Here is a 57,041-nt window from a genome sequence, read left to right on the forward strand (position 1 = left end):
GCGTCCGTGGGGCGAGACGTCACGGCGATCCCTATTTATCGCCCCTCGGACGCGAGGCCCAAGGGGCCGAAAAACCCGCGGCGCCAGCCGCCGATGTCACAGCGTGCGGTACAGGTCGGGCTCCAGGTAGATGAGGCGCGCGGTCGGCACCGCCGTGCGCACCCGCATCTCCGCCGCGTCGATCGCCTCGGCGACCCCGGCGATGTCGAGCCCCGGCGCGATGGCCACCTTGGCCGCGACCAGCATCTCCTCCGGTCCCAGGTACTCCGACTTCAGGTGGATCACCGAGGTGATCAGCGTGCCGTCGACCAGATTGTCGCGGATGGCGCGGTCCTGCTCGGGAGTGGCGCCCTCGCCGATGAGCAGGCTCTTCATCTCCACGATCAGCACGATCGCGATGAGCCCGAGCAGCACACCGATGCACAGGGTGCCGATGCCGTCGTAGATCGGGTCGTCGGTGACCACGGTGAGCCCCACCGCGGCGAAGGCGATGACCAGACCGATCAGCGCGCCGGTGTCCTCGAGCAGTACCACCGGCAGTTCGGGGCTGCGCGAGTTGCGGATGAACCGCCACCAGCTCGCGGACCCCTTGAGCGGCTTGGATTCCCGTACCGCGGTGAGGAAGCTGAAGGTCTCGAGCCCGATCGCGATGCCGAGGATGACGATCGCGACGATCGGCTGACTCAGCTCCTCGGGATGCTGGATCTTGTGGATGCCCTCGTAGATCGCGTACACCGAGCCGAGGGTGAACAGCACCAGCGCCACGACGAAGGAATAGAAGTACCGGTTGCGCCCGTAGCCGAACTGGTGCAGCTCGTCGGCGTCCTTGGCGGCCGCGCGCTGCCCGAACAGCAGCAGGCCCTGGTTGGCCGTGTCGGCCACCGAGTGCACCGCCTCGGCCATCATCGACGCCGATCCGGTGATCGCCGCGCCGACGAACTTCGACACCGCGATTCCCGCGTTGGCCGTCAACGCGGCGATGATCGCCTTCTTACCACCACCAGCCGACATATCCGCCCGCCCTTCCGCTTCGCTGAACACCTTCGTGCCCGCAACAGCCTAGGCGGCGCACGGCGATCCGCGCGCTCCGGCTCAGTGGCCGGTGCCCACGCAGGCGTTGAACAGCTGGGCGGGCCCGCGCACCGCGCGGGCGCGGATGTCGCTGTCGGTCGCCGAGATCCAGGCCGCGCTGCCGCGCTCGACGGTGAGGGTGCGCCCGTTCTGGGACAGTTCGACCGTGCCCGCGGTGCACAGCACGATGCCCGGCCCGGCGTCGGCCAGCACCACCGCGTCGCCGTCGGCGGGCAGGTCGAAGCGGCACAGCGCGAATTCCGGTGCGGGCGTGCGATACCGCACCCCGCCGTCGGCGCCGGGCTCCGGTTCGATCACCGGCAGGTCGACCGGCTCGAAATCGAGGACCCGCAGCAGTTCCGGCACGTCGACGTGCTTGGGGGTGAGCCCGCCGCGCAGCACATTGTCGGAGTTGGCCATGATCTCCACGCCCACGCCGCGCAGGTAGGCGTGCAGGTTCCCGGCGTCGAGGAACAGGCCCTGGCCGGGTTCGAGGGTGAGCCGGTTGAGCAGCAGCGCGGCCAGCACGCCCGCGTCACCGGGATACACCTCGGCCAGTTCCAGCGCCGTGCGCACCTCGGCGGCGAACGGGCGCGGACCACGCCCGGACAGATAGCGCACGCAGCCTTCGAGCACCGCGGGCAGCAGGGTGGACAGCGCCGCGGGCGGCAGCGTGATCCAGGTGGTGAACAGCGTGCGCAGCCCGGCCGAATCGGGCTGGGCGGCAAGCAGTCCGGCGTAGACGTCGAGACCCGGCACGGCGAGCGCGCGCAGCAGCTCGACGGTGCGGTGCGGGTCGCGGAAGCCGGCCAGCGCCTCGAACCGGTCCAGTGCGACGACCAGTTCGGGCTTGTGGCTGTCGTCGCGGTAGTTGCGCATGGGCGAGTCCAGCGGCACCCCGGTGCGGTTCTCCCGTTCGAAGCCCGCCTTGGCCTGCGCCGAACTGGGGTGGGCCTGCAGCGACAGCGGTTCCTCGGCGGCCAGGATCTTCAGCAGGAACGGCAGCCGGGTGCCGAAGGTGTCCGCGGCCGGGCCGAGTTCGCGGATCGGGTCGGCGCTGACCACCTCGAGCAGCGAGAGCTTGCCGTCGACGGTCCGCACGTGGGCGGGGTCGGCCGGGTGCGCCCCGAACCAGAGTTCGGCCTCGGGATGGGCCGAGGGCACCGGGCGGCCGCACAGCTGAGCGAGCGCGGTGCGCGATCCCCAGGCGTAAGAACGCAGCGCACCAACGAGTTCCTGCACTAGTAGCGTCCCCCGTCGTGGAATCGGTCCGGGCCGGGCGCGGCCGCGCCGCGCGCCTCCAGGAGTCGGAGATAGGCCGCCGCCATGTCCAGGCGCAGCGCCAGCACGGCCAGTTGCTCGATCTCGCTGCCGTGCCCGCCACCGGCGGCGGAGGTGGCCGCCGCGCTCTCCTGGGCCGGGGCCACGCCCGGTTCGGCGAGCTGGGATTGCAGCACGTCGACATCGGCGTGCACCAGATCCGCGTCGACCAGACCCGCGCCCGCGCCGTCGAAGACCGCCAGTTTGCGCCGCGCGGCCGCCTGGTCGGGGTGCACGCTCAGCGCCAGCACCCGCACCCGGTCGACCGGGGCCGGGCCGTCGAGTTCCTCGTCGTGGAACAGCGGGTCGAAGCCCGGTGCCGTGCCCGCGGCCTCGGTGAGCCTGCCGATCGAGGCGACGGCATCGGCCAGATCGGCGGCCGCGGCCAGCGTGCCCGCCGACTGCAACAGCACCTCGGCGCCGTGGGCGGCGAGCTCGACGGCGGCGGGGGAGTCACCGGCCAGGACCACGCCCACGCCGTGCATGCGCGCGGCCAGGGTCTTGGCGGGATTGTGGAAGACCTCGTTGTGCGGCCCGTCGCGCAGCGCCTCGGCGTCGAGCATGTCGGCCAGTTCGGTGAGATCGGGGGTGGCCGGCACGCTGCGCTGGGCGTCGACCGCGCGCAGCACCGCGATGCCGACGGCGAGGAAACGCAGCAGCCGGTTGTGGTCGAGCACCGGCACGCGCGGCTCCAGCACGATGGCGCGACCCGCGGCGACCGCGCGCAGCGGGCCCTCGTTGGGCGCGGCCACCACCACTTCGGCGCTGCGGCGCAGCGCGCGGTCCACGGCGTCGATCAGGCGCGGATCGCCCGCGTCGTCGCCGGCGACGAGCACCACGTCGAGTGGGCCCACCCACGGCGGCAGCGCGGTGACCGGCACGATCGGCAGCCCGGCCCGGTCACCGAGGGTGGCGACCAGCAGGCCCGCCGCGCGCGCGGCCCGTCCCGACCCGGTGACCAGCACCAGGCTGCGCGGCCGCAGATCGGCCAGGCGTTCGGTGAGCGCGGTCTCGGCGACCGCGGCCGCCGTCGCCCGCACCTGGGCGCCGCCGGAAGCCGCCGAGCGCAGGGCGCCGCCGGTGTCGGCCGCCTCCAGCGATGCGGCATCGTCGAGGTCGAATACCGGTGTTCCAGCGATCATCGCCGAGTCCACCTCCCCTCATCGCACCGTGTCGTCTGTGATTCCACTATTCCAGTCAGGCGCCGACGATGGTGAGATTCCCGGGACCGACCATGCGATTCCACCTGCACTGGTTTCATTTTCCCGCATCAAGCGCGGACGATGCCCAGGATCTCGGTCACGATGGCGTTTACTTCGGCCTGCGATCCGGCCTCGACATTGAGCCGCAGGAGCGGTTCGGTGTTGGACGCGCGCAGATTGAACCAGGCGTGCTCGCCCAGGTCCACGGTCACCCCGTCGAGCCGGTCCACCGATTCGGTGCGGTCGGCGAAGGCGGCCAGCACGGCCTCGGTGCGTTCGGCGGCGTCGGCCACGGTGGAGTTGATCTCGCCGGAGGCCGCGTAGACGTCGTAGGCGGCCATCAGCTCCGAGACCGGCCGCTGTCCCTCGCCGAGGGCGGCCAGCACGTGCAGCGCGGCCAGCATGCCCGAGTCGGCACCCCAGAAATCGCGGAAGTAGTAGTGCGCGGAGTGCTCGCCGCCGAAGACCGCGCCGGTGGCCGCCATCTCCTGCTTGATGAACGAGTGGCCCACCCGGGTGCGCACCGGCTTGCCGCCCAGCTCCTCGACCAGTTCGGGCACCGCGCGCGAGGTGATCAGATTGTGGATGACGGTGGCGCCCGGCTCCTTGGCCAGCTCGCGCTGGGCCACCAGGGCGGTGATCGCCGAGGGCGAGACCGGCTCGCCGCGCTCGTCGACGACGAAGCACCGGTCGGCGTCGCCGTCGAAGGCCAGGCCGATGTCGGCGCCGCTGCTGCGCACCAGCGCCTGCAGGTCGACCAGGTTCTTCGGATCGAGGGGGTTGGCCTCGTGGTTGGGGAAGGAGCCGTCGAGCTCGAAGTACAGCGGCACGATGGTGACCGGGCCCAGGGTGCCCAGCACCGCGGGGACGGTGTGGCCGCCCATGCCGTTGCCCGCGTCGACCGCGATGGTCAGCGGGCGGATGTCGTCGAGGTCGACCAGCTCGCGCAGGAAGCTCGCGTAGTCGGCCAGCAGGTCGGTGCTGGTGGCGGTGCCGGGGGCGCCGTCGTAGGCGGGCACGCCGGCGACGATCTCGGCGGAGATGGTGGCCAGGCCGGTGTCCTGGCCCACCGGCAGCGCGTTGGCGCGGCACAGCTTGATGCCGTTGTAGCGGGCCGGGTTGTGGCTGGCGGTGAACATCGCGCCGGGACAGCCGAGCTTGCCGGAGGCGAAGTAGAGCTGGTCGGTGGAGGCCAGGCCGATGTGCACCACATCCAGGCCCTGGGCCAGTACGCCGTCGGCGAAGGCCCGCGACAGCTCGGGCGACGACTCGCGCATGTCGTGGCCGATCACGATCCGGGTGGCGCCCTCGGCCCGCATCAGCCGGGCGAAGGAGGCGCCGACATCGGCGACGAACCCCGCGTCGATCTGTTCGCCCACCACCCCGCGGACGTCATAAGCCTTGATCACGGCGTTCACGAGTTCGCTGGAGCGCGCGACAGTCGTCATGAGCCCTAGCCTATCCGCCTCCCCGAGACTCAGGCCGTACTGGTCCGGTAGCTCGACAGTTTTCGACAGGTCCTGCGTCAGGAGGCCCCGGCTGGGAGGTGGCCGGGGAGTTACCCATGTACTCCCGAGATCAGTGATCGCGCTGGGTATTTACGGATCGGGCAGCACGCGTAGGTGCCCGCGGCGGCCCGTACGGCCGGTGCGTGGGGGAGCCGACTCGGCGTAGCCCGGCTGGTCCGGGTCGGACGGGCGGCGGCGCAGCCCCGCCTCGCGGACGGCCTCGGCCAGGGCGGTGAGATCGTCGTCGTCGGGGGAGCTCGAGGAGAAGCCGCCTTCGTGGCGGACCAGTTCCCAGCCCTTCGGGGCGGTGATGCGGCAGGCGTGGGTTTCGCACAGATCCCAGGAGTGCGGTTCGGCGACGGTGGCCAGCGGTCCGACGACGGCGGTCGAGTCGGAGTACACATACGTCAGCGTCGCTACGGCCGGGTTCTTGCAGCCGGGTCGGCAGCAACGACGCATGGGGATCACGATGTCGAGGTTAACCCTCCGGCTCGCAAAAGGGGATACGGACACGCCCTCATTCGGGTTCCGGATCGATCAGATCGGGGTCTACACCGAGGTAGGTGGCGATCTGCTGGACGAGCACCTCGCGCAGCAGTTCCACCAGATCGTCGGGGTCGGCGGCGCGCAGTTCGAGCGGTTTGCGGAACAGCACCACCCTGGCTCGGGTGGCCGCACCGTGCCGGTCGACTCCGGCGGGAATCAGCCGCGACAGCGGCACCGGGCCGTCGGCGACCACCTCGTCCGGCCAGGTGACCGAATCGGGGTGCAGCGGACGGATTTTCGGGACGTCGTCGACGGCGATGTCGAGCTTGGTGAGCCGGTCGTGCCAGCGGGTGTCCAGCGGTGCGAAGGCCTCGAGCACCAGCCGGTCGAACTTCTGCCCCCTGGTGCGCCAGGCGGGTACCGTCGGCGGGAGCATGGGGCCTCGAACCCCGCGGCCGCGACGGGTCACCGATCGTGCGGTGGGCGCCGGGAAATGACGCCGGGAGCGTGCCATCGTCTTCTCCGCCTCTCTCGCGTGTACTGGGTGGTACCCGCGCCGGCGTCGAAGACCTGCGACGCGACTGCTGGGCGTTCGCCCGGAGACACCGACGTACTGCGCCTGCGTGTGCTCCGGGCCAGGCCTCAGAGTCTACTTTCGAACGATTCTCTAACCGATTCCGCGCTTCAGCCTGCGGCGCTCTCGTTCCGAGAGACCACCCCAGATGCCGAAGCGTTCGTCGTGTGCCAGTGCGTATTCCAGGCACTGGTCACGTACTTCACAGCCCATGCAGATGCGCTTGGCTTCGCGAGTCGAGCCGCCCTTCTCGGGGAAGAACGCCTCGGGATCGGTCTGGGCGCACAGCGCGCGTTCCTGCCACTGCTCTTCGATGGATTCGAACATTTCGTCGAAGCCCGTCACGACCAGACTCAGCCGGGGCGCCGCGACTTCGGTGACCACGTCCGGTTCCTGCCAGCTCACCTCGGCGCAGACAGCATGAGCTGCGCCTGCTGTGGAATCGGTCGGCGAGACCATATCTTCGGTCATCGTTCCGCCTCCTCACTATGTGTTAGCGCAGAATGATTCTTTCCGTCGGACCGATACGAACCCCGACGGCACAACACCGCGATGTCGTCTCGCGGGCTTCCCCGAACCTGTCCTCCGGCGAGCCAACACCCTCTCGCAAACGCCCCCGCGCTATGCCTTCTCGCGGTGACCGGAATGACATGTCTGTGATTAGACACGCCGCACTTACGCGTGGTCAACCCGCCGTCACCCTTCCGTTACACTCCGGACCCGCCTTTCGTGTTGATCTTGTTATGTGCTGTGGCAAATGACCAGCAACTTCACTCTTCCTCGGCGCCGGAGCACCCCCGTGCCACCACTCACTAGGCTGTGATCTCGTGACTGCACAACACGCGGTGCGCAAGCCCGAGATCGCCGTCCTGGTCGGCGGCGTCGGCGGTGCCCGGTTCCTCCAGGGCGTCCGGCAGCTGCTGCCCGACGCCGAGATCTCCGCCATCGTCAATGTCGGCGACGACGTGTGGATGCACGGTCTGCGGATCTGTCCCGACCTCGATACCTGCATGTACACCCTCGGCGGTGGCATCGATCCCGAGCGTGGCTGGGGCCACGCGAACGAGACCTGGCACGCCAAGGAGGAGCTGGCGAAGTACAACGCCCAGCCCGACTGGTTCGGGCTGGGCGATCGCGACATCGCCACCCATCTCATCCGCACCGAGATGCTGCGCGCCGGATACCCGCTCTCCGCGGTCACCGAGGCGCTGTGCAACCGCTGGCAGCCGGGCGTCAAGCTCATCCCGGCGACCGACGATCGGTGCGAAACCCACGTCGTCGTCAGCGATCCCGACAACGCCGGCGAACGTCGCGCGATCCACTTCCAGGAGTGGTGGGTGCGCTACCGCGCGGCGCTGCCGACTCACGGATTTGCCTCGATCGGCGCCGAACAAGCCTCTCCGGCACCCAATGTGACCGAAATCATAAGCTCCGCCGACGCGGTGTTGCTGGCCCCGTCCAACCCCGTCGTGAGCATCGGCGCGATCCTCGCGGTGCCCGGTATCCGGGGCGCGCTGCGCACCACCGAGGCCAAGGTCGTCGGTCTCGCGCCGGTGATCGACGGAAAGCCGTTGCGCGGCATGGCCGACGAGTGCCTGTCGGTGATCGGGGTGGAGTCCACCGCCGAGGCGATCGGCCGCCACTACGGTGCCCGCTCGGCCACCGGCATCCTCGACGGCTGGCTGGTGCACTCCACCGATACGGCCGAGGTTCCCGGCGTGGAGGTGCGCAGCGTGCCGCTGCTGATGACCGATGCCGACGCGACGGCCGAAATGGCCCGCGCGGCACTGGAACTCGCGGGGGTGAAGGCGTGAGCGCACCGTCAGATCACGCTGCCGGGGAGCTGCGGATTCTGCCCGTCACCGGGTTGCCGGAGTTCCGCCCGGGCGACGACATCGCCGAACATCTTGCGGCACAGGCACCGTGGCTCGCCGACGGGGACGTCCTCGTGGTCACCAGCAAGATCGTGTCCAAGGCCGAGGGCCGCATCGTGGCCGCGCCGACCGACCCCGAGGAACGCGACACCGCCCGGCGCGCGCTCGTCGATCAGGAGGCCGTGCGTGTGCTCGCACGCAAGGGCCGCACCCTGATCACGGAGAACCGCCTCGGCATCGTGCAGGCCGCCTCCGGTGTCGACGGCTCCAATGTCGCCGAGGGCGAACTGGTGCTGCTGCCCACCGATCCCGACGCCAGCGCCAAGGCGTTGCGGGCCGCCCTGGCGACCCGGCTCGGCGTGGACGTGGCGGTGGTCATCACCGACACCATGGGCCGGGCCTGGCGCAACGGCCAGATCGACGCGGCCATCGGCGCCGCGGGCCTGCGGGTGCTGCACGACTACGCGGGCGCGGTCGACGGGCAGGGCAACGAACTGTTCGTCACCCAGGTGGCGATCGCCGACGAACTGGCCGCCGCGGCCGACCTGGTGAAGGGCAAGCTCGGCGGGGTCCCGGTGGCCGTGGTGCGCGGGCTGCCGATCGACGACGACGGCTCGAGCGCGGCGGCGCTGCTGCGCGGCGGCGTCGACGACCTGTTCTGGCTCGGCACCGCCGAGTCGATCGAGAAGGGCCGCAAAGAGGCTGTGCCGCTGCGCCGTTCGGTGCGTGCCTTCGCCGCCGAGCCGGTGGACCCGGAACGGATCAGGGCTGCCGTCGCGGCGGGCCTGACCGCGCCCGCGCCGCACCACACCCACCCGGTGCGCTTCGTCTGGTTGCGCGACCCGGCCAAGCGCGCCGCCCTGCTCGCCGCCATGGCCGACAAGTGGCGGGCCGATCTCACCGCCGACGGACTCGACCCCGAACGGGTGCAGCGCCGGGTGGCGCGCGGGCAGATCCTGGCCGACGCGCCGGAGGTGATCATCCCGTTCTGCGTGCCCGACGGCGCGCACGACTACCCCGACGCGCGTCGGCAGGCCGCCGAGCAGACCATGTTCACCGTCGCGGTCGGCGCGGCCGTGCAGGGCCTGCTGGTGGCGCTGGCCGCCGACGGTCTTGGCAGCTGCTGGATCGGCTCGACGATCTTCGCCCCGGAGGTCACCCGCGAGGTATTGGACCTGCCCGGCGACTGGAACCCGTTGGGCGCCATCGCCATCGGTCATCCGCTCGAGGAGCCCACCCCCCGCACCGTCGGCGCGCCCGGCCCCGGCCTGGTGGAGCTGTGAGCGCGGAGTCGCTGCACGCCTCGGCGACCGAGCTGCTCACCGCGTGGAAACCCGAAGCGCGACAGGACAATTCGCTGCGCGAGGCGATGCTCGCCTTCCTCGGCTCGGCCCCGGGGGGCTGCCTGCGTGAGCACGCGCCCGGCCACATCACCGCCTCGGCGATCGTGTTCTCGCACGACCGCTCCGAGGTGCTGCTGACCCTGCACCCCCGGGTCGGCCGCTGGATCCAGCTGGGTGGGCACTGCGAGCCCGGCGACGAGACCGTCGCCGACGCGGCACTGCGCGAGGCGGTCGAGGAGTCGGGCATTCCGGACCTGGTGCTCACCCCCGGTCTCTACGCCGCGCAGGCGCATCCGATCACCTGCTCGCTCGGTGTGCCGACCCGGCATCTGGACCTGCTCTTCGAGATCGTCGCCCCGCCCGGCGCGGTGCCAGTGCGCAGTGCCGAATCGACGGATCTGCGCTGGTGGCCGGTCTCCGGGCTACCGCCCGGCGCGGACGTGCTGCTGCTGCCATAACCGGTCGCTGACCGGACCCGAAAGACGGTCGCGCCCACCCGGGCGTGACCGTCTTTTCGTTATCTCGCCGTTGCAACTTTACAAATCTGCGGATTTGTCTAGACGCCGGACAATTCGGGACCTATCGTCTGTGACAGAGAGTTACGCACATCACAGCTGTGAGATGTGCCTCAGAAGGAGACGACGATGTCGACCGATGCCAACACGTCCGAGCAGCGGGTCGCGCCGCCGCAGTGGCGTGATTCCAAGCGTTACCTCTGGCTGTGGGGGTTGTTCGCCCCGACCGGCCTGTTCACGATCGCGATCCCGCTGATCTGGGGCCTCAATCAGCTCGGCTGGCATCGGCTGGCCGAGGTCCCGTTCTGGCTGGGCCCGGTGCTGGTCTACCTGGTGATCCCGCTGGCCGACCTGTTCTTCGGTCCCGACGGCGACAATCCGCCCGACGAGGTGATGGAGTACCTGGAGAACGACAAGTACTACCGGTACCTGACCTACCTGTACCTGCCGTTCCAGTACGCCTCGCTGATCTTCGCCTGCTACATCATCACCGCCGACAACCTGCACTGGCTTGGCTTCCCCGGCGGGGCCAATGTGGTCGACAAGATCGGCATCGCCATCAGCGTCGGCATGATCGGCGGCATCGGCATCAACACCGCGCACGAGCTCGGGCACAAGAAGGTCGACCTGGAGCGCTGGCTGGCCCGCATCGCGCTGGCGCAGTCCTTCTACGGTCACTTCTACATCGAGCACAACCGCGGCCACCACGTGCGCGTCGCCACGCCGGAGGACCCGGCCAGCTCGCGCATCGGCGAGAGCTTCTGGGCGTTCTGGCCGCGCACGGTCTGGGGCAGCCTGCGCTCGGCCTGGCACCTCGAGAAGGACCGCCTGGCCCGCCTGGACAAGAGCCCGTGGACGTTGCGCAACGACGTGCTCAACGCCTGGGCCATGTCGGTGGTGCTGTGGCTGGGCCTGATCGCGGTCTTCGGTATCGAGGTGCTGCCGTACCTGATCCTGCAGGCGGTGATCGGTTTCAGCCTGCTCGAGTCGGTGAACTACCTCGAGCACTACGGCCTGGTCCGGCAGAAGACCCCCAGCGGGCGCTACGAGCGGCCCGCGCCCACGCACAGCTGGAACAGCGACCACATCGTCACCAACATCTTCCTCTACCACCTGCAGCGCCACAGCGACCATCACGCCTACCCGACCCGGCGCTACCAGACGCTGCGCAGCTGGGACGGCGCGCCCAACCTGCCCAGCGGCTACGCCAGCATGATCCTGATCGGCTACTTCCCGCCGATCTGGCGCCGGGTCATGGACAAGCGGGTCCTCGCGCACTACGACGGCGACGTCACGCGCGCGAACATCGAGCCCAGGCATCGCGACAAGGTACTGGCACGGTACGGAACGGAGAATCCGGCATGAGTTCTTATAAGTGTCCGGTCTGTGATTATGTCTACGACGAAACGAAAGGTGCCCCGCGCGAAGGTTTTCCGGCAGGCACGCCGTGGGCCTCGGTGCCCGAGGACTGGTGCTGTCCGGACTGCGGGGTCCGGGAGAAGATCGACTTCGAGGCAGTAGGAGTTCCGCAGTGACCCCGTACAAGCTCTACCAGTGTGCCCAGTGTGGTTTCGAGTACGACGAGGCGCAGGGCTGGCCCGACGACGGCATCGCCCCCGGCACCCGCTGGGACGACATCCCCGAGGACTGGACCTGCCCGGACTGCGGTGCCCGCAAGTCCGACTTCTTCATGGTCGAGATCGAACGTTCGTGAACGTGGGAGCGCCGCGGACGGGTCGGCGCATCCCGTACCAGGAGGCGGCGCGCGAACTGCTGCGCACCTCGGTACTGGACGGCATGCGCGACCTGCTCACCGAACGGGACTGGTCCAAGATCACCCTCGGTGACGTCGCGGCGCGGGCCGGAGTCAGCAGGCAGACGCTCTACAACGAGTTCGGCTCGCGCTCCGGCCTGTCCCAGGCCTATGCCCTGCGGCTGGCCGACGAGCTCGTCGACCACGTCCGCGAGGCGCTCGACGCCCACGTCGGCGACGCCCGCGCCGCCATCCGGGTCGGCATGACCGGCTTCTTCCTGGCCGCGGCCGCCGACCCGCTGGTGCGTTCGCTGCTGGCCGGGGAGATGAAGCCGGACCTGCTGCGCCTGATCACCCTGGACGCGGGCCCGCTGCTCGAGCACGCCACCGCGCGGCTGGCCGAGGTCTTCGTGCACAGCTGGGTCGACGCCACCGACACCGAGGCCGACGTGCTCGCGCACGCGCTGGTGCGCATCGCGCTCAGCTACATCCCGAATCCGCCGGTGCCCGAGCGCGACGCCCCCGCGGAGATGAGCGCGCTGCTCGGTCCGTACGTGGAGGCGATCGTGCAGGTACGCGGCATCCGGGACCCAACCGGTGAGTGGGATCACTGAGACATCTCACGAGCTCTGATTCGCCACTGTGTAACCGTCACCACGTTTAGGAAGCTGACGCTGTGTAACGCGCCTACGGTCTGTCACTATTTCACTCGGTCGGCGAATGGTCTTTTTTACAGCGGAGCGGGTGTGCAAACGGTTGGCAAACCGGGGGGTTTTCGTGATCCCAAACGGTATCTCTGGGCTCTAGGGTTGATCGCTCCGGCGTCCGCGCTGTTGCCTTCCCAGCTCGTGTACCGCACCGGTGCCGAGGTGTTCTGGTGGATCGGGCCGGTCATCGTGCTCATCGCCATTCCGGTGCTGGACTGGATCGTGGGCGAGGACGGCAACAATCCGCGCGACGAGGACTACGAGGCGCTCTCGGCCGACCGGTACTACCGGTGGTGCACCTACCTGTTCCTGCCGGTCCAGCTGATCGGTCTCGGCATCGCCTGCGCGATGTGGGGCGGTGACGATCTCGATGTCGTCGACAAGCTCGGTCTGGCCGCCACGGTCGGCTTCGTGAGCGGCATCGGCATCAACGCGGCCCACGAATTGGGGCATCGCGTGGAGCGTGCTGAAAGATTGCTGTCGAAGATCGCGCTGGCCCAGTCGGCCTACGGGCACTTCTTCGTCGAGCACAATCGGGGCCACCACGCCCGGGTCGCCACACCGGAGGACCCGGCCAGCGCGCGGCTGGGGGAGTCGCTGTGGGAGTTCTTGCCGCGCAGCGTGATCGGCGGCTTCCGCTCGGCGATCCACCTCGAGGGCGCGCGCCTGCGCAGGCAGCGTCGTGGCTGGTGGAGCCCGCGCAACAACATCCTGCAGGCCTGGGCGATGAGCGCGGTGCTGTTCGGTTCGCTGACGCTGGCCTTCGGCCCGGCCATCCTGCCGTGGCTGCTGCTGCAGGCCGTGGTCGGCGTGGGTCTGCTCGAGACGGTCAACTACGTCGAGCACTACGGACTGCTGCGCGGACGCAAGCCCAACGGGCGCTGGGAACGCTGCTCCCCGCGCGACAGCTGGAACTCCGATCGCCTGGTCACCAACATCTTCCTGTTCCATCTGCAGCGCCACAGCGACCACCACGCCAACCCCGGCAGGCGCTACCAGACGCTGCGCAGCAGCCAGGAATCACCGCAGCTGCCCGCCGGCTACGCGACGATGATCCTGCTCGCCGCCGTCCCGCCGCTGTGGCGGGCCGTGATGGACCCCAGGGTGGCCGCCCACTACGGCGGCGACCTGACGCTGGCCAATGTCGCGCCCGCCAAGCCGCGGCGTTTGCTGGCCCGATACCGCGCCGCGGCCTGACCCGCGGCCTGGCGAGGACCGGGGAACGCGCACGCCGTCAGGCGGTAGCCTTGCCTCGGTACTGACTACCAGGAGAGGCTGATGACGACCTCAGAACTTCCCGCGCGCACCGAGCTCACCGCTGACGTCCGCAACGGCATCGATTACAAGGTGGCAGATCTCTCGCTGGCCGAATTCGGCCGCAAGGAGATCCGCCTCGCCGAGCACGAGATGCCCGGCCTGATGGCACTGCGCCGCGAATACCACGATGTGCAGCCGCTGCGGGGCGCGCGCATCTCCGGATCGCTGCACATGACGGTGCAGACCGCCGTCCTGATCGAAACGCTCGTCGCCCTCGGTGCGGAAGTGCGCTGGGCCTCGTGCAACATCTTCTCCACCCAGGACCACGCCGCCGCCGCGGTCGTCGTCGGGCCGCACGGCACCGTCGAGGAGCCCAAGGGCACCCCGGTCTTCGCCTGGAAGGGCGAGACCCTCGAGGAGTACTGGTGGGCGGCCGAGCAGATGCTCACCTGGCCGAACGAGCCCGCCAACATGATCCTCGACGACGGTGGCGACGCGACCATGCTCGTGCTGCGCGGCGCGCAGTTCGAGAAGGCCGGCGTGGTGCCGCCCGAGGACGACGAGCACTCGGCCGAGTACAAGGTGTTCCTCAACCTGCTGCGCCAGAGCATCGAGGCCGACAAGACCAAGTGGAGTGTCATCGCCGACTCGGTCAAGGGCGTCACCGAGGAGACCACCACCGGCGTGCTGCGGCTCTACCAGTTCGCCGCCGCGGGTGAGCTGGTGTTCCCGGCGATCAACGTCAACGACTCGGTCACCAAGTCGAAGTTCGACAACAAGTACGGCACCCGCCACTCGCTCATCGACGGCATCAACCGCGGCACCGACGTGCTCATCGGTGGCAAGAAGGTGCTCATCGCCGGTTACGGTGACGTCGGCAAGGGCTGCGCGGAGTCGCTGGCCGGCCAGGGCGCGCGCGTGCAGGTCACCGAGATCGACCCGATCAACGCGCTGCAGGCGCTGATGGACGGCTACGACGTGGTCACCGTCGAGCAGGCGATCGGCGAGGCCGACATCGTCATCACCTCGACGGGCAACAAGGACATCATCACCCTCGAGCACATGAAGGCTATGAAGGATCACGCGATCCTGGGCAACATCGGCCACTTCGACAACGAGATCGACATGGCCGCCCTCGAGCGTTCGGGCGCGACGCGGATCGTCATCAAGCCGCAGGTCGACGAGTGGACCTTCACCGATTCGGGCAAGGCGATCATCGTGCTGTCGGAGGGTCGTCTGCTCAACCTGGGCAACGCGACCGGTCACCCGTCGTTCGTGATGTCGAACAGCTTCTCCAACCAGGTCATCGCGCAGATCGAGCTGTGGACCAAGCCGGAGGAGTACGACAACGAGGTCTACCGGCTGCCCAAGCACCTCGACGAGAAGGTCGCCAGGGTGCACGTCGAGGCCCTCGGTGGCACGCTGACCAAGCTCACCAAGGACCAGGCCGAGTACATCGGTGTGGACGTGGAGGGCCCGTACAAGCCCGAGCACTACCGCTACTGAGCCCCGCGCACGCGACCCCGCCGGCCTTCGGGTCGGCGGGGTCGTCGGCTCACCGAGGGGGTAATCTCACCGGTCATGGGCGTGCTGATTGCGGTGGAGGGCCTCGACGGTGCCGGGAAGCGGACGCTGATCGACGGCCTGATCGCCGAATTGTCGGCGAAGGGGCTGCGCGCGGGCAGCATGGCCTTCCCGCAGTACGGCCGGTCCGTGCACGCCGACCTGGCCGCCGAGGCGCTGCGCGGCGGCAACGGTGACCTGGCGGGCTCGATCAACGCGATGGCCATCCTGTTCGCGCTGGACCGCTCGGCCGCCTCGGCGGAGCTGTCGAACCTGTTGGATGCCAACGACATCGTGATCCTGGACCGCTGGGTGGCCTCCAACGCCGCCTATTCGGCCGCGCGCGCCGAACAGGACGCCGACGGCGAAATCGTCGCCTGGGTCGGTGATCTGGAGTTCGGCAGGCTGGCGCTGCCCCCGGCCGACCTCACCGTGCTGCTCGACGTACCCACCGAGGTCGCCGCCGAACGTGCCCGCCGCCGTGGTGAACTCGACGACGCCCGCGCCCTGGACGCCTACGAACGCGACGGCGGCCTGCAACGGCGCACCGGCGCGGTCTATCGTGAGCTGGCCGACCGCGATTGGTACGGCCGGTGGTGGACATACCGATCCGATGACGACAGGCCCGCACTGCTCACCCTCTGCACGGAAATCTTTGCCGGATAAGGTTGGATACGGCGACGGGTTCACACCATTAATGGCGTGGCGGCCCGATCCTGGCCTGGGAGATGACAACATAGGACTATGAAGCCCAAGATTCTGGTCGTCGACGACGATATGGCACTCGCTGAGATGCTGACCATCGTCTTGCGCGGGGAAGGGTTCGACCCGCACGTGGTCGGCGACGGCACGCAGGCCCTGTCGGCGGTGCGGGAGATCCGCCCCGACCTGGTGTTGCTGGACCTGATGCTGCCCGGCATGAACGGCATCGACGTGTGCCGCGTGCTACGGGCCGATTCCGGTGTCCCGATCGTGATGCTCACCGCCAAGACCGACACGGTCGACGTGGTGCTCGGTCTGGAGTCCGGCGCCGACGATTACATCGTCAAGCCGTTCAAGCCGAAGGAACTCGTCGCCCGTGTCCGCGCGCGCCTGCGCCGTACCGAGGACGAGCCCGCCGAGCTGCTCTCCATCGCCGACATCGTCATCGACGTGCCCGCGCACAAGGTGACCCGCGGCGGCGCGCAGATCTCGCTCACCCCGCTCGAGTTCGACCTGCTGGTCGCGCTGGCGCGCAAGCCGCGTCAGGTGTTCACCCGCGAGGTCCTGCTCGAACAGGTGTGGGGATACCGGCACGCCGCCGACACCCGCCTGGTGAACGTGCACGTGCAGCGACTACGCGCCAAGGTCGAGAAGGACCCGGAGAACCCGGAGATCGTGCTGACCGTCCGCGGTGTGGGTTACAAGGCCGGACCGCCGTGATCGGTCGCTGTGAGGCGCCGCGGTGACCGAGAGTTCACAGCCGCGTCTACCAGCAGGCGATCTGGCGCAGGGTGGACGAGCACAGTCCGCCGTCGCGCAGGTGCGGCAGTGGGTGGCCCCGGTGCTGGCCTGGTTCCAGACCATCGGGACCGCCCTCGGTCATCTGTGGCGGCGCTCGCTGCAACTGCGGGTCATCGTGTCCACGTTGACCCTGTCGCTGATCGTCATCACGATCCTCGGGGTCGTGCTCACCGGTCAGATCACCGACCGGCTCCTCGAAGCCAAGATCAACGCGGCCGTCGAGGAGATGGATCGTGCCCGCAGCACGATCGAGAACATGCTCTCGGGCGTGCACGACGCGAACAGCCAGCAGCAACAGCTGGCCGACGCGCGCGCGGCCCTGTCGAGCCGGGGTGGCACCGGCCAGTCCACGGGCGCGGCGGGCAGCTTCAACTCGGCGCTGGCGATGATCGGCGGCACCCCGCCGCAGGAACTCACCACCGGCCCGGTCTCGGAGGTGCCCCCGGAACTGCGCCGGTTCGTCCAGCGCAACCAGGTCTCCTACCAGTTCACCACCGTCGCCGACCCGGACGGCTACCGCGGGCGCGCGCTGATCATCGGCAGCCCCAGCGCAGAGGTGGCGACCCTGGAGATCTACCTGATCTTCCCGCTGGCCAGCGAGGAGTCGAGCCTGTCGCTGATGCGCGGCACGATGCTCATCGGTGGCGTGGTGCTGCTGGCGGCGATCACCGCGCTGGTCACCCGGCAGGTGGTGCTGCCGATCCGGTCGGCGGCGCGGATCGCGGGCCGCTTCGCCGACGGCAGGCTCAAGGAACGCATGCTCGTGCGCGGCGAGGACGACATGGCCCGCCTGGCGCAGGCGTTCAACGAGATGGCCGAGAGCCTGTCCAACCAGATCACCCAGCTCGAGGAATTCGGCAATCTGCAACGCCGCTTCACCTCCGATGTCAGCCATGAGCTGCGCACCCCGCTGACCACGGTGCGCATGGCCGCCGACCTCATCCACGGCTCCAGCGACGATCTCGATCCGGCGCTGGCCCGCAGTTCCGAGCTGCTGGTCAACGAGCTCGACCGGTTCGAGGGCCTGCTCAACGACCTGCTCGAGATCTCCCGGCACGACGCCGGTGTGGCCGAGCTGCAGGTGGAGTCGCTGGACGTGCGGATGTGCGCGCGGGCCGCGATCTCCACGGTGCGTCATCTGGCCAAGGAGGCCGGGGTCGAGGTCGTCATCGATCTGCCGGAGGACCCGGTGGTCGCCGAGGTCGACCCGCGCCGGGTGGAGCGGGTGCTGCGCAATCTGCTCGCCAACGCGATCGACCACAGCGAGGGCAAGCCGGTGCTCATCCGGATGCGCGGGGACGCCGAGTCCAACGCGGTCGCCACCGTGGTGCGCGATCAGGGCGTGGGCCTGCGGCCGGGCGAGGAGAAGCTGGTGTTCAACCGCTTCTGGCGCTCGGACCCGTCGCGGGTGCGCCGTTCCGGCGGTACCGGTCTGGGTCTGTCGATCAGTGTCGAGGACGCCAACCTGCACGAAGGCAGGCTGGAGGCCTGGGGTGACCCTGGAGTCGGCGCCAGCTTCCGGTTGCTGCTGCCGATGGTGCGTGGCCGTAAACTCGGGCAGAGCCCGCTCGCGCTGGAGCCGATGCTGCGCAAGGTCCCCGCGCTGCCCGAGTCCGAGCCTGCCGAGCCGGACGAGCCGGCGATCGACGCGGCGCCCCCCGACCCCGGTGCGCGGGCCGACGGGCTGGCCGGTGCCGAGTCCGACGGGCCCGATGCCGAGCCGACCTCGACCGAGACCGGAGACCGACAGACATGACGAAGGCGCGTGGTGTGTTCGCGGCCGCCCTGGCCGGGCTGCTGATCCTCACCGGCTGCGCCAGTCTGCCGGAGTCCTCCGCGCCGCAGGCACTGGGCACGATCAACCGGGCCCCCACCTCGGCCGGTCCGCCGCCGCCCGCGCAGGGCCGCGATCCCGACCTGCTGGTGGGCGACTTCCTCACCGCCAGCGCCGACCCGGCCAACCGGCACGGCGCGGCGCGCCTGTACCTGAGCACCGAGGCCGCCGGCGAGTGGAACGACGAGGTGAGCATCACCATCGTCGACCGGCCCGACATCCTGCGCGAATCGCGGTCCGGCGACAAGGCCTCCTACGTCATCCGCGCCCGCAAGGTCGGCGAGCTCGGCAGCGACGGCGGCTACCGAGCCGTCGACGGCATCCTCGAGAACAAGATCGAGATGAGCAAGCTCGAGGGTGAATGGCGCATCACCGACCTGCCCGACGGTGTGGTGACCGACGCGAACTCCTTCGACAAGTCCTACCGCCGCTATGTGCTCAACTACGTCGAGCCGGGCAACTCCGCGCTGGTCCCGGACCCGCGCTGGGTGTCGGCCTCGCGCGGGGAGCTCACCGAGCGGCTGATCGGCCTGCTGAGCGCGGGTCCGCAGGCGGCGATCGCCCCGGTCGTGCGCAACGAGCTCGCGCCGCCGGTCACGGTGAACGGGCCGATCACCAAGGCCGACAACGAGCCGGGCGAGGTCGGCGTCGGCATCGGCGGAGTGCGCATCGATTTCAGCGGCGTCGGCAATCTGGGGCAGCGCGAGCGCGAGCTGTTCGCGGCGCAGGTCGTGATGACCCTGGCCGGTGCCGACATTCTCGGCCCCTACGTGCTGCTGGCCGACGGCAAACCGCTCGACGAGCGCTACGCCGACGGCTGGTCGGTCGCCGATGTCGACCAGTACAGCGCCAGCGCCCCCGGGCAGAGCCGGGTCGGGCTGCACGCGCTGCGCAACGGCACCCTGGTGCAGGTGACCCCGGACGGCATCGTCACCCCGAGTGGTTCGTTCGGCGAGGCCACCAATCTGCAGTCGGTCGGTATCTCCGCCGACGGCCAGTTCGTCGCCGCGGTCGCCGACACCGGCAGGCCCGAGTCCGAGCCGGGCCGCACGCTGCTGATCGGCAACTACGGCGCCAAGGCCTTCGGGGTGGCCGAGGGGATGAGCATCGCGCGGCCGTCGTGGACCGCCGACGGCGGTGCGGCCTGGACGGTGATCGACGGGGAGCGCGTCATCCGCGCGGTCACCGATCGTGCCACCGGCAATGTCTCGGTGGAACCGGTCGACACCACGGCCCTGCTGGAGGGCACCGGCGCGCCGCGAACCCCGATCAGCGAGATCGCGGTGTCGCGCACGGGAGTGCGGGCGGCGCTGATCGCCGACGGCAAGGTCTACGTGGCTGTCGTCGAGCGCAGGCCCGACGGCAAGTACGCGCTGACCTCCCCGGTCCCGGTGGCGGTCGGCCTGAGCACCAGGGCGGTGTCGCTGAGCTGGGTCACCGGCGACACCCTGATGGTGGCGCGCGAGGGCAATGTCGACCCGGTGCTCACCGTGTCCATCGACGGTTCCCAGCTCACCCCGGTGACCCCGCAGAACCTCACCCCGCCGGTCCGGGTGGTGACCGCGACACCCACCACCCAGTACGTGGCGGACTCGCGCGCGGTGCTGCAATTGCAGACCGCCGACCCGGCCCGCAACGACCGCTTCTGGCGCGAGGTGCCCGGCCTCACCGGCGACAACGTCGTGCCCGTGCTGCCCAACTGAAACCTGTCGGACCCCGCGGTCATACTCCCTCGCTATGAGGGAGCTGCTGGATCTGGTGTTGCCCACCTGCTGCGGTGGTTGTGACCGGCCCGGTCCGTCCTGGTGTCCGGAGTGCGCGGCCGTGCTGACCCGCGCCCCGGTGCGGGTCAGCCCGCGCGCCGACCCCGGCGTGCCGTGCTGGACCCTCGGCCCCTACGCGGGTCCGGGCCGTCGCGCGGTCCTGGCCGCCAAGGAGCGCGGCCGCCGCGATCTGGCCGAACCCCTCGGCCTGGCGCTCGCGCACGCCCTGGCCCGGCTGCGCGCCCCGGACCGGCCACTGCTGCTGGTTCCCGCACCGACCAGAGCCGCGGTGGCCCGGCGCCGCGGCGGCGATCCGGTGGCCCGCGCGTCGGCGGTCGCGGCGAGTTGGCTCATCGATTGCCGGAGCGTGCCGCTGCTGCGGCTGGGACGTGGCGTGCGCGACTCGGTCGGTTTGACCCGGCGAGAACGGGCACACAATCTGCACGGCCGGATCATCGCCGCTCCGGTCCCCGCCACCGGCGCCCCGCTCGGGACGAATGCCGAGGTAGTCCTGGTCGACGACGTGCTGACCACAGGGGTCACCGCCCGCGAGTCCGTGCGCGTTCTTGGCCGGATCGGCGTAGTTCCGTGTGCCGTTTTGGTGACGTGTGCGGCTTGACGGGGCGAAATTTGCGTGAACAGTGGCGCACTTGCTCGCGGCGGACTAGCGTCGCGAACACACACCGATCCACAAGCTCGGGAGGTGGGGCCGCGGATATCTGGTGCCGGGCGATTCCCGATCGGCACAGCTCAATCTCGCCGCACACGAGCTCAGCGTGCGGCCATTATCCGGGAGGTACGCGTGACGACTTCTGCACGGACATCAGTGCGAGATGCTGACCCTACGGCACTGCTGGACGGTGCCGACGACACGACCGAAACCCCACACGCTGAAGTGGTGGTCTCCGGCCGCAATGTCGAAATCCCCGACCACTATCGAATCCATGTCGCGGAGAAGCTCGCTCGCCTCGAGCGCTTCGACCCGTCGATCTTCCTGTTCGATGTGGAACTCTTCCATGAACGCAACCGTCGTCAACGCAAGGCCTGTCAGCGAGTGGAGATCACCGCGCGCGGCCGTGGCCCGATCGTGCGCGCCGAGGCGTGCGCCGACAGCTTCTACGCCGCGCTCGAATCGGCCACCCAGAAGATCGAGAGCAGACTGCGCCGCGCCAAGGACAAGCGCCGCGTCGTGCACTACGGGGACAAGACCCCCGTCTCGGTCGCACAGGCCACCGCGACTCTGGTGGACGACTCCCTGTTCACCCAGCCCAACGGCGCGGAAGCCCACGCCCACGGCGAGGACGTCGACGATCAGGCCGGCCCCGGCCACATCGTGCGCACCAAGGTGCACACCGCGACGCCGATGTCGGTCGACGACGCGCTCTACCAGATGGAACTGGTCGGGCACGACTTCTTCCTGTTCCACGACCGCGAGACCGACCGTCCCTCGGTGGTCTACCGCAGACATGCCTTCGACTACGGCCTGATCCGGCTGGCCTAGGTTTCGACGCGCAGCTCCGGGCACCCGTCACCGCGGGTGCCCGGACCGCGTTCAGCCGCCGAAGGTCTCGGCGTGCACGGCCTCGCGCAGCGTCCGCCCGGACCGCCAGCCGAAGCGTTCCAGATCCGGCACCCGCTGGAACTCGCGCACCGGGCCGACGCACAACCAGGCCACCGGCTTGATGCCCGCGGGCAGCGCGACCAGCTCGGTCAGGAATTCCGGATCGTAGAACGACACCCAGCCCACGCCCACCTGCTCGGCGGTCGCCGCCAGCCACAGATTCTGGATCGCGAGCACGGTCGAGTACACCCCGGTCTCGGGCACACTCGCCCGGCCGAGCACCTGCGGACCGCCGCGCCGGTCGTCGTGGGTGACCACGATGCCGGTGCCGCTCTCGACGATGCCCTCGATCTTGATCGGGGCGAAGGTCTGGGCCCGGTCCGCGGGCAGCGCGTCGTGGAATTCGGCCCGCTTGCCCGCGACGTGACCGGCGAAGCGGCCAAGCGTGTCGGGGTTACGGACCACCACGAAGTCCCACGGCTGCGAATTGCCCACACTGGGCGCGCGGTGGGCGGCGTCGAGGATCCGCCAGAGCGTGGCCTCGTCCACCGGCTCACCGGTGAACTCGGCACGGACGTCACGACGCAGACGGATCGCGTCGTAGACGCTCAGCTGATCGGCACACACGCCGATCAGTGAACCTCGAGCCGTCAGGCCACCGACCGGCGGGCCAGCTTGCGCCCGGCGGCCAGCGCGGTGCGCAGGCCGCGGCGACGCCCGGTCACCGGGTCGATGGTGGCCACGGTGTTGCCGTCGAAGAACCGCTCGGACTTGGTCTCGGGCGCGTCGTCGGAGGTGTGGCGCAGGTACTTGTTGGGCAGGGCCAGCTTGAGAATGGTGCGCCAGGACTTGAAGTACTGCACCGGCAGCGAGCCGGTGGTGTAGGGCAGGTCGTACTTGTCGGCCAGCTCGCGCACCCGCACCGCGATGTCGGCGTAGTGGTTGCTGGGCAGGTCCGGGAACAGGTGGTGCTCGATCTGGTGGCTCAGGTTGCCGGTCATGAAGTGCATGACCGGGCCGCCGCTGATGTTGGCGCTGCCGAGCATCTGCCGCAGGTACCACTCGCCCTGGGTCTCGTTCTCGATGTCTTCCTTGGTGAACTTCTCCGCGCCGTCGGGGAAGTGGCCGCAGAAGATCACCGCGTTGGTCCACACATTGCGCACCACATTGGCGGCGAAGTTGGCGGTGAGCGTGGAGAAGAACGACGGGCCGGTGAGCAGCGGGAAGATCAGGTAGTCCTTGGCCGCCTGCTTGCCGATCTTCTTGAGCACCAGCTTGCGGTCGGCGTCGAACTGCTGCCACTCCGGGGAGTCCTTGGACCACTTCTTCTTGGCGACCTTGCCCAGCTCGAGATGCTGGATGGCCACGCCGTACTCGAACAGCGCCTGCAGCAGGAAGTTGTAGATCGGATTGCCCAGGTAGAACGGCATCCAGCGCTGGTCACGGGTGACGCGCAGCAGGCCGTAGCCGATGTCGTCGTCCATGCCGAGCACATTGGTGTACTTGTGGTGCAGGAAGTTGTGGGTGATCTTCCAGTGCGCCGAGGGGCCCGCGTTGTCCCATTCCCACGAGGTGGAGTGGATCTCCGGATCGTTCATCCAGTCCCACTGCCCGTGCATGACGTTGTGCCCGATCTCCATGTTCTCGATGATCTTGGCAGTGCCGAGCAGGGCGACGCCGGCCAGCCAGGCCGGGGGCAGGAAGCTGGCGAACAGCACCGTGCGGCCGCTGATCTCCAGGGCGCGTTGTAGCCGGATGACATTGCGGATATACCGCGCGTCCGACGCACCCCGGGAGGATTCGATCTCCCGGCGGATCGCGTCGAATTCCGCACCGAGTGCTTCGACATCCGCCGCGGTGAGGTGCGCGTATTCCTTGACATCCGAGATCGCCATGCCGGTTACAGTACCGTAAGTTACGAGAGCGTAGGTTGGCGAATTCGAGCCCGGATTGTGTGATAAGTCCTATTGAAAAATCGAGATGGAGATGTTATCCGTCGCGACCGAGCCGCTGAGCGATCTTGTGCCGCAACGCGACCCGCTCGCCGCGCGCCCGCTCACCCAGCGCCCGCTTGGCCTCCCGCAACGCCAGCTTCTCCTGCCGCGCCCGGGCCTTGAGCGCCGTCTTGGCCTCGCGCAGCACCTCCTTCTCGTGCCGCGCCTTGACCTCGAGGGTCACCTTCGCGTCGTGCAGTGCCGAACGCAGACCGAAACGCTTACCGGTCTCGGGATCCACCCGCAGCGCCTCCGGCAGCGCGATTCCGGCGAACTTGCGCTCCGAGGAGGTCTCCGGCGCGTCGTCGGCGGTGCGCTTGAGGAAACGGTCGGGCAGGGCCAGCTTGTGGATGGTGCGGAACGCCAGCAGATACTGCTTGCCCAGCGAACCGGTGGTGTAGGGCAGGTCGTACTTGTCGCACAGCTCGCGCACCCGCACCGCGACCTCCGGATACCGGTTGCTCGGCAGATCCGGGAACAGGTGGTGCTCGATCTGGTAGCAGAGATTGCCGCTCATGAAGGCCATCACCGGACCGGCCTTGAAATTGGCGCTGCCCAGCATCTGGCGCAGATACCACTCGCCCTGGGTCTCCCCGTCGAGCTGCTCGACGGTGAACTTCTCCGCGCCGTCGGGGAAATGCCCGCAGAAGATCACCGCGTAGGCCCACAGATTGCGCACCAGATTGGCGGTGGCGTTCGCCTTGAGCGTCGACTTCCACGCCGGACCGGTGATCGCCGGATACAGCACGAAATCCTTGACCACCTGACGGCCCGCCTTGCGGGCGAAATCCTTGTTCGGCTCCGAGAGCAGCTGCGTCGGCGGGACACCCGCCAGCTGCTTCTCGATGCTCAGATCGTGCAGCGCGATCCCCCACTCGAAGGTGGCGGCCAGCAGCAGATTCGCCGCGGGCTGCACCAGGTGCTTGGGTTCCCAGACCTCGTCGCGGGTCATCCGCAGGATGCCGAAGCCGAGATCCTCGTCCTTGCCGAGCACATTGGTATAGGTGTGATGGGAGTAGTTGTGCGCCCGGCGCCACTGCGCCGAGGTCCCGGTCATATCCCACTCCCAGCTGGTGGAATGGATCTCCGGATCGTTCATCCAGTCCCACTGCCCGTGGCTCACGTTGTGCCCGAGCTCCATGTTCTCGATGATCTTGGCCACCGACAGCAACGCGGTGCCACCCAACCAGGCCCAGCGGTTACGGCTGCCGAACAGGATCGCCCGGCCCGCCACCTCGAGACCGCGCTGAGCGGCGATGGTGCGGCGGATATAGCGCGCGTCGCGCTCGCCGCGGGAGGTCTCCACCGAGCGGCGGATGGAATCGAGTTCTTTCCCCAGGGTCTCGATGTCGGCCGCCGTCAGATGGGCGAAGGCCTGGATATCGGTGATGGCCACCGGGGTCCTCCTGTGTCATTGGCGGCTGGTGCCGCGGTTCTCGGCCCTGTGACCTCGATTCTTCCCTCCCTCCGGGCACTCCTTCGTCGCACCCTCCGGTCAGTCCAGAATCGAGGGCGGGCCGAGAACGTGATGGGGGCGGCAGAGCCGGTCGGGTCGCAAAAGACTCTCGCGCGGCCACGGTCTGTGGCCGACGCATGACTTCGAGGGTACCTGCTGGCTGAGACGGGCGGGTGGCTCAGATGTCGAGTGTGCAATCTCCGGCCGCCGCGGAGATGCACGTCTGCACCTTGTCCCCCGGCTGACGTTCGTCGCCGTTGCGCAGGTCGCGGGCGTGCCCCGCCGACAGGGTGACCACGCAGGTCTGGCAGATGCCCATGCGGCAGCCGAAGGGCAGTTGCACGCCCACCGACTCGCCCGCCTCGAGCAGGCTCGTCGCGCCGTCGACGGTGAGGGTGCGGCCGGTGGTGCCGAAGGTGACGGTGCCGCCCTCGCCGATCGCGGAACGTTCCACCTCGAAGCGTTCGATGTGCAGCTTCTCGCCGATTCCGGCCGCCTTCCAATGCTGTTCGATGGCGTCGAGCATCGGGGCCGGGCCGCAGGCCCAGGTCTCGCGCTCGCGCCAGTCGGGGTAGAGCTCGTCGAGGCTCGCCAGCGAGAACAGGCCCTGGGAGTCGGTGAGCTGCAGGTGCGAGACGAAGCTGGGGTGCTTGTCGTGCAGGGCGCGCAGCTCGGCGCCGAACATCACGTCGGCGTCGGTGGGGGCGGAGTGCACGTGCACCACATCGGTGACGCCGTCGCGGCGGTCCATGGTGCGCAGCATCGACATCACCGGGGTGATGCCGCTGCCCGCGGTGAGGAACAACACCTTGGCCGGCGGCGGCTCGGGCAGCACGAACCCGCCCTGCGGCGCGGCCAGGCGCACGATGGTGCCCGCGGCGACGCCGTTGACCAGATGCCCGGACAGCTTGCCCTCGGGCATGGCCTTCACCGCGATGGAGATCAGCCGCTTGCTGCCCTCGCCGGTCCAGTCCGGCGGGCAGGTCAGCGAGTAGGAGCGCCAGTTCCAGCGGCCGTCGATCAGGATGCCGATGCCGATGTACTGGCCCGGCTGGTACCGGAAGTCGAAGCCCCAGCCCGGCTTGATCACCAGGGTCGCCGAGTCGGCGGTCTCCTTCTGCACCTCGACGATGCGCCCGCGCAGCTCACGTGCCGACCACAGCGGGTTGGCCAGGTGCAGGTAGTCGTCGGGCAGCAGGGGAGTGGTCACCCGGGCGACCGCGCCACGCAGCACGTTCAGCTTGCCGCCGCGGTCGGCCACCTGCGCGGCCGGTGCTTCGAGCCATTCCCGGAACTTGTTCATGACCATGCTTGCCGTTGTCTCCTGTGCCTTTTCGCGGCTGGCGCCGCTGGTTCTCGGCCCTTTGGGCCTCGATCTTCCCTCCCGGCGGGCACTCCTTCGTCGCACCCTCTGGTCAGTCCAGATCGAGGCCGGCCGAGAACCGGCGGCTGTCGCCGCCTGCTGCCAGGTTACGGCATCGTAGGTTTCACAGCAGATCGAGCAGGAAAGGCAGCTCCTGGGTGGCGTACCAGGCCAGCTGGTGGTCCTCGGCGTCGCCGAGGACGAACTCCGCGTCGGGATCGCCCAGGTCGGCGGCGTCGATCACGTCGACGGCCTTGGCGACCTGCGGTTCGGCCTCGGCCAGGTCGACGTGCACCGAGGCCACCTTGTCGTAGCTCACCGGCCCGGCCAGCTTCACCACCGCGTCGTCCAGGTCGGGCCGCAGCTTGGCGCCGGTGACGTCGGCGGCGATGACCGCGCGCCGGTAGATCGGGCTGCCGGGTTCGGCGGACGCGGCCTCGTCGTCGGGGTCGGTGTCGCCGTCGCGTTCGGCCGCGAGCAGGCGCAGCGAGGCGCGGGCGGCCTCCTGCATGGCAACCTCGGCGAGTTCGTCGTCGTCACCGGCGGCGTAGGCCTCGCGCAGCGCGGGGGTCACCGCGAAGGCGGTCGCGCCCAGCGGGAAGAACTCCCGTTCGTCGACGAGCGCGCGCAGCATCGGGATCGTCGCCGGGATATAGACGCGCATCTTGCCGTTCTCAGAGACAGGCACCGAGCAACTCCTCCATCGATTCGTGCACCGAGGCCGCGAGGACATCGATGTCGGCCATGGCGTCGCGGTCGGCGTTGAGTCCGTAGAAGACCTGACCGTCGTACGAGGTGAGCCCGAAACTCAACGTCTGATTGCGCAGCAGCGGCGATACCGGATACATCTCCAGCATGCGCGCCCCGCCGATGTACATCGCGGTCTGTGGTCCCGGCGCGTTGGTGATCACCAGGTTGAACGTGTTGTCGGCGAAGGTACTCGCCGCCCGCACACTCATCGCGTGCAGGCTCGCCGGGGCGAACCCGGCCAGGTGCACCAGCGTGCGCGCCCGCACCCGTTTGCGCGCGCGGCCCGCGGCGTCGGTGGCGTGCGAGATGTGCGATAAACGCATGGTCGGATTCGGTTCGCCCACCGGCAGATCGATGAGGAACGAGGACACCTCGCTGGCCGGGGTCAGCTGGTTGTCGCCGTCGACGTAGACCGACATCGGCACCACCGCGCGCAGATTCGTCGACTCCACCAGCGCCTCGTTGCGCGAGAGCAGCCAGTTGCGCAGCGCCCCGGTGACCACCGCCAGCACCGTGTCGTTGATCGAGCAGTCGAAGTGGCGCCGGATCTTGCGGTAGTCCTCGAGGTCGGTGCGCACCACATCGAAGCGGCGGCTGCGCGAGGTGCGGGTGTTGAGCAGGCTGTCCGGGGCGCCGGAGGTGGCCGCGCGCACCGCGTTGGCCGCGGCCTGCATCGCCATCCTGGTCCCGCGGACCACGCCGAACGCGCTGGACCCGGCGTCGCGCACCACCTCGTAGGCTTCGCGCGGCTGGGCTGCCAGCTGCGACAGGGCCCCGGCCAACAGTTCCACGTCGGTGGGTTCGCGCGGCGCGCGCCAGGCGTCGTCGGCCAGTTCGCGCGGCAGCGGGCTGTTGTCGAGGATCACGTGGCCGATCTCGAGCGCGGTGTCGCCGTCGACCAGGGCCGAATGCGATTTGGTGAACACCGCGCTGCGCCCGTCGGACAGGCCCTCGATCAGATACATCTCCCACAGCGGGCGGCCCTGGTCGAGTGGACGCGAGGCCAGCCGGGCGACCAGGTCGTAGAGCTGTTCGTCGCTGCCGGGACCGGGCAGCGCGGAGCGGCGGATGTGATAGCTGATGTCGAAGCGGCTGTCCTCCACCCACACCGGCCTGCCCATCGCCAGGGGGATCTCGCGCACCTTGCGGCGGTAGCGGGGGACCAGCGGCAGCCGGGATTCCACCAGGTCGGTGAGGCGTTCGTAGTCCAGGACCGGGCCGCTGACCCCGGGCGCGGTGTTCTGCAGGATCGCGAGAGAGCCGATGTGGATCGGGTTGCTGCTCGATTCGAGCCGGTAGAACGACGCGTCCTGCGGCGTCAATCTCGTGATCACGCGCTCCGCTGCTCCTTCCGGCGCCGTATCCGCAGATCGGGCACGCGCTACATCCTACGTCACACCAGGTGAACAGCGGTGCCCGGCAAGGCCGCTCGGCGGGCGCGTTGACCTGGGCCGATGACAGCGCCTGGTACACCGGGCACCGGTGCACCCCGCCGGGTACGGTGGTCTGCGGACTACCATGGCCCACAACACTGTGGCTCACCAGCCGACCCACACTTCGACCAGAGGACTGACGAGACCCGTGCCTGCGCTGACACTGACGAGGTTGCTACGGATTGGTGAAGGCCGCATGGTCAAGCGGCTGTCGAACCTCGCCGACGAGGTCATCGCGTACGGCGAGGAGATCGAACAGCTCACCGACGACGAGCTGCGCGCCAAGACCGACGAGTTCAAGCAGCGCTACACCGACGGGGAGACCCTCGACGACCTGCTGCTCGAGGCCTTCGCGGTGGCCCGCGAGGCGTCCTGGCGCGTGCTGAACCAGAAGCACTACAAGGTGCAGATCATGGGTGGCGCGTCGCTGCACCTGGGCAACATCTCCGAGATGAAGACCGGTGAGGGCAAGACCCTGACCTGTGTGCTGCCCGCCTACCTCAACGCCCTGTCCGGCGAGGGTGTGCACGTCGTCACCGTCAACGACTACCTGGCCAAGCGCGACGCGGAGTGGATGGGCCGCGTGCACCGTTTCCTCGGCCTCGAGGTCGGCGTGATCCTGGGCGGCATGACCCCGGCCGAGCGCCGCGTGGCCTACCACGCCGATGTCACCTACGGCACGAACAACGAGTTCGGCTTCGACTACCTGCGCGACAACATGACCCACTCCCTGGACGATCTGGTCCAGCGCGGGCACAACTTCGCCGTGGTCGACGAGGTCGACTCCATCCTCATCGACGAGGCCCGCACCCCGCTGATCATCTCGGGCCCGGCCGACGCCTCCTCCAAGTGGTACGCCGAGTTCGCGCGCATCGCGCCGCTGCTGAAGAAGGACGTCCACTACGAGGTGGACATCAAGAAGCGCACCATCGGCGTGCACGAGGCGGGCGTGGAGTTCGTCGAGGACCAGCTCGGCATCGACAACCTCTACGAGGCCGCCAACTCGCCGCTGGTGAGCTACCTGAACAACGCCATCAAGGCCAAGGAGCTCTACACCCGCGACAAGGACTACATCGTCCGCGACGGCGAGGTGATCATCGTCGACGAGTTCACCGGCCGCATCCTGGTCGGGCGCCGCTACAACGAGGGCATGCACCAGGCGATCGAGGCCAAGGAGAAGGTCGAGATCCAGCCGGAGAACCAGACCCTGGCCACGATCACCCTGCAGAACTACTTCCGCCTCTACGACAAGCTCTCCGGCATGACCGGTACGGCCGAGACCGAGGCCGCCGAGCTGCACTCGATCTACTCGCTCGGTGTCGTCCCGATCCCGACCAACAAGCCGATGGTCCGCAAGGACCAGGCCGACCTGATCTACAAGTCGGAAGAGGCCAAGTTCAACGCCGTCGTCGACGACGTGGTGGAGCGTCACGAGAAGGGCCAGCCGGTCCTGATCGGTACCACCAGCGTCGAGCGCTCGGAGTACCTGTCCAAGCAGTTCACCAAGCGCGGCGTGGCCCACTCGGTGCTCAACGCGAAGTTCCACGAGCAGGAGGCCCAGATCATCGCCGAGGCCGGCCGGCCCGGCGCGGTCACCGTCGCCACCAATATGGCCGGTCGTGGTACCGACATCGTGCTCGGCGGCAACGCCGACATCATCGCCGACATCCTGCTGCGCAAGCAGGGCCTCGACCCGGTGAACACCCCCGACGAGTACGAGGCCGCGTGGCATTCGGCGCTCGAGCAGGTCAAGAAGCAGACCGAGGACGACGCGGAGAAGGTGCGCGAGGCCGGTGGCCTCTACGTGCTGGGCACCGAGCGCCACGAGTCGCGCCGTATCGACAACCAGCTGCGCGGCCGCTCGGGCCGTCAGGGCGACCCGGGCGAGTCCCGCTTCTACCTGTCGCTGGGTGACGAGCTGATGCGCCGCTTCAACGGTGCCGCGCTCGAGGCCATCATGACCCGCCTGAACCTGCCCGACGACGTGCCGATCGAGGCCAAGATGGTCTCCAAGGCCATCAAGAGCGCGCAGACCCAGGTCGAGCAGCAGAACTTCGAGATCCGCAAGAACGTCTTGAAGTACGACGAGGTGATGAACCAGCAGCGCACCGTCATCTACGGCGAGCGCAACCGGATCCTGCGTGGCGAGGACATGGAGGGCCAGGTCCAGAACATGATCACCGACGTGGTCACCGCCTACGTCGACGGCGCCACCGCCGAGGGTTATGTCGAGGACTGGGATCTGGACAAGCTGTGGGGCGCGCTCAAGACGCTGTACCCGGTGAGCCTGGACGCCAAGGAACTCGCCGGCGAGACCGCCACCGGTGACGCCGGTGAACTCACCCGCGACGAACTGCGCGAGGCCCTGCTCGACGACGCGCACACCGCCTACGAGAAGCGCGAGCAGGAGATCGACGGCCTCGCGGGCGAGGGCGCGATGCGCAACCTCGAACGCCAGGTGCTGCTCTCGGTGCTGGACCGCAAGTGGCGCGAGCACCTCTACGAGATGGATTACCTCAAGGAGGGCATCGGCCTGCGCGCGATGGCCCAGCGCGACCCGCTGGTCGAGTACCAGCGCGAGGGCTTCGACATGTTCGCCGCGATGCTGGAAGGTCTGAAAGAGGAGTCGGTCGGCTTCCTGTTCAACCTCCAGGTCGAGGTCCAGCAGCCCCAGCCCGAAGGCGTCTCCATCGACAAGGGCCTGCGTTCCCCGGTCGGCGCCCGCCCCCAGGACGCGGCCCCCACCCAGGCCCCGCCCGCCCTGCGCGCCAAGGGCATCGACGAGTCCACCCCCCGCGGCCTGAACTACTCGGGCCCCGCCGAGGACGGCCGCGCCGAATCCCACTCCGACGCCCAGGAATACGGCGGCCGCGAACAACAGGCCCCCCGCCGCTCCCGCCGCGAAGCCGCCCGCGCCGAATCCAAGGGCAAGCGCCGCCGCTGACCCCCGACCCGACGAAGGCCCCCACCCCGGTGGGGGCCTTCGCCCGTTTCGGCTACTTCTCGCACCTGCCTCATGCATGTAGTCATGCATGCATGTCGCATGTACTATTGCATGCATGGTTGCTTTGCAGATCCGCGACGTCCCGGAGCCCCTGCGTGACCAGCTGGTCGCGCTGGCCCAGCGCCGTGGTCAGTCCCTCCAGGCCTTCCTGTTCGACCTCATCCGCGACGAGGCCCGCCGCCAGGACAATATCGCCGTCCTCAAACAGTTCAGCCCCGTCACCCGGGACATCGCCTTCCCCGCCCGGGACATCCAGGTGGCCCTGGACGCCGAACGGGCAGAACGAGATTCGACCCTGACCGGCGGGGAGGTGGTCGAGTGATCGTGGTCGACGCCTCGGTCTTCGCCCACGCCCTCCTGAACCCCGGCCCCCTGGGCGAGCGCTGCCGCACCGCCCTCGAAGCCGACAACCGCTGGATAGCCCCCCAGCACTGGACCGTCGAGGTCCTCTCCGTGATCCGCCGCTTCACCCGAGCGGGCACCCTCACCCCCGCCCAAGCCGCCCGAGCCGTCACCGCCCTGGAAAAACTCGACCCCGAAGTCCCTGTCACCCGCGTCCTGGTCCCCAGAATCTGGGAACTCCGCGACAACCTGACCGCCTACGACGCCGCCTACGTCGCCGCCGCGGAAGCCTACGCCTGCGAACTACTCACCACCGACACCCGCTTGTCCAAAGCCCCGGGCATCACCTGCACGGTACGAGTGTTGAACGCCGAGGACTGAGCGCGAACCCGCAGAGTGCCGAAAGAGGCCCGGACCGCTAGGACGCTCGGTGGATGGGGTGGACTCGGGACAGGGCGCGTTTGGCTTCGGCGAGGGAGATGAGCTGGTCTTCGTCGTCGATGTCGGCGACTGCCGCTTCGGCCCATTCGCGTAGGAGGGTGGAGACGCCGACGCGGCGTTCGTCGGCGAGGTCTTTGAGGCGCGAGTGCAGGGCTAGGGGGAGGCGGATCGAGGTGGTGACCATGATGTCCTCGTTGGCGGGCAGGCGTGGTGGGGCGTCGGCGGCCGCGTCGGAGAAGGTCAGCCGATCCATGAAATCGGCGAGTTCTTCCCTGCCGGTCGGATAGTCCTGATCGCTCATGATCGGTTCCCACTTTCCCACTGCTCGAATTGCGCCAGTTCCTCGGCGCGCATCGCGCGTGCGCCGATGATCACCCACGTCCAGTCGTCGCGCTGCCGTGTGACCACGATCAGCGGGCGTCCGGCCGTGGTGCGCCCCCACACCGTCAGCACGGCCACCCGGCCGTCGAAGGCTGGGCGTGGCCACCGTTGTGACGCTGCGAGGACCTGCCGAACCTCGCGGGGTTCGATGCCGATCAGGTGAGCGATCGCCCAATCAGGCCACTCGAAACCCATCAGTCCATAATACGCATGTAGTACCACCGGGCGGAAGCGCCGCCCACCGGCTCGCGGCTACGCTCGCAGGAGCTGGTTGCCGAGGGACGGGAGGCCGCGAAGGTGCGCACCGAGGTGGTCCGCCCGCTGTCGGCCTCGGAACGGTGGTTCTGGCTCGTCGATCAGCTCTCTCCCGCCAACTGTGTGGTCCGGTTGCGGGTGCGCGGGGCGATCGGGCCGTATCGCCTGGAGGACGCGGCCGCCGCGGTGGTCGCGGAGTTCCCGCTGCTGCGCACGGTCGTCGCCGACGGCCCGTGTTTCGTTCCGTCACCCGACCCGCACCTGCCGGTGCTGCACCGCGTCGTCGGCGATCCCGGCGACTGGCACGCGGTCTTCGACGAGCAGCTCGCCGAACCGGTCGACCTGACCACCTCGCCCGGCCGGATCATCGACTTGGTCTGGCGCCCCGGCACTTCCGAGGAACAGCACGATCTGATCCTGGTGCTCTCGCACGTGCTGCTCGACGGACGGTCGATGGCCGCGCTGGGCTGGCGCCTGCTCGCCTACGCCTTCGGCGCGCCCGCCCCGGCGATCTCGCGTCCACCGATTCCGCCGCCCGACGACCTGATCCCGCCGCGCCACACCCGCCTGCCGCGCTGCCTGCGCACCAATCTCACGGGTCAGCTCACCGCGGTCCTGCGCCGCGCGGTCGGCCTGCCCGGGACCGCGCCGCCGCTGCCGGTGCGGCGCACGCGCACGGTGATCCGCACGATCCAGGGCCCCGATCTCGCCGCCCTGCGCGCCCGCTGCCACGAGTCGGGTGTCACCGTGAACGCCGCCGTCGCCGCGGCGCTGGCCCACGGCCTCGGTGGGCTGTCCCCGCGCGGTTCCGGGGTGGCCGGGATCGGCATTCCGGTGGACGTGCGGTCCCGCCTGGAACCGGCCCCGGACGAGGACGAACCGGGCATGTTCACCGCGGTGGTCCCCACCTTCGTTCCCTTCGGCCCGCCGCACTCGCTCTGGGATGCCGCGCGCGACGCGAAAGCCCAGCTGACCCGCCGCCTGGACCGCCACGCCGACCTCACCGCGCTGGCCGCCATCCGCTACGGCTGCCCCCGCTCCCTCGAATCCGGCAGGCGCGCCATCGAACTCATCGACCGCCGCGCCCCGTGGAACGTCACCCTGAGCAATCTCGGCAGGCTCACCCCGCCACCGACCCCCGAACCGATGGAACTCACCGCCCTCACCGTGGCGGGCACCAACTCCTGCGCCAGCGCCCTCACCGTGGCCGTAGCCACGCTCGACGACACCCTGTCGATGACGTTCTGCTACGTCGACGACCTGCTCCCGCGCCCGGATATCGAGGCCCTCGCCACGAACACACTGCACCTGCTCACCGCCGAGGCCGTGCATCAACCCCGACCGGCGCGCTGACCCGCACCAGCTCCCGCAACGCCCCCCGATCGGGCTTGTTCGTGCGCCCGCTGACCGGGATCCGCTCGACCACCACGATGTCGTCGGGCACCGCCGAGACATCGATGATCTGCGGCAACCGCGCACGCAGCAGCCCGGCGACATCGCCCGCGTCCGGCTCGGCGACCACCGCCAGCACGATCCGCTCGTCGCCGACCTCGTCGGCCAGCCCGACCATGATCGCCTCGCGCACCCCGTCGATCGCGGTGATCACCGGTTCGTAGAGGCCGGGGTAGATATTGGTCTTGCCGCGGATCATCATGTCCTTCTTGCGGCCGGTGAGCACGAGCTGGTCGCCGTCGAAACGGGCCAGGTCACCGGTGGCGACCTCACGCAACGGCTCGTGACCGAGATAGCCGCGGCACAGGTTGGGCCCGGCCAGCACGAGTTCGCCGTCCTCGGCGATGCGCGCCCGCACGCCGCGCACCGGGGTGCCGAGCAGGTCGCCGTCGTGGGCGAGTTTGGCCGCGCCGGTGGCGACGGCGACCGGCAGGATCTCGGTCATGCCGTAGATGGCGAGGAATTCGGTGTCGGGCAGTGACTTCCGGGCTCGGCGCAGCAGGGCGGTGGTGACCGGCGCGCCGCCGAGGGCGACCTGGCGCAGGTGCGGCGGCGTGCTCAGCTCCCCGGCCTCGATGGCGTCGAGGGCGACGGCGAGGTCGGCCGGGGTGTAGAAGGCGTGGGTGGCGCTGCGCAGCTGGGCGGTGAACCGCACCGGGTCGATGTGGGTGCCCAGGCGCGGGTAGCGGGGCAGGGCCCAGCGCGCACCGGCCATCAGCGCGGGCAGGCCCATCATGAGCTGCTCGGTGTGCAGGAACGCGCCCGGCGCCAGGCTGGTGCGTCCGCCCATCGCGGCGAGCCCGGCGCTGAGCGAAGCACGGGTGTGCACAACGGCTTTCGGGTCGTCGGTGGTGCCGGAGGTGAACACGATCAGCGCGTCGGCTTCGGGATCGATCGGCGGCAGGGGCGTGGTCTCGGCGCCACCGGTGAAGCGGCGCAAGGGTTTCGAGCTGAGCGGCGTCCCCGGCAGCCAGGGACCGCTGTGGAGATGACGCACCGGCAGCGCGCCGAAGCGGGGGAGTGCGAGCCCGCGCCTGCGGCCGAGTCCCGCCAGTGGCCCGCTCACCGCGTACAGCAGCGATTCCGTTGCGGCCCAAGTGGGTTCGACCAGTGACACGCGGGAGGCGAACAGTTCGGGGCCGACACCGGGATCGACGAAGACGATCGTGCCGCCCGCCGCGATGGTCCCGAAGATCAGCAGTACCGAGGACACCCCGGGCCGGATGGAGAACAGCATCCGGTCGCCGGGCCGGAACCCGGCCACCCGCAGATTGTGTGCCACCCGCCCGACGGTCTCGACCAGTTCGCGGTAGGTGAGCGCGCGTTTGCCCACGGTTCCCAACGCCGAGGCGTCGGGAATCCGTTCGGCGTGCGCGGCCAGGCGGGCCAGGAAGTCGGTGGTCACGTCACATTCCCCCTCGATGCTGCCGTCTCACCGGATGTCGACGACGTCGGGACGATAGCGGTGATCGGCGTACCAGGCCAGTGTCTTGCGGATTCCCCAGGCGCGCACGCGCCGGTTGGAGCCGTGGACGCGCACGTCCCGGCGCAGGCCGTAGTCGGTGGTGATGGTGCGCACGGCATTGACCAGTGCGCGGTCCTCGTGCAGGTCCTCGATGGCGGTGCGCGGGAAACCTCCTGCGGCGACATACAACTCGGCGGTGATCGCCATATTGCAGCCGGGGGTCATCACGTACGGACCGAGGTATCTCGGGTCCCGGTTGCCCGAGCGCACCTTGCCGAAGGCGGAGGCGAGCTCGAGGGCGACGCGGATGATCGTGCGGTCCAGCCAGGACACGCCCTCGTCGGTGCGGGGGACGAGCTGCCCGCTCACCAGGCGCAGGCCGGAATCGAAACCGGCCCTGATCCGCGCGGTCCAGTCGGGGGCGGGCAGGCAGTCGGCGTCGGTGCGCGCGAGCAGGGTGGCGCCCTGCGCGATGGCGTAGCGCATGCCGGTGTCGGCGGCGGCACCGGTGCCCTTCTGCGGCTCGGTGATCACCTCGATGCGCGGCACCGGATACCGGGCGGCGAACTTCTCGACGATCTCGACGGTGCGGTCGGTGGAGGTGTTGTCCGCGACGACGACCGCGAAATCGGTGTCGTGCTGGGCCGCCACCGCCTCGAGGGTCGCCTCGATGCCGCGTTCCTCGTTGAAGGCGGGGATCACCACCCACAGTGCCGGGGTCATCGCGCGCGGACTTCCGGCGGGCGCAGTGGCGCTCGTGGTGTGTTCCGGTGGTAGTTCACAGGTCCTCCAGCAGCCGGTCGAGTCCGCCTGTCGCGGTGACCCATTCGTGGAACCGGTCCAAGCCCTCGGCGAAGGACAGTTCCGGTCGATAGCCGAGTTCGCGTTCGGCGCGCGAGATGTCGTAGGTGGCCGAGCGGGTGACCAGCGCGACCGCGTAGCGCGACAGCGGCGGCGTCCACCGCTGCGCGACCGCCGGAATCCGCCAGACGGCTTCGATCGCCGCCAGCGCGCCGCCGACTACCGGGGCGGGCAGGGCGATACTCGGCCCGGTCAGGCCGAAGCGCGCGGCCACCGCGTCCAGTGTCGGCCAGACCGGCACCGGTTCGGCGTCGGCGACGAAATACGCGCGGCCACCGATATTCTCGGCCGTCAGTGCCAGTGTGACCGCCTGCACGAGATGATCGATGTAGCACAGCGACGCCCACACCTCGCGTCCGCCGGACAGGTCGGGCAGGCGCCCGGCCCGCAGTTTCGCCAGCAGCTGCACGACCGGGCCGCTGCGGTCACCGGGGCCCCACACCGCGCGCGGGCGCAGGGAGCAGGTGGTGAATTCCGGGGTGTCGGCGGCGAGTACCAATTGCTCGGCGACGGCCTTGGTCTCGCAGTAGCTGTTGAGGAACTTCGCCGGGTACGGGACCGTCTCGTCGATGCCGAGCTGATCACCGCCGTCGGGTGCCATGAGCGCGCTCGGGCTCCCGATGAACACGAACCGCGCGACCCCCGCCGCCGCGGCCTCCTGCATCAGCCGGTCCGTCCCGGCCACATTCACCGCGAAGAACTCCGCGGGCCGCCCGAACTCCCCGAGCAGCGCGGCCGCGTGCACCACCGCCTCCACCCCGGACACTGCCCGCGCCAGCGCCGCCGCGTCCCCGAGATCGGCCACCGCCACCTCGACTCCCTCGGGCGCCGACCCCCGGTCCCGCACCATCGCCCGCACCGGCACCCCCCGCGCGACCAGCCCACGCACGACCGCCCCACCGACGAACCCGCTCGCCCCCGTCACCAGCACCGTCATCGCGCCACCCTACGGCGCCACCCCGACATCGCCCCCACCTCACCACACCGACCAGCACCCGCCCAGCGCCCACCGCGCCGCCCGGCGTCTGGGCAGTGCCCGCTGTGCTGACCGGCACCCAGATAGTGCCCCACGCGTTGGCTGGCGCCTGCCCAGCGCCGGCGAGGCTGGCCGGCGCCCGAACGGCGCCTACTGCTGCATCCCTCATAGACATCTCGCGCCGGAGCCCACGACATCCCCTCGGCGAGGGATCGCCCAGAGGTGTCGTGCGCGTCCAGCGTCGTGCTCATCGAGGATCGAGGGTCTTCCACCAGGTCGCGCCGAGCAGCATGGTCATCGCGGTGGCCCGGCCGGGGGTGATGCCGCGGGCGGCGGCTTCGCGGCGGGCGGCGGGTACCTGGGCGGCGTGCACGACGGTGCTCAGGAACGCGTCGATCCAGAAGATCGCGCGCAGCGGACGGGAGCGGAACGGGCGGATCACGCCGATGGCCAGGAAGATCCAGCCGATGATCGGGATCGACCGCAGCGCGAGCACCAGGGTGCGGTCGGGCGCCTGCGCGCGGTGGCGGGCGCCACCGGTCTGCGCGGGCCGCACGGTCCAGGTGTCGTCGTCGACCAGGTCGGGAACGGCATGCATCGGTCGGCTCGGCTTGGTCACTGCACTCCCAGTCCTCGGTAGGTCACGGCGGCCGCGGTCGGCCCGCCGTCGGCGGCCACGAACAGCAGCGGCCGCCCGGTCGCTCCGGCATCCCTGGCCGCGACGAAGGCGGCGGTGAGCGCGGAGGTGTGGGCGTCACCGGCGAAGTCGTCGGTGATCACGGTGTCGATGCCCAGTTCGGCGGCCAGGGTCGCGGCGAAATCCGGGGTCGGCTTGCCGCACAGCAGCACCACGCTCGTGGCGTCGAGACCGTCGGCGGCCAGGGCCTCGCGGGCGGCGGTGGCGGCGTGCTCGACGAGTTCGGCTGTGCCGGTGGCGAGTTCGACGGTCATCGAGGAGCGGCCCTCGGTACCCATGGCCGAGAGCGTGACGTAGCCCTGCGGATCGGGCAGCGTGTCACCGGCACTCACGTGCACCCCACCGAAACCGACGGCGTCGCTGTGGTTCTCGAGCACCAGCGCCGCACCCACCGGCTCGAAGGCGAAGTCCGCGTCGGCCCGCTGCGACGGGTGCGCGTCGCCGCTCACCACGACCACGTGCCCGGTGGGCAGATCGGCCAGCAGCGACGATGCCACGCCGACCGCGTTCACCAGCCCGCAGGCCCCGTTCATCAGGTCGAACGACAGGCACGGCAGCTCGCCGGCGCGATAGTCCAGCCCGATCCCGGCGGCCTGCTGGATCAGGGCCGCGACGGCCGGTTCCACGAGGTTCGCGTCGCGGTAGACCCCGACATTGATCAGCGCGTCGACCTGTTCGGCGGTACAGCCCGCGCCGGTCAGCGCGGCACGCGCGGCCTCGGCCGCCTGACCCACCGAGCTGACGCCGCCGGACTGCGTGACGGCCGAAGAAATGATGATTCCCATACTGTCCTATACCCGAAGTTCGCCGATTGTCACCGACAGGAACCCGGCGACCACCCCGGAGGCGGCGGGCACCAGCAGCACCTTGGACCCCGGTGCGATCAGGCCCTGGCGCAGTGCGTCGTGCAGCACCACGAAATGCGAGGTGGAGGCGGTGTTGCCGTAGCGGTCGAGCACCGCCAGCTTCGGCGGCATCAGCGCGTCGAATTCGCGTTCGGCGATCTTGTCGATCAATTCGACCGCCGGACCGCTGAATTGGTGGTGGATGAGGTAGTCGTAGCCCTCCTCGGCGAAGCTCGTGCCGCGCGCGGCGAGGAACTCGCGCTGACGCGTGGTCCACAGCAGGTAGCGCGATTCGTTGTGCATGGCGCGGTTGTCGGTGTAGAGGGCGACGCCGGGGCCCTGGTCGCTGGGCATGCCCAGGCACAGTTTCGCGAAGGCGGCGCTGGTGTTGAGTTCCACGTAGTCCAGGCCGGGGCCGTCGGTGCTGTCGAGCACCACGGCCGCGCCCGCGTCACCGACGGTGAGCGAGGCGAACTGCGGGTCGTACTTCTGCGAGATCTCGCGCACCGCGGTGTCGGAGATCGGGGTGATGCACTCACCGGAGACGACCAGGCCCCTGCGCACGGCACCGGAACGAATCATCCTGTCCAGCACCAGGACTCCGGTCATCATCCCGGCGCAGGCATTGGACACGTCGAAGTGGATGGCGCGGCGGGCGCCCAGCGCGTTGCGCAGCGTGAGCGCGAAAGACGGTTCGAAGCAGAAGTCCTCGCCGCGGGTCCGGGTGATCGAGCAGGAGATGATCACATCCAGGTCGGCGGCCTCGTAGCGGGAGTTCGCGAGCGCGCCGCGGGCCGCCGCCAGGGCGATGGTGAAGGAGTCCTCGTCGGGGGCGCGCACCCGGCGCGCGCTGACGCCGCTGACCTTCTCCAGATCCAGCGGCGCATCGACAGCGAGCTGACGCATCAGCTCCGCGGTGGTCACTTCCCGGGCCGGCAGATACGCGCCGACAGCTTCGATTGTCGAGTTCACCATGGCATTCACACTTCTTCGAGGTCGCGCGATGGACAGCCCACCATCAGCGCATCCCGCCGATCCTAGTCACAGATCTTCACTATTCGGTCACGGTCAACTAGATTCTGCCGGGGTGTGGAGTGCCGCTCGTCGTCAGGAACTCGCCCTTCTCGCCGCAGGTCAGCCGTGGCTACCGGGGTTACTGCTGCTGGGGAGGGTGGCGCGGCCGATCCGTAAGGTCCCTGGACTGGGCTGGTTCGTCGCCGATCCGCTCGTGGCGCGCCAGATCTACAACGACAGCACGCACTTCAGCATCGTCTCCGAGGGCGCGGCCGGACACTGGTGGGCGCAGGTCATCGGCGAATGGGTCGAGGACCTGTTCGAGGGTCCCGGGCACACCGCGCTGCGCGCCAAGGTGCGCGACCTGTTCACCCTCACCCACACCGACGCGCTGGTCCGGCGGGTGATCGGGCCCGACCTGGACGATCTGCGCGATCGGCTGGCCGCGGGCGAGACCGTCGACCTCGCCACCCGCGCGCAGATCCTGGTCGGCCGCAGCGTCTCGGACCTGGTCGGCATGCGCCCGGTCGACATCGCCGCGGCCATCGGCGGCGACCCCGACGCCGACCAGGACGCGCTGTTCCTGCGGCTGTTCCACCATGTCGAAGAGCTGGTGAACCTGGGTTTCGGCACGATGGCCTCGACCACGCTGGACCCGGTCGCGGTGGCGCGGGCCAGGGAGCTGGCTACCCAGCTGGCCGTCAACGTGCCCGACGCCTACGCCCGCGCCGACCCCGACACCACCCTGGGCCGCTGCCGGGAACTGGGGCTCGAGGTCGAGCACGCGGCGGGCCTGGCGATCCTGATGGCGGTGGCGGGCACCGACACCCTGGCCAGCGCGATGACCAGGATGGTCGCCATCCTGCACGACACCGGTCAGCATCGCGCGCTGCTCGCCGCGCCCGACCGGATCGCGGACGCGGTACGCGAGACCTTGCGCGTCACCAGCCCGGCCTATCTGGTCGGGCGCTCGGTCACCGCCGACGTGCGCGTCGCCGACCGGGACCTGCGGGCGGGCGAGCACGTCAAGATCCTCACCTGGACCATCAACAACGCCGTCGGCGAGTTCCGGGTGGACCGCGACTACGTGCCCGAGACCCGTCAGCTCTGGTTCGGCGGTGGCAGGCACCTGTGCCTGGGCGCCCAGCTGGTGCATTCGGAACTGACCGCGTTGCTGGAAGCGCTCACCTCGGCGGGCAGGCCGTGGGAGATCGTCGAGCGGCGCTACCGTCGCAAGGTCTTCATCCCCACCTACCGGACCCTGCGCATCCGGCTGACCTGAACGGCGAGAACCCCGCCCACCAGCGTGGACGGGGTTCTCGGTGCGCGCGGGACTACTGGTTCTCGGGCGCGTTGACGCGGTTGTGGAAGCCGATGCCGACCACGATCGCGGCGGGCACACCGGTCAGCACCAGACCGGCGGCGGCACCCAGCGGGATGCCGATGGCCGCACCGGCCAGGCAGCCGGCCAGACCGGTCGCGCCACCGAGATCGAGCACCGGGATGCCAAGGACCAGGCCGCCGATACCGCCGATGACGCAGCCCGCGCCACCGCCGACCAGCGTGCCCACCAGGGTGCCGATCGAGGTGATGATGCCGAACTGGGTGGCCGCGGCCGAGACGGCGTCGTCGAAGGCGTCCTGGCGCACGACCGGCTTCAGCGCGGCCGGGCGGGCCGCGGCGGCCTCGGTGCGCGGGGTGAGCAGCGCGCGGGTGCCGTCGATGGCGGCGTCGATCGGGTACTCGAGGTCGTCGATGGTGTAGGCCAGCGGCAGCGCGGCGACGACATTGCCCTGGTCGTCGCGCACCTGGAACTGGTTGTTCTCGGTGGTGAGCGAGCCCGCGTCGGTCTCGACGACCACGGCGTCGCCCTCGATGCCGGTCTTCCATCCGATGCCGGGCAGCACCTGGTTCACGCCCTGCTCGACGCCGTCGAGGAAGGCGGGGATCGGGGCGGGCGCCGGAGCGGCGTGCGAGGTGCCGGTGGCGACCCCGAGCGCGGCGATGACAAGTGCGGAGGTTGCGGCAACCTTGCTGAACTTCATGAATGCAGTCTTTCCCTCAATGGCGGTGCTCCGGGGGGAGCGCAGGCCCTCGATCGAGCACCCATGAGCAAGTGTCCAACTCAATGTTGCCGAAAAGTAACTTAAAATGTCCTGAGAAGCCGAAACGGACAGTGATCTGCGTCATCGCCGATGAAATTCATTTGCCGGGAATGGCTTTCGGGCGAATTTTCGGAATCGTGATCTGCGGCACGTCAGAGTCCGGTCAAGCGCAGCCGCCGGGACATATCCGAGGCGAACACCCCCTCGGGATCGACCGCGTCACGGATCTGCCGCCATTCGTCGAGCCGGGGATACATGGCCGCGACCATGGCCGGGGAGGTGCGCGAGTCCTTGGCGAAATAGAGCCGCCCGCCCGCGTCCAGCACCCGTTCGTCGAGGGCCGCGCACATCCGGTCCAGACCCTCGGCGAGGGTGAAGTCCAAGCTCAGCATGAATCCGGGGTGCGGCCACGACAGCGGCGCCGGATTGCTCGCGCCCATCCGCTTGAACACATTGAGGAACGAGTGGTGCCCCGATTCGGCCACGAACCGCACCGCCTCGGCCAGCTGCCGCTCGGCGCCGAAGGGCATGGAGAACTGGTACTGCAGGAATCCGCGCCTGCCGTAGGCGCGATTCCATTCCCCGAGCAGATCCAGCGGGTGATAGAACTGCGTCAGATTCTGGATGCGCCCGCGGGCGCGGCGCGGGAACAGGCGATGCGCCGCCTCGGCGGCGATACGGGTGGTGACCCCGTTGACCATTCCGTTGGGAAAGATATCGGGCACGGTGAACAATTGCGGTGCATCGAAATTCAGCGGGCGGTGCCGCAGTTTCACCGGCAATTGATCCACCGTCGCCAGCGAACCACGGCTGAACCCGGCGCGGCCGAGTTTCGGTCCGGTGGAAATGGTGTCGGGCACCGACATCGAATAGTCGTAGCCGTCGTCGGAGCCGCCGGTGAGCAGTTCCATCGTCTCGTCCAGGTCGCGGGTGCGATCGTTGTCGACGAGGAAGTACGCGGTCTCGGTGTGTTGCAGCCGGATTCGCGCGCCGGTGACGATGCCGGTCAGGCCCATCCCGCCGACGGTGGCCCAGAACAGGGCCGCGTCCTCGCCCTCGGGGGTGAGGGTGCGCAGCGCGCCGTCGGCGGTGAGCAGGTCCAGCGACACCACGTGGTTGCCGAAGCTGCCCTGCGAATGATGGTTCTTGCCATGGATATCCGAGGCGATCGCCCCGCCGACGGTCACCTGCCGTGTCCCCGGCAGCACCGGCACCCACAGCCCGTGCGGCAGCGCGCGGCGCATGAGGGTGTCCAGGCTGACGCCCGCGTCGACGTCGACGATCCCGCTGCCGGGGTCGATGTGGTGGACGCGGTCCAGCGCGGTCATGTCGATCACCAGGCCACCGGCGTTCTGCGCGGGATCGCCGTAGCTGCGCCCGAGCCCGCGCGCGATCACCCCGCGCGGTCCGGCGGTGCGTACCCGTTCGGCGATCACCGCGAGATCCGGGGTGCGCAGCACCTCGGCGACGGTGGGCGAGGTCCGGCACCAGCCGCTCAGGCTGCGTCGGGTGGTGCGGGATTCCTGCGGCGCGAAAGTCACAGGGGCTCACGCTAAGAGCGGTTCCTGAGACCTACCTGAGGTATTCGTGCGGTTCTTGCGGAGATCCGTGCAGGGCCCCGGCGCGCAGCTCGGTCACCCGGGTGCAGGCGACGTCGAGCAGGGCGTGGTCGTGGCTGATGAGGACGACGCCGAGGCCGGTGGCGGCGCGGTCCATGACGAGGCGCACGACGGTGGCGGTGGTGGCGGCGTCGAGCATGGCGGTGGCCTCGTCGAGGATGAGGTAGCGCGGCTGCTGGGCCAGGGCGCGGGCCAGGCAGGCGCGTTGGAGCTGGCCGTCGCTGAGGGCGTGCGGGCGGCGGTCGAGCAGGTCGGGGGTGAGGCCGACCTCGGCGGCGAGCGCGGGCAGGTCGGGGGTGGGGGCGCGGCGGATCACGGCGGGTTCGGCGATGATCCGGGCCAGGGTGAGCTGGGGATCGGTGGCGGCGCGCGGTGATTGGAAGACCATGGCGACCGCCCCGCGCCGCTGTCGCGGGGACTGGCCGTCGCAGGTGATCCGCCCGGCGGTGGGGGCGAGCAGACCGGCCAGCGCGCGGGCCAGAGTGGTCTTGCCCGAACCGGAATCGCCGGTGATGCCGACGATCTCGCCGGGCTCGACCCGCAGGTCCACCCCGCGCACGACCGGTGCGGCCGGGTCGTAGCCCACGGTGACGGCTTCGGCGGCGAGCATCAGGACCTCGGTTCGCGGATCAGGCGCTGCGCGCGCGGGGTCAGGGTGGTGGGTGTGCCCGCGTAGGGGCAGATCTCGGACAGGTTCGTCAGGGCGCGCGGCGGGTGCGGGAGCGGGCGCAGGCCGCGTTCGGGCAGGGCGGCGAGCAGGTCGCGGGTGTAGTCGTGCCACGGGTCGTCGAGCACCTGGGCGGCGGGGCCGACCTCCATCAGCCGGGAGGCGTACATGACGGCGACGGTGTCGGCGATTCCGGCACGCAGCAGGTGGCCGAGGTCGTGGGTGATGAGCAGGACCGCCGCGCCCCGGTCGGCGCATTCGCGCAGCAGGGCGCCGATCTGGTCGGTGCGGGCGCGGTCGAGTCCGGCGGTGGGTTCGTCGGCGACGATCACCGCCGGGTCACCGGCCAGTGCCGCCGCGACCGCCGCGCGCTGGGCCATCCCGCCGGAGAGTTCGTGCGGGAACCTGCCGAGGGCGCCGGGTTCGAGTCCGGCCCTGGCCAGCAGGTCGGCGGGGTCGTGGCCGGTGCCGAGCGCGGTGATCGTCTCGGCGAGCTGGGAGCCGATGGTGCGCACGGGGGTGAAGTGGGTGCCCGGCGACTGCGGGACCAGCGCGATGTGGCGGCCCCGGTAGGGCTGCCGGTCGGTGCGGATGTCGAGGGTCCGGTCCGCGAGGTCGAGGCGGATCGATCCGGTGGTGACGGCGTGCGGCGGCAGCACACCCAGGATCGCGCTCGCGACGATCGACTTCCCGCACCCGGATTCACCGGCGAGCGCGGTCACCGTCCCGGCGGGGATCTCCAGGGAGACCTCGGTGACGGCGTGCACCACCTCGCCCGGGCGGACCGGGATCCGGACGGTGAGCTCCTCGATGGTCAGTCCGGTCATCGGGGCATCCTCGACGGTTTCGGTGGCAGCAGCAGGGTGCGCAGCGAGGACCCGGCCACGGCCACGGCGACGGTGGTCAGCACCAGGAATCCGGCCGGGAACAGCAGCGTCCACCAGCCGCCCAGCAGCAGGGAGGTCCTGGCCTCGGCGAGCAGGGTGCCCAGGCTCGGCTCGTGCGGGGGCAGGCCGAAGCCGAGGAACGACAGGGTCGACTCGTGCCAGATGGCGTGGGGCAGCAGCAGTACCACCGCGATCAGTGCCTGCGGGGCGACCGCGGGCAGCAGATGCGTGCGCAGCAGATGGGTGCGGCTCGCGCCGGCCAGCACGGCCGCGGCGATGTAGTCGCGCTCACGCAGGCTCAGGCTCTCGGCCCGCACGATCCGCGCGACCTGCACCCAGTGGGTGAGCCCGATCGAGAGCACCACCGCCGCCACATTCCCCCGGAACAGCGCCACGATGACGATGCCGAGCAGCAGATGCGGCAGCGCGTTGGCGGTGTCGGCGCAGCGCATGATCAGCCGGTCCACCCGGCCACCGGCCAGCGCCGACACCGCCCCGACCAGCACGCCCAGCACTGTCGACAGCGCGGCCGCGCAGGCGGCGACGAGCAGCGAGGTGCGCAGCGCCGCCGCGATCCGGACGAACAGCGAGCGCCCGGCGGCGTCGGTGCCGAACAGCCACTGCCCCGAGGGGGCCTGGCGGGCGGTCGCGAAATCGGTGAGCCGCTCGTCGACCCCGGCCAGCCACGGCACGAGCACCGCGTAGGCCACCACCGCCAGCAGCACCGCGAGCGCGGCGTGCAGCCGCCGCCGCTCAGCCATCGGCCCGCACCCGCGGATCCAGCAGCACCACCGCGATATCGGCGAGCAGCGACCCGAGCATGACCGCGCAGGTGGTGCCGACGGTGAGCACCGCCAGCAGGGCCATGTCCAGATCCTGAGCCGAGCGCACGAACGCCCCGGCGATGCCCGGCCAGGAGAAGATCTCCTCCACCAGCACCGCGCCCACCACCACCTCGGGCAGCCGGACGCCGAGAATGGTCACGAACGGCGCCAGCGAGGTGGGCAGGATGTGCCTGCGGGTGATGGTCGCGGAGTCGATGCCCCGGGTCGCCGCGCCGACGACGAAATCCTCGGCGCGATTGCCCGCCACCGATTCGCGCACCGCCAGCAGCAGCCACGGCAGTTGCGAGAGCGCCAGCGCCGCGGCGGGCAGCACCAGATGCCGCAGCACCTGGGCGAGATCCGGATCGGCGCCCGCGTCGGTGAGCCCGGCGGGCGGCAGCCAGCCCAGCCCCACCGCGAACACGGCGATCGCGGCCAGCGACACCACGAACGGCGGCAGGCCCTGCAGCACCACACAGCTCGCGGCGACCGCCCGGTCGACCGCCCCGCCCCGGTGCATGCCCGCCCACGCGCCCACACTCAGCGCCAGCGCGACGGCCGCGGTCATCGCCACCGTCACCAGCAGCATCGTCCACGGAAGCCGTTGGGCGAGTAGCTCACCCACTGGCTGGGAGAACCCGCGCGAGGTGCCGAGGTCGCCGTGGACGAGATCGGCCAGCCAGCGCCCGTACAGCTGATACCAGGGCAGATCCAGGCCCAGCTGATCGGCGAGCAGGGTGCGGTCGGCCGCGCTGGTCGACTCGTAGCGCGAGCCCAGATAGCCGACCAGCGGATCGAACGGTGACACCGCCGCCGCCGCGAACAGCGCCGCCGACACCGCGACCAGCACCGGCACCAGCACGAGCACCCGCCTGCCCGCCATGGCGGCGATCCCGCGACCGCGCCACCGGCCGCGCGTCACCGGCGCGACCAGGTCTGCAACGACCACCACGGACCCCAGGTGACCCCGTGCGCGTGCGGTTCCAGAATCGGGCCCGAGGTGTTCCAGCCGGAGTCCTTCACCACATAGGTGTGATCCAGGTGCACCAGGAAGACATGGCTGGGCGCCTGGACGTAGCGGTTCTGCACCGCCCGGTACGCGCCCGCCCGCACCGCCGGATCGGTACTGCGGCGGGCGAGATCGAGCTGGGCGTCGATCACCGGATCATCGGTGCGGCCGGCATTGTCGTACGGGCTGCCCGTGCCGAGATCGGGCGAGGGGGAGTGCAGGGTGTTGTAGACCTGGGTGTCGGGATCGTAGGGCTCGTCGCCGCCGCCGAGCAGGATGCCGTCGCGGGCGATGCGCGGCTCGATCCGGTCCCACGACAGCGCCTCCAGATCGACCTCGACCCCGACCTTGCGGGCATCGGAGACGAAGGCCAGCGCGAGATCGCGGCGCAGGGTGTCGGTGGAGTTGTACATCACTGTGAACCGTGCGCGCACACCGTCTTTCGCGCGTACACCGTCGGCACCCGGCCGCCAGTTCGCGGTGTCGAGGATCTGCTCGGCGCGGGCCCGGTCGAAGGCGAACACGGCGGCCGGGTCGTGCGCGTCGCCGTAGACCTCGGGCAGCGGCGTGTAGGCGGGCCTGCCGTAGCCGCCGAGGATGTTGTCGATCATCGCCTGACGGTCCACCGCGTGATTGAGCGCGAGCCGGATCGCCGGATCGCCCGCGACCGGGTCGGCGGCGGGCATCGAGACGCCGCGCCAATCGGCGGAGGTGTTGGCGCGCACCGACATTCCCGCGCGACCGTCGAAGGTGGCCGCCAGCAGCGGGGGCAGGGAGGTGCCGTCGAGTTCACCCGCGGCCGTGCGCTGGGCGCGGGTGTTGTCGTCGGGGACGTAGAGCAGGGTCAGGCGCTTGACCGAAGGCGCTCCACCCCAATAGTTCTCGTTCGCCTCGAAGATGGCGCGGGTGGGTTCCAGGGTGGTCAGCCGGTAGGGGCCGGTGCCGATCGGCGCGGAGTTGAGCGGGGATTCGGTGGCCGGGCCGGGGGTGGCCACCGACTCCGACGGGACGATGCCGATCAGCAGTTTGGTGGGGAAGGCGGCGTAGGGGTGACGCAGGGTGAAGCGCACCGCGTGCGCGTCGACGGCCTCGACCTCGTCGATCATCGTGAACGAGGAGCGGACCTCCGAGGCCGAGGCCGGGTCCAGGATCGCGCGATAGGTCGCCACCACGTCGGCGGCGTCGAAGTCCGAGCCGTCGCTGAAACGCACGCCCTGGCGCAGTGGCGCGGTCCACACCGTGGCGTCGGCGTTCGGTGTCGGCAGCTCGGTGGCCAGCGCGGGGGTGAAGCCGGGCATGCCCGTGCCGCCGCTGAGGCGCAGCAGACCGTCGTAGACCTTCGCCTCCCCGGCGGCGCCGTACCCGGCCACCGGGTTGTAGCCACCCAGTTCGAAGGCGTCGGCCAGCACGATCGCGTCCGGTGATCCGCTGCTGGGCGCCCCGCACCCGGACAGTGAGATCGCCAGCGCGAGCGCCGCTCCCAGCGTGCACAGCGACCTGACCCGTAGCATTCCCACTCGCCCAACTCCTGTTTATCTGAACAGATGGACAGATGATAGGGGAGCTACACTGAACCCCGCCATGGGAGAGCCACGCACACTGGACGGATCGCCGGTCGAACTCGGCCGCCGGGCGATCGGTGACGTCGAGATCCGGGCCTGGGCGCAGCGCTTCGACCTGCTGTCGGACCCGAGCCGGCTGGAGATCCTGCTGTGTCTGCACCGGGCGCCGGGCATCAGCGTGGGGGAGCTGGCGGCCGCGCTCGGGCGCAACGAGAACGCGATCTCCCAGGCGCTGCGGGTGCTGCGTCAGGAGGGCTGCGTCGAGTCCGTCCGGTCGGGCCGCACGGTGACCAACCGGCTCGCCGACCCGGTCATCCACGAGATCCTGCACACCATCGGCGCCCGGCACGCCTGAGCGCCGGTGCGGCTCAGTCCGATCCGGGGCGCACGATCATCAGCACCACCACCGCGGTCCACAGCAGGTTGTAGATCCCGGCGAGCATGGACAGCTGACGCAGGCGCTTGCCGTCGTCGGGTTCGTCGAGGGCCAGACGTTGCAGCGGATGGATCTGCACGGCGAGCAGGCCACCGGCGATGGCGGTGGTGATCATGGCGGTGGTGATCCAGATCTCGTTCATCCGGCCCTGGATGGTGGCCAGCACGATGCCGATCACCGGGACGATGATCGCGAGTTTGGCGTAGTTGCCGGTGATCCGGTGCATGGCGACCGCCACCGACCGCGAGCGCACCGACTCCGGGTCGGGCGCCTCGCCGGTGACCGGGGCGTAGCGCGGGAAAAGACTGGTCGCGACCGCCGACCCGCCCACGAAGACGATGCCGGCCAACACATGCACCGACAGCAACAGATGTTCCACGAACTGCTCCCTCCGACCTTCAATGTGATTGAAGCCTAGCTCGAGCTTCAGGGTTATTGAAGGTGGGTGGAGTTATCCGCCGCGGGGGTCTGGCGGGGCCATCCCGGCGAAGGCGGCGACGAGGGCGGCACCGACCTCGCGCTGGATCGGGTCGGCGTCCGGCCCGAACATGGTGGTGTCGACCCGGGTCACCACCTCGCGCGCCTCGGCGAGCAGCCGCGTGCCCTGTGTCGTCAGCTCGATCACCGAGGCCGACCCGGCCCGTGCCGTGCGATCCCGCACCAGACCCGCCGCCACCAGCGCTTTCACCGCCGTGTGGACGCTCTGCACGCTGGTGCCCGACATCCGTGCCAGCTCGCTGAACGAGGCCCCCGGCAAGCCGTTGATGTGCCCCAGCAGCCCCAAGCGCGCCACCGTCAGGTCCAGCGGCGCCAGTGCCGCGGCCAGCTCGGCCTCCACTCGCCTGCACAGCGTGATGACCAGAATCGTCGGGCTCAGCAGCGGTCCGGATCGCGCGTCATCGGTGCTCACCACCCCATTTTCCCGCACGGGCGGTCGCCTCGGCGGTGCGGTGCTCGCCCGGCGCGGCACGACGAACGCGGGCCCAGCGAAAATCGCTGGGCCCGCGTGGTTCCCGGGTCTACTTCAGGGCGACGCGCACGCCGTTGGAGAAGGCCGAGTCGTGGAATTCCACGGCGGCGGGCACGGTGCCCGTCGGAACATCGAAGACCAGCACCATGGAGATCTTGTTGCCCGGGTTGATCTCGGCGGTGAGCTGCTCGTTGACATTGATCTCGGCCGAGGTGTCGTTGGCGAACTCGCGGCCCTGGTCGTCGATCAGCTTCTGGTTGGAGCCGAAGTACTGCTGGGCGACGGTCGAGGTGTTGGCGACATCGACGTAGACCAGGATGAACTCGCCCTGCGCGGTCTTCTGCAGGAACTGGTTGTCGCCGACGGTGGTGACCGGCGGGTCCACCTTGGTCACGGTGAAGCTGAACTTGCCGTCGCGGACCTCGGTGCCGGCGGGGGCGGCCGAGGCGCGGCTCTCCTCGTTCTTGGCGACCTCCTCGGCAGCGCTGCCGATCAGCGCGGCGCACCCGCCGAACAGGGCGATGACGGCGAGGAAGAAGCCGCCCAGCACCCACGGCCAGACCTTCCGCTTACGCGGGGGCTGCGGGTAGTAGGGCTGCTGCGGGGCGGCGCCGGGATGTGCGGGGTACTGGGGGTTGGACATGACGTTCTCCTCGGGTGTGGGCACGGCGGATCGCGGCCGCTGCTGGCCGTTGACTGCGGGGGTGCTCGATGACGGATGTGATGACGAAAGCTGTTGATGGTCAACATCTTTCGGTGCTGTTGAATGCGCATCGGGTGGTCGCTGCGCCGTTGAGAAGGACGCTACACCGCCCGTCACGAGAACGCAACAGAGGAACAATGTTTTCAGCGTGAATAGTGAAAACATGTGTACTGGAACCCTGGGAAGTCAATGACGGTGTGTAAGGTTTGACTACGACCGCGAGGAGACCCATGCCAGACTCGACGCCCACCGTCGCCGCCGCCGAGATCTCCCGGCTGGCCGGCGTCACCCGCGCGACCGTCAGCAACTGGCGGCGCAGGCACGCCGATTTCCCCGCCCCCGTCCCCGGCGGCTCCGAATCCCGGCCCCTATTCGACCTCGGCGAGGTGCAGCAGTGGCTGCGCGGGCACGGGGTGACCGCCGCCGATTCACCGGTGCAGCGGTTGCGCACCCTGCTGCGGGCCGAGGTCGCGCCTGAACAGGTCGCCGCGCTGATGAGCTTCGTCGGCGATCCCGCCGCCCCGCCGGGCGACGCGGTGCGCGAGGCGGTGCGGGACGCGATCGGGGAAGTCGGTGTGCGGCAGACGCTGTCGGTGCTGGCCGAACGGGGTCTCGACGGGCCGAGTACCGGGGTGTATCCCACCGATCAGCCGGTGGCCGCGCTGATGGCCGACCTGCTCGCCGTCACCGGTGCGCCCGGGTCGGTCCTCGATCCGTCCTGCGGCGGTGGCGCGCTGCTGCTCGAAGCCGCCCGGGTGGGCGCGACCCGGCTGGCGGGGCAGGACATCCTGCCCGTGCAAGCGGCCCGTACTGCCGCGCTGTTGGGCACGCTGGCGCCGCAGGCCGCCGCCGACATCCGGGCGGGGGATGCCCTGCTCGCCGACGCGTTCCCCGATCTCGAAGTCGACGGTGTCCTCGCCAATCCGCCGTATACGCAACGGGATTGGGGTGCCGACGAACTGGCTCTCGACCCGCGCTGGGTGTACTCGGTCCCCCCGCGTGGGGAGTCCGAGCTGGCCTGGGTCCAGCACGCGCTCGCGCATCTGCGGCCCGGCGGTACCGCGGTGCTGCTGTTGCCGCCCGCGGTGGCGGCGCGGTCGTCGGGGCGCCGGATTCGCATGGAACTCCTGCGTGGGGGTGCGCTGCGCGCGGTGCTCGCCCTGCCGCCCGGTGCCTCGACACCGCGGCAGGTCGGTCTGCAACTGTGGGTGCTGCGCAGGCCCGAACCGGGGCAGGTCAGCGATACGCTGCTGTTCGCCGACACCACCCGGCTACCGAATCCCGGTGGTGAGCAATCGAATTGGTCGGCGATCAGCGAGACGGTCATCGCATCGTGGGGTGCGTTCGAGCGCGGGGACGCCGAGGCGGCCACGATCGCCGATGTCACGGCGGTGGTCCGGGTGATGGATCTGCTCGACGACGATGTCGACCTGACGCCCGCGCGCCAGGTGCGCGCCGCCGTCGATCCGGGCAGTGCCTCGGCCGCGGCGCACACCGCCGTCGCGGTGCTCGGGGACAACCTGACCGCGCTGCGGGAGGTCGCCGAGGGGGTGCGGGACTGGACACCCGCGCCGGGCACGGTGTGGCGGCACGTGGCCGTCGGCAATCTGATCGCGGGCAAGGCGGTGCGCATCGTCACCGGGGCCGCCGAGGGGACCGACGACACCGGGCGCCCCGTCCTGACCGGGCACGACCTGCTCGACAGCCGCCCACCCTCGGGTCTCACCACGCCCGGCACCCCGGCCGGGGAACCGATCGAGGCCGGTGACGTGCTGGTCTCGCGCCTGCGCGACGACCACGGCGCCGCCCAGGGCGCCCGCGTCGCCGAGGACGCCGATATCGGCGCCGTCCCCGGGCCGGGCGTGCTCGTCTTCCGCACCGACCCCGACCGCGTCGACCCGTGGTTCTTCGCCGGATTCATCGGCAGCCCCGACAATGCCGCCGCCACCTACGGCACCACCACCATCCGCCTCGACCCCGCCCGCCTGCGCATCCCCCTGCTCCCCCTGCCCGAGCAGCAACGCTACGGCGCCGCCTTCCGCCGCCTGCACCAGTTGCGCGTCACCGCCCGCGTCACCGCCGAAGCCGCCCGCTCCGCCGCCGACCTCATAGCCACCGGCCTCACCGCCGCCGCCCTGGAACCGCCCCGGGCCTGACCTCGCGGGGGCCCGCCACACTGGGATCGCCTCGGGGATGACCTCGCGGCGGGCCCCGCCACCTTGGAGCGGGCACGGGGTGCTGGCCTCGCGGCGGGCCCCGCCACCCTGGAGCGGGCACGGGGGCTGACCTCGTGGCGGGCCCCGCCACCCTGAAACCGACTCGGGGCCGACCCCGCGCGGACCCGCCGTCATGGAGCCACCCCGGGGTCGAGGCAGTATCGTTCTCTGGTCCGTAGCAGGCGTCGGTCCGGGGGGTGGTGGGATGCGCGAGATCATCGACGACCGGTACGAGATCACCGGTGCGCTCGGGGCCGGGGGGATGGGGCAGGTGCTGCTCGGGTACGACACGGTGCTGGACCGGGCGGTGGCGGTGAAGCGGATCGCGGTGCGGCAGTTCGCGTCTCGCGACGATCTGGCCGCGGAGTTCGTGGCGCGGTTCCGGCGTGAGGCCAGGGTGACCGCGCGCATCCGGCACCACGGGGTGCCGCAGGTCTACGACGCGGTGCTCGACGCGCGGGCCGACAGCGTGTACCTGGTGCTCGAGCACATCGACGGCACGACTCTGCGCGACTTTCTCGCCGGGCTGGGCACGGCCCTGCCGGTGGCTGTCGCGGTGGCCATCGGGGCCCAGATCGCGACGGTGCTGTCCTACGCGCACGCGCTGCCGGTGGTGCACCGGGATCTCAAACCGGCGAATGTGCTGCTCACCCGGGACGGGGTGGTGAAGGTGATCGACTTCGGGATCGCCGCGCTGCTCGACGGCAGCACCAGCCGGATCACCCGCACCGGATCGGTGCTCGGCACGGCCGCCTACATGTCACCGGAACTGGTGAACGGGCAGGAGGTGGGACCGCGCGCCGACCTGTACGCGCTGGGTTGCGTGCTGCACGAGATGTGCAGTGGGCGAAGGGTCTTCGAAGCGCGCTCGGATTTCGACGCCTACAACCGGCACCTCACCGACACCCCCACACCGCTGCGCACCCTGCGCCCCGAGGTGCCCGCCGCGCTCGAGGACCTGGTGCTCGACCTGCTCGCCAAGGACCCGTCCGACCGGCCCGCCTCCGCCCAGGAGGTGTACCGGCGGCTGCTGCCGTTCCTGCCGCCGCCCGGCGCGCCCGCCCCCACCCTCCCGGTCGGTCATCCGGACCCCACCCGGATCTTCCGGTGCCCGAATCCACCCGCCGACCTCGAGGCCCCGCCCCCGGCGCCCGCCCACCGCGCGGCCCGCCAGGCGATGACCGAGGCGGGCCACCTCGGCGACGCCGCCGCCCGCTACCGCGAACTGTGCGGTCTCGGGCGCTTCGCCCAGGCCGCCGAGGCGCTGCTCGCCGTCGTCGACGAGGTCGCCCGCCGCTACGGCCCCGACGGCACCGAAGCCGGTGACCTGCACCGCGATATCGCCCTCGCGCTCGGTCAGAGCGGGGAACAGCGCCGCGCCCTGACCGAATGGGAGCGGGTGGAGGCCATCGAACTGCGCGTGGGCGGCCCGAAGAGCCCGCGCCTGCGGCGTGCCCGCGTCGCCGCCGTGGGCTGCCGGGCCGTGCTCGGTGAACTGTCCGCCGCGGCCGCGGTCGATGAGCTGTACCGCCTCTTCGGCGAAATCCGGGGCACCGACGCCGAATTCGGCGAGGACGGCATCCGCCTGCGCCTGGCCATCGCCGAATGGCTGCCCGCCGCGGGCGACCACACCAGGGCCGAACGGTTCCTCACCCAGCTCCGTACCGACCTCGAGATGCTGCGGCCCGCCGACGATCCGGTCCGTCGCCGCGTCGAGGAACTGGCCGCCGAGCTCCGGCGCTGAGCGGCCCGCGCCCGGATCGGCGTTCGCCGTGCGTAGTTCGGGCTACGGACAGTGTCGGCGGCGCGGAGTAAACTCCTCGCATCGCCGACGGGGGAGCGCGTCGGCCGTCGGAGCGGCCGCGTGGGTGCGGGGCGGAAGTGGAGTGCGTGCGGTGCGGTGGATGGGCAAGTTCGGCTGGCTGGTCGGGTTGCTGGTGGGGCTGTTCTTCGTGCTCTTGGGCACGGTCGGCTACTTCACCGGGATCGGCAACGGCGACGCCGTCGAGATCACCCTGGCTGTCGGCTTCTTCGTGTTCGGCACCGGCGTATCGCTCACCACCATCTGGCAGCTCGCGCTCGGCGACCGCCGCAACAGGCGAACCTTCGCGCCCCATCCGGGCCGGCCGGTGGCCCCGCAGCCTGACCACGCGCCGCCGCCGTACACGCCGCTCGACCACGCGCAGCAGCCCTACCCGGCGACTTCGCAGCCCGATCTCGTGCAGCAGCCCTATCCGCCCGCGCCGCACGAGTATCCGCCGCGTCCGGGCGCGGCGTCAGCCCGACCGCAGGACGCGCCGGTCACTCCGGCCCGGCCCATTCCGCAGGCGCACTACGCCCCGTCTCCGGCACCGCTCGGCGCGGCGACCGTCGCGCAGACACCGGACTGGGTGCTGCGCACCCGGACTGCCCAGCACTGGCTGCCCAGTGGTATCCCGTACGCGAGCGCGCCGACCGGAGCGCTCGGTGCCCCGGTCGATCTGGATCGCGACAGCGCCGCCACCATTCCGGTGCGCATCCGTGAGGCGGTGCGCGAGACCATCGCCATCGAGGGGCCGATCGAGCGCGCGGTGCTGGTGGCGCGGGTCGCGCAGCGGTTCGGGGTGCGCGCGCCCTCGGACAAGCAGCAGATCCGGGTGCTCGGGGAGGTGCCGGAGAGCCTGATGCGCGCCACCTCGCTGGGCGTGTTCGTCTGGCCCTCGGACCTGGACCCGGGCAGCTGGCGCGGCTTCCGGTTCACCCCGCCGACGGTGTCGCGGCCGATCGACACCATCTGCGCCGAGGAGATCGTCAACGCGATCACCCATGTGGCACAACGGGATCGGCACAGTTTCGACGACATCGTCTGGGCCACGCTCACCCAGTTCGGGCACGACCGCACGGGCGCCGCCGAGGACCGGATCGAGGCATGCCTGACCCTGGCCGTGCGCCGCGGCCGCCTGGCGCGTGATCCCGACGGCCGCTATCGCGCGCTGGTCTAGGCGGGCAGGGCGGGGCGGGTGCGGGCGTGCACGACCTCGGGGGAGACGGTGACGATGTCGCAGACGGCGAGCAGCCGCTCGGGCAGGTCGTGATCGAAGTGGGCCAGGCCGGCGGTCACCACGGCGGCGGCCTCGGTACTGGCGACCACCTCGAGCAGTTTGCCCAGCGGATCGCTGGTGCGCTCGCTGAAGACCACGGTCTTGGTACAGCGGTAACCCATACGCTCGGCTAGCGAACGGATCTGCGTTTCGTCCCAGGATTGGGCGACACCCGAGATGTCGCGGCGCAGATAACCGATCGCCGGTGGCTTCATGGGCATGACGGTACCGGCGCGCGGTGTCCTCATCGTGAACGCGAGCGAACGCGAGTCGAATTCGCAATCTGAATGATGCTCATTTCTGAATTCGATCCGGTGGGGTGCCCGCGCGTGATCTACTGCTGCCACCTCGGGCGGATCGACGCCTCGACGACGTGGTCGAGGGCGCCCGGAGCTATCTG

The 57,041-nt window shown here is 70.1% G+C and carries 56 protein-coding genes; 24 read left to right on the forward strand and 32 right to left on the reverse strand.

From position 1 onward, the window contains the following. Positions 1-96: 96 nt before the first annotated feature. The 7 genes from ACWEMY_RS15340 to ACWEMY_RS15370 all read right to left on the reverse strand — a co-directional run bounded on the left by ACWEMY_RS15340 (position 97) and on the right by ACWEMY_RS15370 (position 6,488). Positions 97-1,011, reverse strand: a complete 915-nt coding sequence (locus ACWEMY_RS15340; RefSeq protein WP_452390523.1) for a cation diffusion facilitator family transporter — start codon at positions 1,009-1,011, stop codon at positions 97-99. A gap of 81 nt (positions 1,012-1,092) precedes the next feature. Continuing rightward, a complete protein-coding gene (manA, locus tag ACWEMY_RS15345) occupies positions 1,093-2,313 on the reverse strand; it encodes a mannose-6-phosphate isomerase, class I (RefSeq protein ID WP_375929719.1) in 1,221 nt (406 codons plus the stop codon). After that, positions 2,313-3,533 carry a tobH protein gene (locus ACWEMY_RS15350; RefSeq protein ID WP_452390524.1) on the reverse strand — a complete coding sequence of 407 codons (1,221 nt, stop codon included), beginning with the start codon at positions 3,531-3,533 and terminating at the stop codon, positions 2,313-2,315. Before ACWEMY_RS15350 ends, manA begins: the two co-directional genes overlap by 1 nt. A 128-nt stretch (positions 3,534-3,661) precedes the next feature. Continuing rightward, positions 3,662-5,041 (reverse strand): phosphomannomutase/phosphoglucomutase, encoded by a 1,380-nt coding sequence (locus tag ACWEMY_RS15355; protein WP_452390525.1) that lies wholly within the window; start codon positions 5,039-5,041, stop codon positions 3,662-3,664. Positions 5,042-5,191: 150 nt separating this feature from the next. Continuing rightward, positions 5,192-5,560, reverse strand: coding sequence for a DUF3499 domain-containing protein (locus ACWEMY_RS15360; protein ID WP_375935409.1), 369 nt, complete (start codon positions 5,558-5,560; stop codon positions 5,192-5,194). A 58-nt stretch (positions 5,561-5,618) separates the two neighbouring features. Then, complete coding sequence (locus ACWEMY_RS15365; RefSeq protein ID WP_278263341.1) at positions 5,619-6,101, reverse strand: metallopeptidase family protein; 483 nt, start codon at positions 6,099-6,101, stop codon at positions 5,619-5,621. Positions 6,102-6,254: 153 nt separating this feature from the next. Next, a complete protein-coding gene (locus ACWEMY_RS15370) occupies positions 6,255-6,488 on the reverse strand; it encodes a WhiB family transcriptional regulator (RefSeq protein WP_085999665.1) in 234 nt (77 codons plus the stop codon). A gap of 500 nt (positions 6,489-6,988) precedes the next feature. Here ACWEMY_RS15370 and cofD point away from each other — a divergent pair, with 500 nt between their 5' ends. The 15 genes from cofD to hpf all read left to right on the forward strand — a co-directional run bounded on the left by cofD (position 6,989) and on the right by hpf (position 21,774). Beyond that, positions 6,989-7,975: a 2-phospho-L-lactate transferase gene (cofD, locus tag ACWEMY_RS15375; protein ID WP_452390526.1), complete on the forward strand. Its 987-nt coding sequence runs from the start codon at positions 6,989-6,991 to the stop codon at positions 7,973-7,975. Continuing rightward, positions 7,972-9,318: a coenzyme F420-0:L-glutamate ligase gene (locus tag ACWEMY_RS15380; protein ID WP_452390527.1), complete on the forward strand. Its 1,347-nt coding sequence runs from the start codon at positions 7,972-7,974 to the stop codon at positions 9,316-9,318. The genes cofD and ACWEMY_RS15380 overlap by 4 nt, the downstream gene beginning before the upstream one ends. After that, positions 9,315-9,836, forward strand: coding sequence for an NUDIX hydrolase (locus tag ACWEMY_RS15385; protein ID WP_452390528.1), 522 nt, complete (start codon positions 9,315-9,317; stop codon positions 9,834-9,836). Before ACWEMY_RS15380 ends, ACWEMY_RS15385 begins: the two co-directional genes overlap by 4 nt. 186 nt (positions 9,837-10,022) lie before the next feature. Next, positions 10,023-11,258: an alkane 1-monooxygenase gene (locus tag ACWEMY_RS15390; protein ID WP_375929713.1), complete on the forward strand. Its 1,236-nt coding sequence runs from the start codon at positions 10,023-10,025 to the stop codon at positions 11,256-11,258. Further along, positions 11,255-11,428, forward strand: a complete 174-nt coding sequence (locus ACWEMY_RS15395; RefSeq protein ID WP_452390529.1) for a rubredoxin — start codon at positions 11,255-11,257, stop codon at positions 11,426-11,428. Before ACWEMY_RS15390 ends, ACWEMY_RS15395 begins: the two co-directional genes overlap by 4 nt. After that, positions 11,425-11,607, forward strand: a complete 183-nt coding sequence (locus tag ACWEMY_RS15400; RefSeq protein WP_278263347.1) for a rubredoxin — start codon at positions 11,425-11,427, stop codon at positions 11,605-11,607. The genes ACWEMY_RS15395 and ACWEMY_RS15400 overlap by 4 nt, the downstream gene beginning before the upstream one ends. 83 nt (positions 11,608-11,690) lie before the next feature. Next, positions 11,691-12,260, forward strand: coding sequence for a TetR family transcriptional regulator (locus ACWEMY_RS15405; RefSeq protein ID WP_452390576.1), 570 nt, complete (start codon positions 11,691-11,693; stop codon positions 12,258-12,260). A gap of 132 nt (positions 12,261-12,392) precedes the next feature. After that, on the forward strand, positions 12,393-13,550 hold the full coding sequence (locus ACWEMY_RS15410) for an alkane 1-monooxygenase (RefSeq protein WP_452390530.1): 1,158 nt from the start codon (positions 12,393-12,395) through the stop codon (positions 13,548-13,550). A gap of 81 nt (positions 13,551-13,631) precedes the next feature. Next, positions 13,632-15,116 carry an adenosylhomocysteinase gene (gene ahcY / locus ACWEMY_RS15415; protein ID WP_452390531.1) on the forward strand — a complete coding sequence of 495 codons (1,485 nt, stop codon included), beginning with the start codon at positions 13,632-13,634 and terminating at the stop codon, positions 15,114-15,116. 75 nt (positions 15,117-15,191) lie between these two features. Then, a complete protein-coding gene (locus ACWEMY_RS15420) occupies positions 15,192-15,839 on the forward strand; it encodes a dTMP kinase (RefSeq protein WP_375929707.1) in 648 nt (215 codons plus the stop codon). A 78-nt stretch (positions 15,840-15,917) separates the two neighbouring features. Continuing rightward, positions 15,918-16,595: an MtrAB system response regulator MtrA gene (mtrA, locus tag ACWEMY_RS15425; RefSeq protein ID WP_019048752.1), complete on the forward strand. Its 678-nt coding sequence runs from the start codon at positions 15,918-15,920 to the stop codon at positions 16,593-16,595. Positions 16,596-16,719: 124 nt separating this feature from the next. After that, positions 16,720-18,432, forward strand: coding sequence for an MtrAB system histidine kinase MtrB (gene mtrB / locus ACWEMY_RS15430; RefSeq protein WP_452390577.1), 1,713 nt, complete (start codon positions 16,720-16,722; stop codon positions 18,430-18,432). Next, positions 18,429-20,213 carry an MtrAB system accessory lipoprotein LpqB gene (lpqB, locus tag ACWEMY_RS15435; protein ID WP_452390532.1) on the forward strand — a complete coding sequence of 595 codons (1,785 nt, stop codon included), beginning with the start codon at positions 18,429-18,431 and terminating at the stop codon, positions 20,211-20,213. The genes mtrB and lpqB overlap by 4 nt, the downstream gene beginning before the upstream one ends. Positions 20,214-20,247: 34 nt before the next feature. After that, positions 20,248-20,892 carry a ComF family protein gene (locus tag ACWEMY_RS15440; protein ID WP_452390533.1) on the forward strand — a complete coding sequence of 215 codons (645 nt, stop codon included), beginning with the start codon at positions 20,248-20,250 and terminating at the stop codon, positions 20,890-20,892. A gap of 183 nt (positions 20,893-21,075) precedes the next feature. Then, positions 21,076-21,774: a ribosome hibernation-promoting factor, HPF/YfiA family gene (gene hpf / locus ACWEMY_RS15445; RefSeq protein ID WP_375929703.1), complete on the forward strand. Its 699-nt coding sequence runs from the start codon at positions 21,076-21,078 to the stop codon at positions 21,772-21,774. 51 nt (positions 21,775-21,825) lie between these two features. On the opposite strand, the gene bluB is transcribed toward hpf, so the two are convergent. The 6 genes from bluB to ACWEMY_RS15475 form a co-directional block, all read right to left on the reverse strand. Further along, the gene (gene bluB, locus ACWEMY_RS15450; RefSeq protein WP_452390534.1) at positions 21,826-22,461 is read right to left on the reverse strand and encodes a 5,6-dimethylbenzimidazole synthase; all 636 of its coding nucleotides are present in this window, start codon (positions 22,459-22,461) and stop codon (positions 21,826-21,828) included. A gap of 23 nt (positions 22,462-22,484) precedes the next feature. After that, positions 22,485-23,729 (reverse strand): fatty acid desaturase family protein, encoded by a 1,245-nt coding sequence (locus ACWEMY_RS15455; protein WP_452390535.1) that lies wholly within the window; start codon positions 23,727-23,729, stop codon positions 22,485-22,487. A 94-nt stretch (positions 23,730-23,823) separates the two neighbouring features. Continuing rightward, a complete protein-coding gene (locus tag ACWEMY_RS15460) occupies positions 23,824-25,224 on the reverse strand; it encodes a fatty acid desaturase family protein (RefSeq protein ID WP_452390536.1) in 1,401 nt (466 codons plus the stop codon). Positions 25,225-25,462: 238 nt separating this feature from the next. Further along, complete coding sequence (locus tag ACWEMY_RS15465) at positions 25,463-26,593, reverse strand: ferredoxin reductase (RefSeq protein WP_375929700.1); 1,131 nt, start codon at positions 26,591-26,593, stop codon at positions 25,463-25,465. A 178-nt stretch (positions 26,594-26,771) separates the two neighbouring features. Then, positions 26,772-27,311, reverse strand: a complete 540-nt coding sequence (locus ACWEMY_RS15470; protein WP_375935403.1) for a DUF6912 family protein — start codon at positions 27,309-27,311, stop codon at positions 26,772-26,774. Between the two features lie 10 nt (positions 27,312-27,321). Further along, complete coding sequence (locus ACWEMY_RS15475; RefSeq protein WP_375929699.1) at positions 27,322-28,731, reverse strand: WS/DGAT/MGAT family O-acyltransferase; 1,410 nt, start codon at positions 28,729-28,731, stop codon at positions 27,322-27,324. A 247-nt stretch (positions 28,732-28,978) separates the two neighbouring features. Here ACWEMY_RS15475 and secA point away from each other — a divergent pair, with 247 nt between their 5' ends. From secA to ACWEMY_RS15490, 3 genes are all read left to right on the forward strand, one after another. Next, the gene (gene secA, locus ACWEMY_RS15480; RefSeq protein WP_375929698.1) at positions 28,979-31,774 is read left to right on the forward strand and encodes a preprotein translocase subunit SecA; all 2,796 of its coding nucleotides are present in this window, start codon (positions 28,979-28,981) and stop codon (positions 31,772-31,774) included. 115 nt (positions 31,775-31,889) lie between these two features. Beyond that, positions 31,890-32,156, forward strand: a complete 267-nt coding sequence (locus ACWEMY_RS15485) for a hypothetical protein (RefSeq protein ID WP_452390537.1) — start codon at positions 31,890-31,892, stop codon at positions 32,154-32,156. After that, positions 32,153-32,557, forward strand: a complete 405-nt coding sequence (locus tag ACWEMY_RS15490) for a type II toxin-antitoxin system VapC family toxin (protein ID WP_452390538.1) — start codon at positions 32,153-32,155, stop codon at positions 32,555-32,557. The genes ACWEMY_RS15485 and ACWEMY_RS15490 overlap by 4 nt, the downstream gene beginning before the upstream one ends. A 37-nt stretch (positions 32,558-32,594) precedes the next feature. On the opposite strand, the gene ACWEMY_RS15495 is transcribed toward ACWEMY_RS15490, so the two are convergent. Then, entirely contained in the window at positions 32,595-32,918 is a 324-nt protein-coding gene (locus ACWEMY_RS15495; protein WP_452390539.1) for a hypothetical protein, read from the reverse strand. Further along, positions 32,915-33,193, reverse strand: coding sequence for a hypothetical protein (locus ACWEMY_RS15500; RefSeq protein ID WP_278263365.1), 279 nt, complete (start codon positions 33,191-33,193; stop codon positions 32,915-32,917). Before ACWEMY_RS15500 ends, ACWEMY_RS15495 begins: the two co-directional genes overlap by 4 nt. Positions 33,194-33,295: 102 nt before the next feature. On the opposite strand from ACWEMY_RS15500, the gene ACWEMY_RS15505 reads away from it, so the two are divergent. Continuing rightward, positions 33,296-34,606 (forward strand): phthiocerol/phthiodiolone dimycocerosyl transferase family protein, encoded by a 1,311-nt coding sequence (locus ACWEMY_RS15505; RefSeq protein WP_452390540.1) that lies wholly within the window; start codon positions 33,296-33,298, stop codon positions 34,604-34,606. Here ACWEMY_RS15505 and ACWEMY_RS15510 read toward each other — a convergent pair. From ACWEMY_RS15510 to ACWEMY_RS15535, 6 genes are all read right to left on the reverse strand, one after another. Continuing rightward, a complete protein-coding gene (locus ACWEMY_RS15510) occupies positions 34,566-36,110 on the reverse strand; it encodes a class I adenylate-forming enzyme family protein (protein WP_452390541.1) in 1,545 nt (514 codons plus the stop codon). The two genes, ACWEMY_RS15505 and ACWEMY_RS15510, sit on opposite strands and share 41 nt — an antisense overlap. A 27-nt stretch (positions 36,111-36,137) precedes the next feature. Next, positions 36,138-36,893: a glycosyltransferase family 2 protein gene (locus ACWEMY_RS15515; protein ID WP_452390542.1), complete on the reverse strand. Its 756-nt coding sequence runs from the start codon at positions 36,891-36,893 to the stop codon at positions 36,138-36,140. A 55-nt stretch (positions 36,894-36,948) separates the two neighbouring features. Then, positions 36,949-37,968, reverse strand: coding sequence for an NAD-dependent epimerase/dehydratase family protein (locus ACWEMY_RS15520; RefSeq protein ID WP_452390543.1), 1,020 nt, complete (start codon positions 37,966-37,968; stop codon positions 36,949-36,951). A 286-nt stretch (positions 37,969-38,254) separates the two neighbouring features. Further along, complete coding sequence (locus ACWEMY_RS15525) at positions 38,255-38,605, reverse strand: hypothetical protein (protein ID WP_375929690.1); 351 nt, start codon at positions 38,603-38,605, stop codon at positions 38,255-38,257. Between the two features lie 17 nt (positions 38,606-38,622). Beyond that, positions 38,623-39,489 carry a hypothetical protein gene (locus ACWEMY_RS15530; protein WP_452390544.1) on the reverse strand — a complete coding sequence of 289 codons (867 nt, stop codon included), beginning with the start codon at positions 39,487-39,489 and terminating at the stop codon, positions 38,623-38,625. Positions 39,490-39,495: 6 nt separating this feature from the next. Then, positions 39,496-40,524: a 3-oxoacyl-ACP synthase III family protein gene (locus ACWEMY_RS15535; protein WP_452390545.1), complete on the reverse strand. Its 1,029-nt coding sequence runs from the start codon at positions 40,522-40,524 to the stop codon at positions 39,496-39,498. A gap of 196 nt (positions 40,525-40,720) precedes the next feature. On the opposite strand from ACWEMY_RS15535, the gene ACWEMY_RS15540 reads away from it, so the two are divergent. Then, positions 40,721-41,845: a cytochrome P450 gene (locus ACWEMY_RS15540; protein WP_452390546.1), complete on the forward strand. Its 1,125-nt coding sequence runs from the start codon at positions 40,721-40,723 to the stop codon at positions 41,843-41,845. Between the two features lie 52 nt (positions 41,846-41,897). Here the strand turns inward: ACWEMY_RS15540 and ACWEMY_RS15545 are convergent, their stop codons facing one another. The 7 genes from ACWEMY_RS15545 to ACWEMY_RS15575 form a co-directional block, all read right to left on the reverse strand. Then, on the reverse strand, positions 41,898-42,608 hold the full coding sequence (locus ACWEMY_RS15545; protein WP_452390547.1) for a hypothetical protein: 711 nt from the start codon (positions 42,606-42,608) through the stop codon (positions 41,898-41,900). 212 nt (positions 42,609-42,820) lie between these two features. Continuing rightward, positions 42,821-44,209, reverse strand: coding sequence for an FAD-binding protein (locus ACWEMY_RS15550; RefSeq protein ID WP_452390548.1), 1,389 nt, complete (start codon positions 44,207-44,209; stop codon positions 42,821-42,823). 31 nt (positions 44,210-44,240) lie between these two features. After that, positions 44,241-44,897 carry an ABC transporter ATP-binding protein gene (locus ACWEMY_RS15555; protein WP_452390549.1) on the reverse strand — a complete coding sequence of 219 codons (657 nt, stop codon included), beginning with the start codon at positions 44,895-44,897 and terminating at the stop codon, positions 44,241-44,243. Then, positions 44,897-45,781 (reverse strand): ATP-binding cassette domain-containing protein, encoded by an 885-nt coding sequence (locus ACWEMY_RS15560; protein WP_452390550.1) that lies wholly within the window; start codon positions 45,779-45,781, stop codon positions 44,897-44,899. Before ACWEMY_RS15560 ends, ACWEMY_RS15555 begins: the two co-directional genes overlap by 1 nt. Next, a complete protein-coding gene (locus ACWEMY_RS15565) occupies positions 45,778-46,602 on the reverse strand; it encodes an ABC transporter permease (RefSeq protein WP_452390551.1) in 825 nt (274 codons plus the stop codon). The genes ACWEMY_RS15560 and ACWEMY_RS15565 overlap by 4 nt, the downstream gene beginning before the upstream one ends. Further along, positions 46,595-47,617: an ABC transporter permease gene (locus ACWEMY_RS15570; RefSeq protein ID WP_452390552.1), complete on the reverse strand. Its 1,023-nt coding sequence runs from the start codon at positions 47,615-47,617 to the stop codon at positions 46,595-46,597. The genes ACWEMY_RS15565 and ACWEMY_RS15570 overlap by 8 nt, the downstream gene beginning before the upstream one ends. Beyond that, on the reverse strand, positions 47,584-49,185 hold the full coding sequence (locus ACWEMY_RS15575) for an ABC transporter substrate-binding protein (protein ID WP_452390578.1): 1,602 nt from the start codon (positions 49,183-49,185) through the stop codon (positions 47,584-47,586). Before ACWEMY_RS15575 ends, ACWEMY_RS15570 begins: the two co-directional genes overlap by 34 nt. 70 nt (positions 49,186-49,255) lie before the next feature. Between ACWEMY_RS15575 and ACWEMY_RS15580 the strand changes: the two genes are divergently transcribed. Then, complete coding sequence (locus ACWEMY_RS15580; protein ID WP_452390553.1) at positions 49,256-49,591, forward strand: ArsR/SmtB family transcription factor; 336 nt, start codon at positions 49,256-49,258, stop codon at positions 49,589-49,591. Between the two features lie 13 nt (positions 49,592-49,604). Here the strand turns inward: ACWEMY_RS15580 and ACWEMY_RS15585 are convergent, their stop codons facing one another. The 3 genes from ACWEMY_RS15585 to ACWEMY_RS15595 form a co-directional block, all read right to left on the reverse strand. Further along, positions 49,605-50,051: a hypothetical protein gene (locus tag ACWEMY_RS15585; RefSeq protein ID WP_452390554.1), complete on the reverse strand. Its 447-nt coding sequence runs from the start codon at positions 50,049-50,051 to the stop codon at positions 49,605-49,607. Positions 50,052-50,123: 72 nt separating this feature from the next. Further along, positions 50,124-50,582, reverse strand: coding sequence for a MarR family winged helix-turn-helix transcriptional regulator (locus ACWEMY_RS15590; RefSeq protein WP_452390555.1), 459 nt, complete (start codon positions 50,580-50,582; stop codon positions 50,124-50,126). A 109-nt stretch (positions 50,583-50,691) separates the two neighbouring features. Further along, the gene (locus ACWEMY_RS15595; RefSeq protein WP_452390556.1) at positions 50,692-51,285 is read right to left on the reverse strand and encodes a DUF4352 domain-containing protein; all 594 of its coding nucleotides are present in this window, start codon (positions 51,283-51,285) and stop codon (positions 50,692-50,694) included. A gap of 290 nt (positions 51,286-51,575) precedes the next feature. Here ACWEMY_RS15595 and ACWEMY_RS15600 point away from each other — a divergent pair, with 290 nt between their 5' ends. The 3 genes from ACWEMY_RS15600 (at position 51,576) to ACWEMY_RS15610 (ending at position 56,542) form a co-directional block, all read left to right on the forward strand. Further along, a complete protein-coding gene (locus tag ACWEMY_RS15600) occupies positions 51,576-53,501 on the forward strand; it encodes an N-6 DNA methylase (RefSeq protein ID WP_452390557.1) in 1,926 nt (641 codons plus the stop codon). A gap of 265 nt (positions 53,502-53,766) precedes the next feature. Continuing rightward, complete coding sequence (locus ACWEMY_RS15605; RefSeq protein WP_452390558.1) at positions 53,767-55,305, forward strand: serine/threonine-protein kinase; 1,539 nt, start codon at positions 53,767-53,769, stop codon at positions 55,303-55,305. Positions 55,306-55,447: 142 nt separating this feature from the next. After that, complete coding sequence (locus ACWEMY_RS15610; RefSeq protein ID WP_452390559.1) at positions 55,448-56,542, forward strand: DUF3320 domain-containing protein; 1,095 nt, start codon at positions 55,448-55,450, stop codon at positions 56,540-56,542. On the opposite strand, the gene ACWEMY_RS15615 is transcribed toward ACWEMY_RS15610, so the two are convergent. Next, the gene (locus ACWEMY_RS15615) at positions 56,539-56,856 is read right to left on the reverse strand and encodes a hypothetical protein (RefSeq protein WP_452390560.1); all 318 of its coding nucleotides are present in this window, start codon (positions 56,854-56,856) and stop codon (positions 56,539-56,541) included. The genes ACWEMY_RS15610 and ACWEMY_RS15615 overlap by 4 nt on opposite strands. Positions 56,857-57,041: the final 185 nt, after the last annotated feature.

It is taken from the genome of Nocardia sp. NPDC004415 (assembly GCF_053602435.1).

Coding starts and splice junctions, on each gene's coding strand:
- ACWEMY_RS15405 (WP_452390576.1), top strand. CDS start 11,691: ATGCGCGACCTGCTCACCGAACGGGACTGGTCCAAGATCACCCTCGGT.
- ACWEMY_RS15365 (WP_278263341.1), bottom strand. CDS start 6,101: ATGGCACGCTCCCGGCGTCATTTCCCGGCGCCCACCGCACGATCGGTG.
- ACWEMY_RS15485 (WP_452390537.1), top strand. CDS start 31,890: ATGGTTGCTTTGCAGATCCGCGACGTCCCGGAGCCCCTGCGTGACCAG.
- ACWEMY_RS15525 (WP_375929690.1), bottom strand. CDS start 38,605: ATGCATGCCGTTCCCGACCTGGTCGACGACGACACCTGGACCGTGCGG.
- ACWEMY_RS15360 (WP_375935409.1), bottom strand. CDS start 5,560: ATGCGTCGTTGCTGCCGACCCGGCTGCAAGAACCCGGCCGTAGCGACG.
- ACWEMY_RS15465 (WP_375929700.1), bottom strand. CDS start 26,593: ATGGTCATGAACAAGTTCCGGGAATGGCTCGAAGCACCGGCCGCGCAG.
- ACWEMY_RS15355 (WP_452390525.1), bottom strand. CDS start 5,041: ATGACGACTGTCGCGCGCTCCAGCGAACTCGTGAACGCCGTGATCAAG.
- ACWEMY_RS15390 (WP_375929713.1), top strand. CDS start 10,023: ATGTCGACCGATGCCAACACGTCCGAGCAGCGGGTCGCGCCGCCGCAG.
- ACWEMY_RS15520 (WP_452390543.1), bottom strand. CDS start 37,968: ATGACGGTGCTGGTGACGGGGGCGAGCGGGTTCGTCGGTGGGGCGGTC.
- ACWEMY_RS15555 (WP_452390549.1), bottom strand. CDS start 44,897: ATGCTCGCCGCCGAAGCCGTCACCGTGGGCTACGACCCGGCCGCACCG.
- ACWEMY_RS15600 (WP_452390557.1), top strand. CDS start 51,576: ATGCCAGACTCGACGCCCACCGTCGCCGCCGCCGAGATCTCCCGGCTG.
- ACWEMY_RS15420 (WP_375929707.1), top strand. CDS start 15,192: ATGGGCGTGCTGATTGCGGTGGAGGGCCTCGACGGTGCCGGGAAGCGG.
- ACWEMY_RS15455 (WP_452390535.1), bottom strand. CDS start 23,729: ATGGCGATCTCGGATGTCAAGGAATACGCGCACCTCACCGCGGCGGAT.
- ACWEMY_RS15580 (WP_452390553.1), top strand. CDS start 49,256: ATGGGAGAGCCACGCACACTGGACGGATCGCCGGTCGAACTCGGCCGC.
- mtrA (WP_019048752.1), top strand. CDS start 15,918: ATGAAGCCCAAGATTCTGGTCGTCGACGACGATATGGCACTCGCTGAG.
- ACWEMY_RS15340 (WP_452390523.1), bottom strand. CDS start 1,011: ATGTCGGCTGGTGGTGGTAAGAAGGCGATCATCGCCGCGTTGACGGCC.
- ACWEMY_RS15515 (WP_452390542.1), bottom strand. CDS start 36,893: ATGACCCCGGCACTGTGGGTGGTGATCCCCGCCTTCAACGAGGAACGC.
- ACWEMY_RS15595 (WP_452390556.1), bottom strand. CDS start 51,285: ATGTCCAACCCCCAGTACCCCGCACATCCCGGCGCCGCCCCGCAGCAG.
- ACWEMY_RS15530 (WP_452390544.1), bottom strand. CDS start 39,489: ATGGGAATCATCATTTCTTCGGCCGTCACGCAGTCCGGCGGCGTCAGC.
- ACWEMY_RS15575 (WP_452390578.1), bottom strand. CDS start 49,185: ATGCTACGGGTCAGGTCGCTGTGCACGCTGGGAGCGGCGCTCGCGCTG.
- lpqB (WP_452390532.1), top strand. CDS start 18,429: ATGACGAAGGCGCGTGGTGTGTTCGCGGCCGCCCTGGCCGGGCTGCTG.
- ACWEMY_RS15440 (WP_452390533.1), top strand. CDS start 20,248: ATGAGGGAGCTGCTGGATCTGGTGTTGCCCACCTGCTGCGGTGGTTGT.
- ACWEMY_RS15565 (WP_452390551.1), bottom strand. CDS start 46,602: ATGGCTGAGCGGCGGCGGCTGCACGCCGCGCTCGCGGTGCTGCTGGCG.
- ACWEMY_RS15370 (WP_085999665.1), bottom strand. CDS start 6,488: ATGTTCGAATCCATCGAAGAGCAGTGGCAGGAACGCGCGCTGTGCGCC.
- ACWEMY_RS15395 (WP_452390529.1), top strand. CDS start 11,255: ATGAGTTCTTATAAGTGTCCGGTCTGTGATTATGTCTACGACGAAACG.
- ACWEMY_RS15350 (WP_452390524.1), bottom strand. CDS start 3,533: ATGATCGCTGGAACACCGGTATTCGACCTCGACGATGCCGCATCGCTG.
- ACWEMY_RS15500 (WP_278263365.1), bottom strand. CDS start 33,193: ATGGGTTTCGAGTGGCCTGATTGGGCGATCGCTCACCTGATCGGCATC.
- ACWEMY_RS15535 (WP_452390545.1), bottom strand. CDS start 40,524: ATGGTGAACTCGACAATCGAAGCTGTCGGCGCGTATCTGCCGGCCCGG.
- ACWEMY_RS15495 (WP_452390539.1), bottom strand. CDS start 32,918: ATGAGCGATCAGGACTATCCGACCGGCAGGGAAGAACTCGCCGATTTC.
- ACWEMY_RS15605 (WP_452390558.1), top strand. CDS start 53,767: ATGCGCGAGATCATCGACGACCGGTACGAGATCACCGGTGCGCTCGGG.
- ACWEMY_RS15545 (WP_452390547.1), bottom strand. CDS start 42,608: ATGAAGTTCAGCAAGGTTGCCGCAACCTCCGCACTTGTCATCGCCGCG.
- ahcY (WP_452390531.1), top strand. CDS start 13,632: ATGACGACCTCAGAACTTCCCGCGCGCACCGAGCTCACCGCTGACGTC.
- ACWEMY_RS15560 (WP_452390550.1), bottom strand. CDS start 45,781: ATGACCGGACTGACCATCGAGGAGCTCACCGTCCGGATCCCGGTCCGC.
- ACWEMY_RS15615 (WP_452390560.1), bottom strand. CDS start 56,856: ATGAAGCCACCGGCGATCGGTTATCTGCGCCGCGACATCTCGGGTGTC.
- ACWEMY_RS15470 (WP_375935403.1), bottom strand. CDS start 27,311: ATGCGCGTCTATATCCCGGCGACGATCCCGATGCTGCGCGCGCTCGTC.